Source organism: Halodesulfovibrio oceani subsp. galateae, assembly GCF_055397225.1.
In genome coordinates this window covers 3747246-3804916 of the sequence record NZ_AP042453.1, presented here as the reverse complement: position 1 = coordinate 3804916, position 57671 = coordinate 3747246, and the positions used below count along the sequence as shown (strand labels likewise).

Below are 57671 nucleotides of genomic sequence, written 5' to 3'. Positions count from 1 at the left end.
CACTGGTACTGTCACAACACCTACCCACAACGCTAAGAGCAGAACGTTTCAATAATACACACAACACGGAAGACCATATTTCTCACCATGACGCGGATGGGGTAAATACCATATTGCTCCCCGATGCCGCGGGCGAACTCCCTTCGCTAAAAGCAGCTCGTGATGCCGTAACAGAAAAAATGGAGTACACCTATCTGGTTGAACTGATGGAATTAACAATGGGGAATATTGACGAGGCATGCGAAATTTCCAGACTCAGCCGCAGCAGGCTATATAAATATCTTCAGCAACACGGCATCCGTCGATCTGGGTGGATACGCCAATAACCCATTTAGCAATTTTCTTACAAAGCAGGACACAAGTCCTGCTTTTTGTTTTTTAGACTCTTACATAAGAGGATTACCAATCCTTAACCTTAAAGAACACTGTGCTCCTTTCCTCTACATCATCACTCTGTAAATTTAAAACTCAATCATTTAAAGCAAGTAAGAAAAGATAGCATTCCACATATCAATAAAGGAACACCCCTTGCTTTATAACAGCATATAAGATCATGGAACTCACCTTTATTTTACAGAGAGGATTTATGTACATGAAAACAAACCACATTTACTCACTTGTACTGGCACTGTGTCTTACCTTCTCAGGATTTGCTCAGGCTCAGGCAGGACAAGAGGCCATTGATAACTATCCGAACAGATCGGTAACGATCATTAACCCATTTTCCCCGGGTGGCAGCTCTGACATTCAAGCACGCATCATCTCTGAAGCGTTACAGCGCAATACGGGACAGGCGTTTAATGTCATCAGCAAAAAAGGTGGCGCCGGGGCAGTTGCCATGCTCGCAGCCAAAAATGCCAAGCCCGATGGCTACACAATGATTCTCACCTGCTTGGGTCCTTGTAGCCTTACCCCTAACCGGGCAAACGTAGGTTACAATACTCCTAAAGATTTCCGCGCCATTGCACGCATTTCTCTTTTTCCATTTGCTGTCGCAGTACTTGCAGATTCCGGCATAGAAAACTTTAATCAACTCCTTGAGTACGCTCAAAGAAATCCCAATACAACTTTTGGGACTTGTGGCGCAGGATTAATGCAGCATGTGCTCTTCTCAGATTTTCTTTCAAGACAACCTGACGCCTCCATGCAACACATTCCTTTCAACGGTGGCGCAGAAGCGACCAGCGCCCTCCTCGGCGGCCACGTCGCTGCCACAGTTCAAACAGCATCCGAATATCTCCCACACTACAAGTCAGGCACCCTACGCCTGCTTGCCATTACTGGGGATGAACGCTCCCCGGTATACCCAGACGTCCCTACTTTCAAAGAATTAGGATACGAAACTATCACTGGTGGTACATGGTTTGGCTTTGCCGTTCCTAAAGACACACCAGAAGGCATCATACTTAAACTACAAAACGCCATAAAAGATGCCTTAAATGATTCTGAAGTACAGAGTCGTTTTGAAAAAGCCGCTATTCCCGCAAGCTTCCTAAGCGGTGCAGAGCTAGACGCCATTATTAGCTCTGAATACAAAAGTTTCGGACAAATTCTAAAAAGTAGCGACTAACTTAACATGCTTCCTGCCTGTGCGGCAGGCAGGAAGCACTAGCCTTTGGAGCGTTACACATGAAAAACGTAACTGACCTGCTATCCGGCATGACTTTTCTGGCACTTGTATTCTTCGGTTTTTCACTCACAGCCAGTCTTCCAAAACCACTCCCCGGAGCTTCCTTCGGTCCGGCTTCTTTTCCTAATCTGCTCTTGATACTTATTGCAATTGGAGCATGCGGGCTCATTGGCAAGGCATTGTTAACGAAAGCTTCCGCAGTCAATACACTATATGTTTCCCCGCAAGCTTTTTGTTTTATCTTATTATTCTTTGCATACCTGGTTGGCTTCCTGACCTTCGGATTTCTCATTGCGACGGTTCCATTTCTTATTGGTGCACAATACCTTTTCGGTCGCAGAAAAATAGTCGGGATGTGTTTAACCGCAGTTTGCGGCACAGCCGGCATCTATACCTTCATAACCTTGGTCTTCAAGGTGCCTCTTCCTTAATTGATTGCGTGGCTTTGCACTAAATCTATCACCCGAGCCCTGCACAAAAAAATAAGTAAAACACATAGGAATCAGTATGTTTGAACATATCATTCTAGGACTCGGCAATGCTGTTGCACCGGCAGCTATCGTTGCAACGTTCATAGGAACAGCCATGGGCATCGCCTTTGGAGCTCTTCCCGGTCTTACTGCAACAATGGGTATTGCCCTCCTCATTCCAATGACATTCGATCTGGCTCCAGTTGTTGCCTTTGGCGCCATGCTCGGAATCTATGTCGGTGGAGTATACGGCGGGGCGATAACAGCCATTCTTGTCAGCACGCCGGGTACCGCCATGGCCGCTGCAACGCTCATGGAAGGGCCGCAAATGACGGCAAAAGGAGAGTCTGGAAAGGCACTCTCCATGACAACTATTGCTTCCACAATCGGCGGCTTGTTCAGTGCGTTAGCCTTAATGCTCGTAGCACCTCAGTTAGCAAAAATCGCATTGTCCTTTGGTCCCCCAGAGTACTTTGCATTGGCTGTATTCGGCCTTTCAGTTGTCTCTGGAATTTCCTCTGGCTCAATGCTCAAAGGTTGCCTGGCTGCCTTGCTTGGCCTGCTCCTTGCCACAATCGGAGTTGATCCGGTTTCGGGAGATATTCGAAACACCTTCGGCATACCAGCCCTGCTTACCGGAATCTCTTTTGTTCCTGCTCTTATTGGCTTTTTTGCTGTCTCACAGGTGATTGTTCGCCTTGAAGAAATTCTGGGCGGAAAAGATTTAGCCCAAATGAAAGGAGCTGTAGCCTCTGCGATTGTCAGTGCTAAAGAGATTCGGGACAACAAAGTAAACTTACTTAGGTCGTCTATTATCGGAACCTTTGTAGGAATTATCCCTGCATGCGGAGCCGGTATTGCCTCCTTTATTGCCTACAATAAAGCAAAACAGGCATCCAAAACTCCTGAAAAATTCGGTACCGGACACCTTGAAGGCCTGGCAGCAACAGAGTCAGCTAATAACGCTGTAACAGGTGGTGCACTGGTTCCCCTGCTAACCTTAGGTATTCCCGGTGATGTTGTTACCGCAATTATGCTTGGTGGTCTTATGGTACAGGGACTTACCCCCGGACCGCTTCTTTTCACAGACTACCCTGATGTAGTTTATGGCATTTTCTTTTCCCTTATTATTGCCAATATTTTCATGCTGATTCTTGGGATGGGTGCGGTAAAGCTCTTCGCCAAACTTATCCAAATTCCGCAAGGCATCTTAATGCCTATTGTTATAGCCCTTTGTGTTGTTGGATCATATTCCATCAACAACTCGGAATTTGACGTCATCATTATGGCTACCTTTGGGGTTCTTGGTTACTTGATGGAAAAAACAGGATTCCCCCTACCGCCACTATTGTTAGCACTAATCCTGTCCCCACTCGTTGAATCCAACTTCAGGCGCGCGATGCTTATGTCCAGCAATGACGCAACAATCTTCCTGACACGCCCCATCAGTTGCATCATTCTTTTACTAGCAATTGGCATGGTTGTTCAAAACATCCTCAATGAACGCAAAAGAAAAAGAAACTTAGCAATTGTGAACAAAAACAAGAGGACAACATAATGCTTAGCTCTAGAACCCATCAAGTTCTCGCGTATCTTGAAGATAATGAATCAAATCTATTTCAATTTCTTGAGCAACTTGTGAACACAGATAGCTATTCATGGGACAAAGCTGACAACGATCTTGTTGGAGACATCATTATTAACCGTCTAGCTCAAAGAAAAATATCCACACAGATTTTTAAACAAGAACAATTTGGCAACCAAATTCTTGCCACGCTTAATGGCAAAGCAGAACAACGTCCCATCTTGCTAATGGGTCATCGCGATACGGTTTTTCCTGCCGGAACAACTAAAAGGCGCCCTTTTGTTAACGACCCGAAAACCAATAGATGCTTCGGTCCCGGCGTTGCAGATATGAAAGGTGGAATTGCCTTAATGGTTTTTGTGCTTGAAGCGTTGCATGAAGCAGGCATCACCGATGTTCCTGTTCAGGCTCTTTTCACCTCTGATGAAGAAATCGGTTCTCCAACTTCAAAAGCTATTATCAAAGAAATTGTAAGTAACGCAGAAGCTGTTTTCAACATGGAGGCAGGAAGAGCCGATGGATCTGTTGTTCTGGAACGAAAAGGGTCAGGGCATCTGCATCTGAAAATAGCAGGAAAATCTGCCCATGCAGGACTTGCCTTTGAACATGGTATTTCGGCAAATACCGAACTTGCACACAAAATGATTTCCATTCAAAAACTTATCGATATAGCAGCAGGCAACACCGTTAATGTCGGCTTCATTCAGGGAGGGGACAACGGCAATGTTGTTTCTGAACACGCTGAAGCACGTATTCAATTCTCCTTTGCAGATTTAGAATCTGCTGACACTCTGGTGGAAGGAATGAAACACATAGCCGAACAATCTTTTGTTGCTGGCACAACATCAACACTCACAGGTGGAGTAAGCTTCCTGCCCATGACAGAATCAGTTGGGAATACACATCTATATGAAACCGTTAAATCCTGTGGTGAAGCGCTTCAAACTCCTGTGCAAGGTACAGCCACTCGAGGCGCAGCTGACGCAGGGCTTCCTTCCTCCATGGGAATTCCAACAATTTGTGGAATGGGCCCTGTAGGCGGAAACTATCACACTCCTGAAGAATATATTGAAACACACACACTTCTCGAACGAGGCAAGTTGCTTGTAGCATCAATTTTAGCAGTGGCAGAGAACAACAGCTAACGACAGGTAAGACTTCCACCAACTCTTAGCCTTGCGAACCTACTGATTCCATAGGCTGAATCTACAAATAGAAAAACGGCAAATTAGTTTAAAGCTAATTTGCCGTTTTTTATTAACAAAGCATCCGCTGAACAAGTACTGATTCTACACAAAAAAACAGCACTCTTCATTTTAGCCGAGATATGACAATGTTATCAAACAATAAGGTCTAACACTGTCATCCGAGATCTATAAACACTTTACCTGCCCAATTTTACTTAAATTTCAGCTCGAGTGTTTCAGTATGGAAAAGGTGATTAATCTGAGAGTTGTCAAACACTGCGATACCGAAAGGATAAGATTTAGACTTATCTACAAACTGCACATCCTGAGTATTTGCGTTTTCGCCCTCAGTCTTTAATGCGCGTTTTACTTCAAGCGTCCATCGTCCATCTTTGTATTCAATTCGTGAAAGAATATCAGCTCTACCACCCTGCATTGGTGCAATGGAGATACCTGGAACGACATCACCGGCTTTGAATGTATCAACAAAAGGAATCTTTTTGCTCGGAGTTACATAATACCGCTCATCAGCAGTTGGGTTAAGGTTCATGAATGCTGGGGTGTTGCTCTCGGTGTTATCATTGTTTACGTAGCCACCTTTCCCAGTATCACCTTTTCTGCCCCAACCTTTGTTCTTTTTGGGATCAGTGTTGTTGTCTACATACTGATCATCAAACATTCCCATTGGCATGGATCTCACGTACTTTGCGTGCCACATGTCGATGGTTTCACCTGCTGCCTCCGTGAACTTTCTGCCAGCAGATTTATCCCCTTTTATATCGAGATGGCAGGAAGTCATGCACCCTTCTTTTTCAAACCCCGTTGTATTGATGTTCCAATAGATTGAAAACTTATCTTCATAATACGTATTATCGTGTCCGGTATCATCTTTGTTGGACAGTTTTTTCCAGTTACCATCTGACTGTTTCACCCATGGAAAACGTGCCAGACTTTTGGTCGGATCTTTATAGGAAATAAGAAAGTAGATGTTTTTGTCGTCATGAAGTGATTTGATAGTGACATCAGTTTCCTGCATCCCCTTGTAGCCATTGTTCGGCTCATAAACCAGATTATCAACAGTGATCACGATTTCCTTTGCGCCGTCCCATGCATTTTCAGCCTTTCCATCAAGTAAGATTGGCGAGCTTGTTTTGGTACTAAAAAGAGTCTGGTCGGCAGCTAATGCTGAAGTGCTTACAGCAAGCAGAATTACGGCAAATAACATCGCTAAATTTTTCATCAGTTCTCCATTTGAAGATTTATTGGCAGGTTTCCGTTTCCATTGTGCACCGCCAACTCACGGTTAGCGGCCCCCTCGTAATGATATTGAGTTTCAAAATCAAAGACGGATACCTAGCAATAAAACAGTAAGACCTTCAAGTGAAAACATGCACACTTATTCATATTTAAATTTAATGCGCTAATTTCGTACAATATTTTTGCCAAAATTTATTGAAAGACAAAACTTATCGAACACAGCGCTTACCTTTCTTCAGTGCGGTAAGCGCAGATTTTTTTCATGATGATCTTCCTTAAAAAGTTAAATCCTTAGTAGTTCTTTTCATTGTATTTTAACGCATTATAACTTCAATCTTCACCATTCTTACATAAGAAATAGTAAAAGCCCCCTCGATTTTTATTCGAGGGGGCTACATGGTCGAATCAGCAGAGTTAAGTGAAGAAGGTAAACAATACTTTAATCCAGACCCGGCTAAACTTGGATTTGCTTAACCATTTGCCTGAAAACTTGTAACTGTCTCACTTTCCGACAAACCACAGCTTCCACATTCGGTCGCCACCTTACTAATATGTTGAATACAATCGATTAGTTGAGAAAGAATCAAGTACAACACAAACGTTACATTCTACTTAACCTACCGTTACTCGTTAAAATGCCCAAGAAGCTCCGGCTTTCTTGGGCATGTTAGCGGGTAACGATTCTTTGAGATCCACGTATCTCTCAATGAGTTTTGTGGATCATTCTACTCTTGAAAAGCTATTTTTGAGGGGTGGTGATTACCCCGTACAGCTGGCATTGTGCTGAAATGATATCAAAGACCTTGTGATACATAAGGTGCCTAAAAAAACGTGCTGACCCGTAAATTATTCCCCATCGCGTTCTATCAATGTCAAAATGCGTTTCAATCGAAATGGTCGTTTCATCAAGCTCATTAATAAGCAACGGAACTTCAACAGAGTGACTTACCCCTCGAATTGACAAGATACCTTTCGCAACGACCTGTGGACATGTAAGAGTTTGAATTTTGTTATTTTTTGTTCCTATTATTTCAAATTTCGCAGTAGGAAAAAGTCGCGTGAAAAAGAAGTCATCTGAGTTTAAATGAGACTCCAACACTTCCTTTAACGGATCTCCTTCTAAATCAACATCCTGAATCGATTTCATATCTGCAATAATATTTCCGCGTAATTCACCATTGCTTTCATAAAGATGACCAGAAACTTTAATCGTCCCATGATGAGACCCTGTATTTTTTCGTCCTCGCCATTCTAGAATACTTTTTTCTGTATCTATTTCCCAGCATCGTCCTTCTTTTATCGAAAGCGGGCGCTCTTCTTTCTGTATTTTTTTCTCCGAGCCATCCACAGAATACCCGGCTACCAACCAACCTTCTACTCCTGCCTTTAGAACAGCCAAATTAGTATACCCGGCATGATGCAATTTCTTCCAAGCAGCAGACCAATCATAAGAGTCTTGCCCAGCACCATATATAACAATTGGATCATCCAAAGCTGTAAAAAGGTCTCGGATCAAATCCAAGAATTTTGCATCAAAGACACACGCATTTACTGCAGATGGTAATCTGACTTTTGAATAATGCTCTGGTGGCAGGATATCTAAGACAATGGGAGGGCTCTCGTTTATTAACAGAGTATGGAGTTCAGAACAGCTTAATTCTCGAGCATCGCGAGCCTGACCTTTCATCACCTTTCCTCCTATCATTTTGATCAAATCACGATCAATTCTATTCTTAAATATCCCACTTAGCGTGGACGCAAATTGTATGGAACTAATGTTACCCACAAATCACAATTTAGAACTTGATAGACTTAGATATAAATAAAGTAACTACCTCAACAGAACCTTACGGCATACAAGCTCTGATACTGAACAAATTTAGACGCAACATGTCAGATAGAATTCAACCATTAAGGTGACTACAAGCACAACGAGCTGGATCTAAAAAACAGTTAGATAAGATTCGAGAAATCAAGAATTCAAATCTCACCACCACCCTGAAAATGCTCAAAAGGTTTAGATCACATAGATCTGAACCCTTTTTTTCGTGCGACCAATCCCGCCCTTTTTCATATAAAGGAACTAAAAAGGTAACCTATTAATTTTAAAAGCATCCTTGACACGATCTAATTTCGATGGCAAAAATAGCTCAATTAAGGACATTTTTTTGACATGTCCGTAACTGCTTTGACAAACTACTCTTTCGCAAAAATACTGACAGACACCACAGAAAACTTTCTGAAAGTTTAGGACATACATGAAAGAAACCATCGCTCTTATAGGCCCCTCCGACTCGGTAAAGATCATGCAGGAATCAATGAAACGATTCTTCCCTGATCTTGCGTCCAAAGCATATATCCGAGAACGCACTGAAGATACCCATGAAGTGCTGGAGCAAAGCCAGAGTGAATGTGATGGTCTGCTTTTTTCAGGTATCGGTGTACAGGAATCTGCCAAGGCGAAAGGGGTTGTCACCAAACCATTCGCGCATATCGAACGCGGTGCTTACAGCCTTCTTCGTGTTTTTTCAGAAATTTACCGCAGAGGACTCTCTTTCGACCGCATAAGCATTGACGTTGTTACCCAACCCATACTCAATGAAGTCGTCCGCGAGTTTGATATGCCTTTCGGCGAAGTGCATTCCATGCCCTTCGAAGCTCAATACCCCGAGCAGCAATATCAAGACTGGCATCGTAACCTTCTGGAATCCGGTAAAGTTGATTTAGCCATCTCCGGTTTTGGTTCCGTATATCAAGAACTGAGCGGACTCGGTCATCACGTATTCCGTATGCTGCCTAGCACACTTCAAGTTCGTGAAACTGTCGAACATCTTCGGGCAAACATAGCGGCTTGCGACCTGCGTTCCGCTGGCATAGCCATCCAGATAGTCCGACTCCATCGCAATGAAGAACACGCGATGAACCAATATGATCAAATGAAGGACGAAGGACGCTTCTTTCTTGAATTGCTCGACTACGTTCGCGCCATTCAAGGCAGTCTGTTTGACATAGGTAAACGCGAGTACGTCATTTATTCCACACGCGGGGTTATCGAAAGCCCAGTACATCTGGATATGTTCACTCGCCTTCTGAGTTGGGGTCGAGCCAACAATATCCGCGTATCTTCAGGTATCGGCATTGGCTCCACAGCCTTCGAAGCAGAAAAATCCGCACAAAAAGCACTTTCCCACGGCAACAAATTGCCCGCTGGCGGTTTGTTTTTAATTCATGAAGATCACATTCGCGGCCCTCTTGGTGAAGACGGCGAACTAAAATACCGTACACGTATAGAGGACAGCACCCTGCTGCGTATCGCGAGTGAAATAGGTATCAGCCCCAGCTATGTAGACCGCGTTCAAGCCATTATGGACAAAACCGGCAAGAGTGTTTTTGACTCTGGAGACCTCGCCGCATGTCTGGGTATCAGTGACCGCAGCGCACGAAGAGTGCTCAAGAAATTTTTAGATAGTGGCCACGCCGCGATGGTAGGAAAGGAAAATTCCCACCAGTCCGGCAGACCAAAAAATTTAGTAAAAATTACTATTTAAGGGGTTGGTATTTTTTGCGGACAATTACGGACATATTTGGGACATGTCCTAATAGTTAAAAATACTGCTGCCTTCGAACAAAAAAGGAGGGTGTTCTGATTCGAAACGGGAAAGAGGTTCTGTCGAAATTTTGTTCAGGAAAGATGCATCAGGGCATTGCCGCACCTGCTCCCTTACGAGGAGTGCAACACGCACTGATGACAATTAGGATCAACGTATTTCAAACTGTAGGAAACATACCATGTTAAACGCAATCAAGAACGTAAAGGTACACTTGCTCGTTCTCGCGCTGGTGGCCGTCTCCGAGGCTGTGGGTATTCTTAAATTTAGCATCGGCCCGGGCATGCTTGTCCTTCTCCCTATGCTCTATGCTGTAATGATTGGTGTCTTTCTAGGCCCAAAATTCCTCAAAATCGTCAGCGACAAAGACATGAATCACGCAAGTGCTCTTGTAAGTCTGACTCTTATGCTGCTTATGGCACGTTACGGCACGCTTGTAGGTCCAAAGTTCTTCGAAATCCTTAAAGCTGGCCCTGCTCTCATTTTACAGGAATTCGGCAACATCGGTACCATCTTCATTGGTATTCCTATCGCCATGTTCCTTGGCCTTAAACGCGAATCCGTTGGTGCTGCTCACTCCATCGCCCGTGAACCTAACGTAGCCCTTATCGGCGACATTTACGGTCTGGATTCTGCTGAAGGACGCGGTGTAATGGGCGTCTACATCTGTGGTACAGTTTTCGGCACAATCTTCTTTGGTCTGGCTGCATCATTCCTGAGCATCCTGAACTGGTTCCACCCTTATGCACTTGCAATGGCTTCCGGTGTTGGTTCCGCCAGCATGATGACTGCCACAGTGGGTAGTCTTTCCGCAATTTATCCGGAAATGGCAGAAAAAATTCAGGCGTTCGGCGTTGCCAGTAACACCCTGTCCGGTCTGGATGGCGTGTACATGTCCATGCTCATCGCGCTGCCTATGTCCAACAGACTCTATTCATTTCTGTACCGCATCAAGTTCGGCACCACTCAGGAGGTTTTAACTAATGAATAAAATCACTGAATCCGCAATCGTGCTTGTTATTGTGGCCACCATCACCCTGCTCGGTAACTGGATCGGTTATGGTTATACCCTCGTCGAAGCTCTGCCCGGCATGGCTGTACTCGTAAGCATATGTATCCTCGGCGTACTGGCTAACAAGTTCATCTACAATCTTCCTACTGTCCTCTACGTAATCACCTTCGGCATGATCATCACCATGCCGGGTGTTCCCGGCAACGCACTCTTTGCTGGCTGGGTATCCAAGGTGAACTTTCTAGCACTTACCACTCCTATCCTTGCGTACGCTGGTGTAGGAATCGGCAAAGACCTTCCGGCACTGAAAAGAACCGGCTGGCGCATTGTAGTTGTTAGTTTATTCGTTATGACCGGAACCTACGTGGCTTCTGCTGCTATTGCCCATGTTGTGCTCAAAATGCTTGGAGAAATCTAAATGAACCTGAAGCCTGAAATCGAAGCATGTTTTGCAGAGTTGAAAGACATTCGCCAGTATCTGCATTCCTGTCCGGAAGTCGGACTGGAAACTGTCGAAACCGTGGCCTTTGTCAAAAACAAGCTAGACGACTTCGGTATCAGCTACGAGAACATTGGTGTCAATTCGCTCTTAGCGAAGGTCGATGGAAGCGAAGCAGGCAAAACTATTGCCTTCCGCGCTGACATGGACGCTCTTGAGACCACTGAAGAGACAGGACTCCCTTACGAATCCAAAGTTGTTGGCCGCATGCATGCATGCGGCCACGACGGTCACACCACTACCATGCTGGCATTCGCCCGCTATCTGGCAAACCATCGTAACTTCAAGGGTACTGTGCTCCTTCTTTTCCAGTCCGGCGAAGAAGGATTCGGTGGCGCGCTGAAAGTTATTGAAGACGGCTTATTCGAGAAATACGACATCGACTCTATGTTCGGGCTGCACAACTGGCCGGGCTACGCAGAGGATCAAATTGTAATCCATCACGGAGCATGCATGGCTTCCGAAGATCGATTCGATTTAGTCATCCGCGGTAAGAGCGGGCACGCTTCTGTGCCGCATCTCTGTGTTGAGCCGTTCGCTGCTGTAGCTGACTTCATAAAAAGTGCGCAGACCATCATCCCACGCAAGATATCGGCTCATGACAAAGCGGTTATCAGCATCACACAAGTGCATGGCGGCAGTGCCTACAACATTATTCCGGATGAAGTTATCGTTCGGGGTAACGTTCGTACCACTGCTGATGATGTTCAGGACACCATTGAAGAGTCGCTGGGACAGCTGGCAAAAGGCATCGCCACAACATACGGAGTAGAAGCCGAGTTCACTTACAACCGCAAGCATCCTGTGCTGAAAAACTCCACGCCGGAGCCGGCTATAAAGGCCGCAGCCAGAATAGTTGGTGAGAAAAACGTGCTCACCAATGAACTGCCAGCGATGGGGAGCGAGGACTACGCCTTTTATATGCAAAAAACCAAAGGATGTTTTGCATGGGTTGGTAACGGTAAGGACTCAGCCGTTATCCACAACAGTAAATATGATTTCAATGATGATATCATCCTCGTGGGAGCAACCTTCTTTGCAGAGATCTTTGAAGAGGTCATGCAGCAGGTGTAACCCCGAGTTAGTGAGCGATATAGAACGCATCCCTCACACACAGCAATTGAGGCTGTTCGGCACTCGGTCACTCGAAGCTGGACAGCCTCTTTTATTTATACGGAGATAACATGGATTCCCTTCAAGAACTTTACAAAGTGGGTAACGGTCCATCCAGCAGCCACACCATGGGTCCACAAAAAGCTGCCAAGCAATTTATGGAACGAACACCTGCTGCCATCCGGTACAGAGTAACCCTGCTTGGTAGTCTGGCTGCAACGGGCAAAGGACACCTAACTGACTGGATAATCGAAAACACCTTAGGGGCAGACCGCACCGAAATTATCTGGAAGCCAAATGAGGTTAGAGCATTTCACACCAACGGGATGGTCTTCGAAGCCTTAAATGAAGAGGATAATCTGGAAGCTTCGTGGGAAGTGTACAGTGTTGGCGGAGGTACCATAGCCGAAGCTGACTCCGCGACAAGAGGATCGAAGCCCTTCTATCCGCACACAACACTCACTGCGATTACAAAGTACTGTCGGGAAGAAAACATAGAACTTTGGCAATATGTAGAAAGGCAAGAAGGTGCAGAAATATGGCCGTTCCTTGCAGAAATCTGGCGGACTATGGAGAACTCCATTGAACGCGGGCTTAAAGGCACGGGCGTACTTCCCGGAACCTTGCGTTACCCTCGCAAAGCCAGTGCTTTTTTCAAAAAAGCACGTACCCAGACAAAACGTCTGCGCAGCACTGGCAACACCTTTGCCTATGCCTTAGCTGTATCCGAGGAAAATGCTTCTGGTGGAACAGTTGTCACAGCCCCCACATGTGGTTCTGCTGGACTTGTCCCTGCAGTGCTGCGGTCATTGCAGGAAGATTACAACCTTGGCGAACAAGAAATTTTACACGCCCTCGCTGTTGGCGGTCTCATCGGCAATCTGGTTAAAGAAAATGCCTCCATATCTGGAGCCGAAGTGGGCTGTCAGGGTGAAATAGGCACAGCGTGTGCCATGGCAGGAGCTATGACTGCATTTTTGTTTGGCGGAACTCTTCCGCAAATCGACTATGCAGCCGAAATGGCACTTGAACATCACCTTGGTATGACGTGTGACCCAGTTGGCGGCTACGTTCAGGTTCCATGCATCGAACGCAATGCTGTCTCTGCAATCCGAGCCATCAACGCTGCGGAATACACCCTGTTTACGAACGGTGAACATCACATCAGCTTTGATCAAGTAGTGCAGACAATGAATGAGACAGGCCACGACCTAAAATGCGGATACCGCGAAACGTCTCAAGCAGGGCTGGCAAAACACTGGAACATGAAAAACAACAGTTCATCTTGTTAAAATACTATGGATAAAAAAACGGCAAGCTAGCATTATCGCTAACCTGCCGTTTTGTTTTATCTATTCATTAACTATTTATTCTTCTTTAGCGATTTTGCATAGATTGCAATATCCTTCCAGCGCTCTTTTTCCAGCCGATCCGCGCTCTTGTGTTGCCTTTCAGCCACATAAGATAATTCACGCTTCATCTTATGGTAACTGACAAGACGCTCCTTTTTAACATCTCCCGTTGCAATCGCTGCCAGTACATTACATCCAGGCTCCGAAGTATGGGAACAATCCTGAAATTTGCACCCAACGGCTAATCCTTCAATGTCTGTGAATGACATAGATACGCCGTCGCCTGCATCCCAGAATGCAATTTCTCTGATACCCGGATTATCTATAATCATCCCCCCATCCGGAAAGATGATCAGATCGCGTTCTGTCGTTGTGTGCTTTCCTTTCACGACGGCTGTGCTTATCGCACCGGTCCGTTGAAGGTCTTTTCCGGCAAGACGGTTCAGTAACGTAGATTTTCCGGCACCGGATGAGCCGATCATTGCTGCTGTTTTTGAGCTGCCCGCAAAGTACGCTTTAATTTCATTCAACCCCGCCTCATCTTGGAATCCAAGCAAATGGACAGGTACGCCGAAAGCCACGGCCTCTACCTCGTACATAAATGTTTCCGGTGCGTCATGTGTGTCTGCCTTTGTAAGCACGACAACAGGATTTAGGCCGCAGTTGAATACGAGAGTTATGTACCTTTCTATCCGGCGCAAATTGAAATCCCGATCCAACCCGCACACGATGAATACAGAATCAAGATTAGCCGCAATAACCTGCTGTTGCTTTGCGGTATCTGCATGCTTTCCACGCCCGCCAGAAGCACCACGGGATAACGTTTTTTCACGCGGTAGTACTTCAGTAATCACGAGGTCATTAACCAGAACCCAATCGCCGACTGCCGGAAACAGACCCTGATTTTGATACAATAATCTACCGGATATTGTGGTGAGCCATTCTTCTTGCCCATTCGTGACAAGAAACGAATTTTTCCTCACGCCGCTCACTCTTACGGGATTTCCCGAAGGATTTTCTAACCCGTCGTACGAAGCCTGAAAAAATTCATTCCAACCTAAAGGGACTAAGTTTGACAGGGAACAATCGATGTTGTTCTCAACACTACTTTTTTTATTCATTGTTTTCTCATCGGTAAAGAAACACAACCTCGACTTATTCAATCGTTTCACCGGTTCAAGCTTACGCTTAGCCACGGCATATGACTACAGACTAGGAACAATACTGTGCCGTAAAATCGCAGCCAACCGAGAGTTGTGCATATAATAGGAATGAGAAGGCGTTAGCGGTGTTTATTAGACACAACTAAAGACTCCACATATGTGATTATTATCGTAGTGGAGAGTGGCTGCTGATGAGAAAGCAAGCCTTAAGACGTACATCTGAACAGATGCACGGGCATAGCATAATGCTATTGTCTGTTACGTTGCCCCGCATAAACCGGAGCATGACGATTCAGTATGTAACCGGCTTGTTTCTAATCAACAGCCAGAAATACATTATCCATCGTACCTGTAAACACAAAAACTCCTTTAGTTACGTGTTGAACTAACCTGTTCGATACCTACACATACACAGGCTGTCAAACCAGCCTATGCATCATATTTTCTATAACACGTTTTTTAAAAAGCTATTTAACCAACTTGAACCATTGATTATTCTAATTTACACAATCTACCATAACGTATTCTAAAAGATATTTGTTTCATCTATTAACTTATTGCTGTGTCGCATTATTTGAATAATATTCTGATCCAAATAGATTGCAAAAACATCAGCTACTTTTCGTTATGCGTAAACGGTAGCCTTATCTCATCAAAACATGATTAGAATATCCGACCATTCAAATCACATTTCTTTCCCATGGAGTTGTACTACACAACAACTTTCATATCCCATGCTTAATCATCCAATATCTATAGAATATTTTCTGTATTGCCGTGCCCTCTTGCATCAGGTAAGCGTTACTGAGAAAAATCAACGAAAACACTACTACGGTATTGAGTATGCGATCACTTTTACACAACCAACCACATCGCATAATACCTTGAAATTGTAAGGAATACTATTCACTCCACATGGACATAACTACCCAGCTATCAACGACTTGCCACGATTGCGGATTAACGCAAACGCTCCCCGAAATGCCGGAGGGGACAAAAGCAATCTGTACTCGTTGCGGGTCTGTACTTTTTCAAAAAACCAAAGATACGACCCAGCGCACATTAGCGCTTTCTATTGCCGGTCTCATTCTGTTTGCCATTGCCAATGCGTACCCGTTCATTTCCATGCAAGTGGAAGGAAGAATACAGGAAACGACTCTGGTCACCGGTGTTATCTGGTTATTTACCAACGGAATGCAAGGACTCTCCGCTCTTGTTCTGTTCACAAGCATTCTCGTGCCGCTGCTTCAATTAATTGCGCTTATTTTCATACTCACTCCTATTCAATTCGGACAGCTGGCACCACGCACAGGAAAAATTTTTAGAACCGTCCGACATCTTATGCCATGGAGCATGATGGAAGTGTTTTTACTGGGTATTCTGGTCTCCATGATCAAGCTCGGAAAAATGGCTACCATTATCCCCGGTACTGCAATGTGGGCGTATGTGGCGTTAATTCTTGTTATCATTACTGCTTTTTCAGGATTAAATCCCAATGACATATGGAAAAGGCTCCCTATAAACTCTTCAGAAGAAGAGCCTGAATCATGCACTCAGCCTGCCACATGTCACAGTTGTTCACTTGTATGCGGCATCCCTAAAGCACACCATACAGCCTGCCCCCGCTGCGGAGCCGGTCTGCATCTGCGCAAACCTAACAGTCTTCAACGGACAACGGCTCTAGTCGTTGCTGCCATACTTTTATACCTGCCTGCCAATCTGCTGCCCATAACAGTAACGCAGGTATTCGGTAGCACACAGGCAGATACCATTATGAGCGGCGTCGTATATTTCATGTTCTCAGGATCATGGCACATTGCACTCGTCATCTTTATTGCCAGCATTTTTATTCCACTTTTAAAGCTCATCACGCTGGTATATTTGCTTATATCTGTAAAATTTCAACATCAATGGAAACCGGTAACCCGCACTAGAATGTACCGATTAACAGAAGCTGTCGGCCGTTGGTCTATGGTTGATGTGTATGTGGTAACAGTGCTTGTTGCGCTGGTTCAGCTAGACCCGTTTGCTGCCATTCAGGCAGGGCCGGGTGCTGTATATTTTGCTGCTGTTGTGGTTATCACCATGTTCGCAGCAGAAAGCTTTGACCCCAGACTTATCTGGGATCAGAAGGAAGATTAAATGTCAGAAGAAACTACTGCTCCATCATCGCCCGAAACTCTGCCACAAGCCTCAGTCTGCAAGAAAAAAAGCTTTTCTTTAATCTGGATTGTTCCACTTGTTGCCATGATCATCGGCATGGGTCTTATCTACACATCAATAATGGAAAAAGGCCCTACAGTTACCATCACATTTGCATCTGCGGATGGACTTGAGGCTGGAAAAACCAAGGTGAAATATAAAGATGTTGAAATCGGCAAGGTTGAAGCTGTTAAGCTTACCGAAGATTTTGAACACGTTGAAGTTACCGTTTCGCTCGTAAAAAGAGCTGATGACTACATAAATGATCAGACCCGCTTCTGGGTTGTCCGTCCAAGATTAAGCGGCGGAACAGTTACAGGACTGGGAACACTCCTCTCCGGTGCATATATAGCGGTTGATCCGGGAAAAGATGGTGAATCTCAATCTGAATTCATAGGACTTGAGATCCCGCCAGTTGTCACAGAAGATACCCCCGGCAAACTGTTTACGCTTAAAGCTCGCGACCTCGGCTCTCTCGACTACGGTTCCCCCATCTACTACCGAGGCATTAAAATCGGGCAGGTTGTTGGATACGGATTACAAGGAACTGGCGAAGGCGTAGACATTACAGTCTTTGTCGATGCGCCGTATGACGACTACGTAAAAGACTCTTCCCGCTTCTGGCTGGCATCCGGTATGGATTTGGAAATGGATGCAGACGGCATACGTTTTGATACAGAATCTCTAGTGAGCTTGCTCATTGGCGGCATTTCTCTGACGAACCCTGAGCATATCAAAGGAACACCGATTGCTGATGCCGGCGATATGTTCCAGCTGTTCCCGACACGAGATGCAGCCATGAAAGAACAGTTCGTTCAAAAAGAATACTACATCCTCAAGTTCGCTCAGTCTGTCCGTGGACTTTCCATCGGCGCTCCTGTTGAATTTAAAGGATTCCCAGTGGGACGCGTTGCGGACATAGGCATTGAGTTTGACTGGAAAAGTAAAGAAGTTCTGGTTCCCGTTCGCATCGAAGTTGAAAAGGAACGCTTAGCGCGCATTGCATCCCAGACAGGTGAAGCTGATACAGACTCCATGCTGGAACTGCTTGTTAAGCAAGGCATGCGCGGACAGGTTCGCACAGGCAACCTGCTCACAGGCAAACTCTATGTTGCTTTGGACTTCTTTAAAGCAGTTGAACCGGCAAAAGTTATTTCGGATGGTGGCGTACTCGAAATCCCGACAACGCCGACACCAATTGAAGAACTTACCAGCAACATGTCTGCCCTGCTTGAAAAACTGCAAAAAATTCCAATGGAAAAAATTGGGAATAATGCTGTAGAAACATTGCAGAGCATTAAAAAGACAAGTGAAAAATTAGAAAAGCTTGCAGATTCCAACGAACTCCGCCTTGCATTCCAGAAGACCCGCGAAACAATGGAAGGGGCAAACAATTTGTTATCCAAAGATTCTGCAACGATAGTAGAATTACAACGAGCCATGCGTGATATGAGTGAAGCTGCCCGAGCCGTCCGTTCGCTTGCAGACCAACTTGAACGTCATCCGGAATCATTACTTCGAGGAAAAGAGAGAAAATAATGCGTAGAACCATATCAAACGCCCTGCTGCTGGCGGGTCTGTGTATCGTTTTGACAGGTTGCGGAACAATGTCCCCACCTTCTTCATACTACATTCTCACAAGCTCCAACCAAATGACCTCACAGATTCAGCCACTCAATGACATCAGCGTCGGCGTGGGGCCTGTTACTGTTCCGGGACATCTAGATCGTTCGCAGATTGTGACGACCACAGGCCAGAACAGCATCACCATCCACGAATACCAGCGCTGGGGTGATTCCTTCAAAACACAGGTGGAAGAAACTCTCGCGGAAAACATTTCAAGCCTTCTCCAAACGCCAAAAGTTTCCGTGTACCCGTGGGAACGGGCACAGCGACCAAAATATCAGGTATATGTCACAGTCCGCCGCTTTGAAGGCAAAGCAGGCATGAATGTAACGCTGGATACCATATGGCAGATTGTGGATGTAAACACAGACAGATCGTTACTTACACGTCATTTTGTGCAGACATTCCCAGTCGCCGGTTCAGACATGAGCGCATATGTTCAAACACAAAGTAATGCGCTGGAAACTCTAAGTCAGGAAATTGCAAAAGGGCTGCACACTGTAGCAAGGCAATAAAAGCCCCCTAATAGTACCCTGACAATAACAACAGCGCGGAGTAATCATCATGGGACGATTCTTTGAAGTTATACCACTTGCAGCATTTCTAATAATCATGCGTAACAGTAATCCATCAAGTGAAAACTACTGGTTGCTGACATATGGCATCAGCGCACTTGCGGCCATCGGGTGTATCAGTTTCAACGTCTTTACTCATGGATTCCAAAACAAAATCTTTCTTGGAATTAATTGCTATTTACTATCCGGTGCCGTGGGAATTGTTGCTAATCAGGCATGGCTGATGAACTTGTACAGTTCAATGCAATCCGCTGCCATGCTCATGTGGATAATGGGAATTGGCATTTTTGCGCTTCTGTTTTCCAGCTGGTTTCCAGTACAACTGCGCCAAAGCGCACGCGTACGATTATACGAAAGTTTTATGACTCTGCTAACCATCGGAGCATTTGGACTCGCGTATAGCTATCCGGAAAGCAAGCTGCTTTCGGAAACAGTTCCCTTTATTGCCTTACTCATCATCTACTATATGCTCACATTCCGGCTGGAATCAAAGCAGGCCATACGACCCGCATAAAAAAAGGCAGATTGAATACATCAATCTGCCTTTTTCATTTCCATCAATAGGTTGTGCTATTCTGGATCATCTACAGACTCGTAGGTATCACCCGTAATAACTTCACCCGCGATACATTCCTCGTAACGGATGCCCCATTTCTTCATTTCCAGAAAAATGGGAATAAGTGACTCGCCTAACTCAGTGAGAGAATACTCCACTTTGGGCGGAACCTCATTAAAGACCGTACGCGTAACAATTTTATCAGCCTCCAGTTCCCGCAATTGCTTTGTAAGCATCCTTTGCGTTATGCCGTATAGCGATTTTTTCAGAGCACCGAAACGCAGCACTTTTTCCTGCGATAAATGATACAAAATGACAGGTTTCCATTTTCCACCGATAACCTGCATGGTCAGCTCGAAAAAGCACCTGTAGCTCTTGCCGCCCACCTCTTTTACGTCACATCTTCGAATCATTTTATCTCCAACGGTACCCTGCATGATACTTAGGCACAAAAAAAACCGTACTTGTACATTCTCAAAAATATGTCACTATCTCTCAATCTAGCCATCATCTTCTAATTGTCGAGGCTGGATATCTAATATGCCATCATACAAAAACTAATAAGGATATATTCTATGTACGTACTCGCCATTAACGGCAGTCCGCGTAAAGGCGGCAATACCGAAATTTTATTACAGGAAACACTGGCCCCTTTAGCAGCAAATGGCTGGGAAACAGAGCTTGTTCAAGTTGGCGGTAAAAAACTTAGAGGCTGTATTGCGTGCTACAAATGTTTTGAGACCAAGGATAATTCCTGCATCGTCAAAAATGATATTTTCAACGACTTGTTTGAAAAAATCCTTCGTGCAGACGCTATTATTCTTGGTACCCCGACATATTTCACTGACGTTTCCGCTGAACTAAAAGGTCTTATTGACCGTGCAGGCTTAGTTGCCATCGCCAACGGTCGAGCCTTAGCCGGAAAAATTGGTGCAGCGGTTGTTGCAGTTCGACGTGGCGGCGCGACCCACGCTTTTGACAGCATCAATCACATGTACCTGATGTCACAGATGATCGTTCCCGGTTCAATCTACTGGAACATCGGTGTCGGCCTTGCACCGGGTGATGTAAAAAAAGATGCGGAAGCCATGGCGAACATGGAAAACCTCGGACAGACCATTCACTGGCTCGGCTCCGCAATGCAGCCACATCAAAACTCCTTTCCGGTTTCTACTTTTGGTAGAAGAGAATAACGCCATCATTGTTGCCACAAAAAAGCCCTGCCGGTATTCACACCAGCAGGGCTTTTTTGATTTGTATGGCAGTACTTATCAGCAATACTTACAGGTCTTGTGGCGCGGACTCCAGTCTACAACCTGACTTTCCCTGTCCACTTCAAAAGAACAACAGTCAAACATCATATCCCGTAAAAGCTTACGCCCACGCTGAACTCTTGATTTTGCACCGGAAAGAGAAATGTTTTCCAAACTTGCGACATCCAGCTGCGGCTGCCCTTCCAAATCTGCAAGTTGTACAGCAACACGATATTTTCTCGGCAGCCGAAGCACCATTTTCTCCACACAGGTAGAGAGTGTCTGCTGCATTTTTTCTTCTTTAGAGACAGATTCAGCTTCCAGATATTCCGGCAAAGCAACGGTGAATGTGCGGGTACGATAGTGATCAATAATAACGTTACGGGTTACCTGAAACAACCAACTACGAATCATTGTATGATCTGTGATAGTTGCAAAATGAGCATGAAATTTCAAAAAGACATCATGCAGCATATCTTCGGCAGTTTCTTTGCTGCCGACACGCTTTTTAATAAAACCTAACAAGCTGTCCTGATGCTCCAGCCACATTGCTTCTAATCGTTCCATATCCCCTCCGACACGCTTTTCTAGCTCAGACCCAAACTTTAGCTCTGCTTCTGACTCTGTTTCTATCTGGTAGAGAATAAGACTGTTGCGCCTGTTGTCAAAATGACGGGTTACGCTTCAAGACTATCTCCAACCAGTACTGCCGGTTCTACCTTAACAACAATTCGGATCGGAAGAACAACCGTCAATGCCGGCACAGTCACACTCACAACGCAATGAAGGGTCGTGCTTTGCTTTACTGTATGCAGCAATACGCTCTTTGCGCAAAGTATTCAGATCTTCACGATCAACAACAATCTGCATTCCTTCCTGCGGTTTTGTTACACAAGCATATTTTTCTTCACCGTTTACTTCGATCACACATCCCTTACAGCAACCGTGTTTACGATTGGCAAGGTAACACGGTGCCGGAATACGAATGTCACTCCTGCTTGCTGCTTCCACAATATTTGTATCTTCAGCCAAACACTCTACCTGAATTCCATCAATAGTAATATTCATACGTCTCTCCTTTTATGAAACGAGCAGGGTTGCTGCTCCAATTGCTATCCGCTCTGTGCAGACAGTTCGAAAAGGTAGACGATTCACAAGCCGAAAAGACGCAAACTTTTTTCTACATTTTATTTTTCTTTGACAATGTTCTGGAATATCAATGGATATGAAATAAAAAAGCGGCATGTTGAATATTCAACATGCCGCTTTATCTTTTACTGAGCTAGCCGTTCTCTTGCCGGAAACAGCACTACAATGCGTTATCTCCAGCTTTGTGAACTAGGCTCCAACTTTGTGGACTATGCTTCGGTAAGAGCTTCTACACCCGGAAGAGCTTTTCCTTCGAGAAATTCGAGGGAAGCACCGCCGCCTGTTGAAACGTGGGAAACTGCTTCGGAAAGACCAGCTTTCTCGATAGCAGATGCTGAGTCACCACCACCGATAACGGTGATGCTGCCCTTTGTTGTTGCTTCTGCAAGAGCTTCTGCCACAGCAAAAGTACCTTTGGCAGAGGCATCAATTTCAAATACACCCATCGGGCCATTCCAAACGACTGTACCGGATTTTTCGATGATGTTTTTGAAAGTCTCCATGGTGTCAGGACCAATATCCACAGCCATAAGACCTTCAGTAATGGCATCTTCTGCTACGATTGCTTCGCTGCCGATCTCGCGTGCATCAAAATCAAGCTTGTCGGTTACAAGGTAATCTGTAGGAAGAAGAATTTTGCCTTCGCCAAGTTCAAGAAGTTCTTTTGCGAGTGGCAATTTATCTTCTTCACAAAGAGAATTACCGATTTCGCATCCCTTGGCTTTAAGGAACGTACACGCCATGCCGCCGCCGATAATCAAGTTATCTACTTTTGGCAGGAGCGCTTTAATTACGTCAATTTTACCGGAAATTTTTGCACCGCCGATGATAGCGGTAAATGGACGCTTAGGTTCTGCAAGTGCACTACCGAGGAAGTCGAGTTCCTTTTTAAGCAGGTAACCACATGCACAGGTGTCCATGTAATGTGTAATACCTTCGGTGGAAGCGTGTGCGCGATGCGCGGTGCCGAACGCGTCGTTAACGTACAGTTCTGCAAGCTCAGCAAGCTGTTTTGCAAATTCTGGATCGTTATCAGTTTCAGCTTTGTGGAAACGAAGGTTCTCAAGAAGAAGCACTTCACCGGCTGCAAGCTTAGCTACAGTTTTTTTAGCCACGTCACCAATGCAGTCATCTGCAAATGCAACAGGTTTTCCCAAAAGCTCTGCAAGACGTTCCGCAACAGGTTTAAGACTTAACGCCTCAACACGCTGTCCTTTAGGACGTCCAAGGTGAGACATAAGAATAACTTTTGCGCCCTCATCTACCAAGTGAGTGATGGTTGGAAGAGCTGCACGGATTCGTTTGTCGTTATCAACAGCACCATCTTTAAGAGGCACGTTGAAGTCTACACGTACGATTACAGTTTTCTCTTCGCAATTGAGATCGTTAATAAAAAGTTTGTTCATATGTTATGCCTCGTAAGGTGTGATAATTTTTTTGTAAAAACTCCCAGCACAAAATCACTGCGGCTTACCTAATACATGGTAAGCCGCAGTGTAAACTTCATTCTGGAACTAGTTTGCAGCTACGTGTGCAAGCAGGTCGAGAACTTTACAGGAGTAACCCCATTCGTTGTCGTACCATGCCACAAGCTTAACAAAATTATCATTAAGAGCAATACCGGCTTGTGCGTCAAAAATAGAGGTGCAGGATTCACCAACAAAGTCGGTGGAAACTACAGCATCTTCTGTGTACGCAAGCACGCCTTTAAGCTCATTTTCGGAAGCTTCTTTAAGAACAGCTTTAATTTCTTCGTAGGTAGCAGACTTTTCAAGACGACAGGTAAGGTCGACTACAGAAACATCCGGAGTAGGAACGCGGAACGCCATACCGGTGAGCTTACCGTTAAGGGAAGGAATAACCTTGCCTACTGCTTTAGCAGCACCGGTTGAGCTTGGGATGATGTTCTGAGCTGCGCCACGTCCGCCACGCCAGTCTTTACAAGAAGGGCCGTCAACGGTCTTCTGAGTGGCTGTGGTTGCGTGTACAGTGGTCATAAGACCTTCCACGATACCGAATGCGTTATGTACAACATGCGCAAGCGGAGCAAGGCAGTTGGTAGTACAGGAAGCGTTGGAAACGATGTCCTGACCTTCGTATTCGTTGTGGTTAACACCCATAACAAACATTGGAGTCGCATCTTTGGACGGTGCAGACAAAATAACTTTTTTAGCACCAGCTCTAATGTGACCACGGGCAGCTTCGTCAGTAAGGAAGAATCCGGTAGATTCTACTACGTACTCAGCACCGATTTCGTCCCATGCAAGTTTGTCCGGACAGCATTCGCAAGATACACGGATTGTTTTGCCGTTAACAACAAGGTGACCATTTTCAACTTCTACCGTGCCGTCGAAACGACCGTGGGTGGAGTCGTACTTAAGGAGGTACGCGATGTAATCAACGTCTATAAGGTCGTTAATACCAACAACTTCAATATCATCACGCTGTGTAGCAGCCCTGAAAACAAGGCGGCCTATGCGGCCAAAGCCGTTAATACCGATTTTAATCATGGTGTTCTTTTACTTGTGCTAAATGGTTACTTTCATACCGAGACGGGTGTTGCCTCTTTGCATTCTGCAACATCACTGTAAAACGAATGGGCGAAGACGTTTTACCTCGGCACCTATGCCATACGTAGCTTCTTCATCATTGGAATTGCTAACTGCACACACTCAAATGAACTTCTACTGATACATGACTTAGGTCGCTTGAAAAGAATAGTTCTAGAGAAATTTATAGGGTATTTTTGAAAACTTTTACAACACAAAATAATGTAAACGGTCTTACAATAGTGAAGTGGTCAAGAATTGGTACAATCTCCGTAAACCCTTTACTGACAACACTTTTAGGCACATACGAGCGCACAATGTAAACGGTTTTACATTCAACGCACAAAATGTAAAAAACAACACTGTAACCGATGTAATTTATCAATTTTATTGAATTTTATGTTATTTTAATATTTTTTTTGCTTTGTGTCGTATGAAACCGTTTCATAATGCCAGTTACATGCGGACACGGCAAACTATATAAAGAAAGACTGGTACTGTTTTGGTGTGATGGCCAAGCGTTTTTTGAAATTACGCTGAAAGTGAGCCTGGTCTGCAAACCCAAGCTGAGTGGAAGCTTCAGCAATGGTTGAACCCTGCTTAAGCAATTCTTTTGCACGTTTTATACGTTCATCAATCTGTAAGGCGTGAGGAGAAAGTCCGTAGACTGATTTAAACTTTCTGATGAGATGATAGCGACTTAAACCTGCATCCAACGCTAAGTCATGTAACGAATGATTTGTTTCGAGCTGATCGAACAATCTTTCGCGCACCCTGCCGACAACGGAAGAGGACATCTTGCGACATACTTTCCCCGCATTCTCTTCCCGATCGAAGTTACGAACAATGTATTGCAGCAAAAAAGTTTCCGAAGCCAACGGATTCGCATCCTGCATTAATGCATTATACAGCACCTCAAAACAAGAATAGAGCCCGTGATCGGTTTTATGTGCTCCCAAAAAACCGTTATAATCTGCACTATGCATTTTAAAAGTTTCTTCCTGCGCAGCCCCTATCCAACCTGCATCAATAAACAACATCCTGTACGACCACGATTCTGAATCCGGATTACACGAATGAATATCGCCCGGATTAATCGTTACCGTATCCATTTTGTAAATCCGGTTCGTTGTTTTCAGGTTCTGGTATCTTGCGGTGCCATCATCAATCACGCCAAATGAAAACTCATCATGCGAATGAGCATGATAGCAGACAGCAGAGTTCAGCGCCGTTCGCACTTCAACAAACGGCAACTCTTTGCACCTACGCAAAAAAACTGTGCTGTCCTGCTTCATTCTTGCTCCGTTATCCCGTCAGCATGTATAGAACCGTCACACTAAGCAGGGTTCCCATTGTGTAATTAAAGCCGATCTGCCGCTTGGGAGTCGCCAGAAATTGCCTTATATAGCTGCCCATTGCACCCCAAACCGAGACACCGGCAAAACACAACACAAAAGAAATTATACTAAAATTGATGAGATACATCATGGCAGGGTTTCGCCCGAGCGTAAACAAACTTACGCCGGCCATCGCAACAAGCCATGCTTTAGGGTTGAGCACCTGCACCAGCGCCCCTTCCCAAAATCCCGGGAGCGAGGCATCATCACCGTCTTGAGCTGATGCAAATCCCTTCGACATCGCGATCTTATACGCCATGAAAAGCAAAAACATTGCACCCGATATTTTAAGAAGCCAAGTAATCTGCGGCACAACCAAAGCTACCTGTTCAAGACTTACCCCACTTATTACAACAACAAGTGTGTACGAAACACTGGCTCCGAGAACATACGGCGTAGTTTTTTTGTACCCTGCTCTGGCTCCCGTGCTTGCAGCAATAACATTAACCGGCCCCGGTGAAATTGCCCCCACCAACGCAAAAGTCATCATAGAAAGATAAATGGACACGTAAAACCCTCCTTAAAGAATAAGGAGAAATCATACGCAAAAGTGTGGCGTGAATATTGAACGATATTGCTCATGGAGAGCATCTGAGAAGGAAAAGATAAGAATTAGGAAGAATCAAAAAACTATGGCCGTTTTTTTTGAACTCCATAAAAAAACAGCAGCATAATATTGCTATTATGCTGCTGAATAAAACCAAAGAGCGTTCTGTTACGTAGAGCTCCTTGCACATGGAGCTAACAAGTATCAGTGTACTATTTAAAAAATACCGGACGTGATGAACAACCCAAAATCAATTCTGTCTGTTCTTTGCGGCTCATTGATGTAAATTCACCAATTTTTGTTTTGTAGAAGATGAAGCCAAGGCCACACCAAACTAACAATGCCATCCAAGATTCAGAACCGATTGCACCAGGTGAACCTGGAATGGTAAGAAGACAGAGGCAGATCACAGAACTTAATGATCCGAGAGCTGCACAAATTTTACCTTTTTTGGAGCCTTCATCAAATGAGTGTGCAGCCATGTATTTATACGCTGCGAGACAGGAGTAGAGATACGCCACTACTGTTCCAATTGCAGACATATCTACAACCCAGTTGAGTACTTCACGACCGAAGAATGGCGCAGAAATTGCGATAACAAGTACGAATAAAATAGCATTGTGCGGAGTCTGATGTTTAGGATGGATCTGTGCAAACCATGCTGGAAGCACTTTTGCACGTCCCATACTGAAAAGCAGACGGGAAGAAGCAATAAAAAAGCCATTAATACCGGTAAAGATTGCAGCGGATACGGCAGTAGCCAAAATCACACTACCTGCATTACCAAGGCTAATTTTTGCGATAGTTCCGGTTGCCCATGGCACGTCCATGCCAAGCAACTCCGGATACGGCATAACAACTGCAACAGCAATAGTTACCAGTGCGTACAAAAGTACACCCCAGGTAATTGCTGAAAGCATCAAGCGCTGAGCGTCTTTATGTGGAAAGTCAAACTCTTCTGCCGCTTGTGGAATGGTATCAAAGCCAACATACAGCCAAGGTGCAATAGCTGTAATCGCCATAACGCTAGCGATAGGGCCTTTATTTTCCGCGTATAACGGAAACAGGTTTGAAATAGATGCGGTCTCTGTCAGGCAGGAACCTGCGAAGAGGGCAAATACTCCAGAAACCAAAGCAAATGCTAAGAAAACTTGTATCTTACCTACAAGATCGGCACCACAGTAGTTCAAAAAGCCACAGCCAGCGAGAATAGCAATAAGCATTGCCAATTCACCTGCGTAAACTTTCCAACCAACAATAGTATACAGGTACCCGATTTCAAATACACCCGGTAATAAAAAGCGCGATAGTAACGCGAGGGCAGTTGCGTTAAGCGCAATAATACAGATGTATCCAAGCACGAGAGCCCAACCACAGATAAACGCTGCAGTCGGCCCGAAACCGATGTAAGCAAAAGTAAATGCGCCTCCTGCTACAGGATACTTGCTCACCATGTTACCATAACTAATGGCTACAAAGAATAACATCCCTCCACCTAAAACAAATCCGATGCAAGCTGCCAGCGGCCCTGCGGAAGGCAAAAAGCGCAATGCAGGCAGAACAAATGCACCCCACCCAAGAATAGCCCCTAATGCAAGAGCCCATGCTTGAGATGGTTTAATAGATTTCTTAAGCGATGAAGTTTCGTCAGAATTCGTTGATGTACCACTCATAGTAAGCCTCTCCTAAATTAAGAAAATGACCGGAGTCATCTTTATGTTTACCTTTTAACCATAGCGTCGTTACTGGCAGGAGAACTAAATCTTGGGGACAGGTTACATACCACCCAATAGCAACGATGAGATTACTCATGCAGAGGGACGTCTGTTCTACCAAAAAGGTAGCACAGGCCCATGCCTAAGGTTTTGGCACTCTTTAGGAGCACTCACCCTTATGCATCTCACGTGCCAAAAAAACACAAGCTCATAACACTCTGTTTTTAAAGCATAAATAAAAAACGACTTGTTTCCACACTCAATAGCAATTCACTTATGCATCAGTTTTTATTCTTTTTAAGTCGTTTTAGACTTAGATTCGCAGATATTACTCACAATGGGATAAGAACGCCCCACAATTGTGCTTAAAAGACTACCAGTGAGTTTTTCATGAACCTTACTCTCCGAATAAAAAAGCTGAATATCCGCGTACTCCAAGTGTTAGTATGCACTGGCTCATATCTTGACTCTCGAACAATTCATGAATGCATTAGTCTTCTTATTTTGTTCGAAAGTCAAGCTAAAAGGAGAATGTTTTCCAACAAACCGCCCTCCTCAGTCACTGCACAACATACTGTTTTTTAATAGTTTATATTTATAATTAGCTGCATACTTCATTTTATAAACCCAAGAAGCTTATTTGCGAGAGTGCAGTGCTTAAAATTATAGCAAAAACGTATTTGCTATATCGTGAAATATATTTTCATTCTTAGCCCTCACTTCCCTGCCTCAAAATTGCTCCCAATAAAGCAACTTCTAAAACTTGAACCTGAAAAGCCGTTCACTCATATAGATACAAACAAGCTTTCCACTTCATAGAGAGTCTCGAACAAGCATTTTCCACAAAAACCAACAGCCGTGCGACTCATAGCAAAAGTTTTCAAAAACCCAATTTACTACTTTACAACGTTAGTCTTTTTGTTATTGTTTGGTCGCTCAATCAAAACAATTTTATTCAACCTCTTTTGCGGAACAAAAGGGAATACAATGAATCTGTTTTTCAACGTTGACGACTCAAAATACACTAGCGGCTCTGCAAAACACGCAACACTGCTCACTATGGCAATTCTTCTTACTGCTTTCTCCATCAAAGCACATGCCGTAGGCGCAAATGTTTTACAGGTAGCTCAGTACATTAAGTAAGACAGCGCTTGCTTAATCAGGCAGACCGACCATTCCACCAGACCGGTCTTGCCAATATCCTCCTTCATACATGAAAGGCCCTGTAGATCAGGGCCTTGCTATGTATGCTTTCAGTACCACCCATACCAGCATGTTGCGCAAAACAACAAAAAACACTCTGCAGAATAGGCATAGCCTGCTCCACAGAGTGAATACTTACGTCCAAAAACGAATATGAGTTTTTTCTATTTTCTTTAATTACTCAAAGAAAATAGAAAAGGTCATTTTAGTTAACATTTTAAAATAGATGTGCTTTGCAGGAACTCATCAAACCAAACTGTTTGAAAGCACAATTAAGAAATAGAACTTGTAAACATAAAAAATAATCTGCAATACTTATTCCCAGCATTGTACATAACATGTCTGCATCGTCCTTATTTTTACTTGCTGATGTCATGCGCAAGGGACGATCCGGCACACAGTACCAAGGGGAAACGCTATGAACCGCTGGTTACGGATTCTGCTCGAGTTGCTACCGCTTCAGGTATTTGCATTTTCTTTTCGATATGTTGATGTTTCTCAACCGGACAGCTGGATGATGCCATTTTATGTGGCAGCAGGCACCGCGTTGGTAACTCTTGGTATTTTTCTGATAAAAAAAGCTATTCCAGATCCCGTAATTGTCGGGATTAATATGTATATTTTACTAAGCGCTGCATTGCTTAGTGGAGGCACACCTGGATTTCCGGTTCTGCTTGCGGATTTAAAAGCTGCTGGAATTCTAGGCGCAATTTTTCTGGTTTCTCTCTTTTTATATGGAACCAAGCCGCAATGGCTGCTTGTATCCCATAGTGCAGTTCCAGAAAAATTTGCTCAAATTCAGCTTGCAGTAACAGCCGTATGTTTTGTTGTTTCTTTTGCTTTCCGGACAAACGTTTTCGTTTCCGGATTACTCATGCTCGGTGTTTTGTATCTTGCACGGCAAGTGCTGTGCGACCAGCTTTCAAAGTTTGGTTTTGCAGAACAGACACTGTAGCGACGGCAAAAACAGCAAAGCATTGCTGAATGCGTAATAGGCAGGATTTTTTTCAATGCGGGGAGGCGCAAAGCGCCTCCGTCGCACTGCGAATTATCTAGTAGATTACGTGCAGGTACGGAATAAGTCCGTACACAAGTGTACCTAAAATGAGCACATAGCCACAGCAAATAACGATGGTCTTATTCATAATACGACCTTCGCTACCGGTTATACCGGTTGCTGCTGTTGCAATAGCAATAGACTGTGGAGAGATCATTTTACCTGCTGTGGCACCAGCTGCGGAAGCTGAAACCAGCCAGGCCTGATCGACCCCGATCTTTGCTGCAACCTGCATCTGCAATTGCCCGAAGAGCACATTTGAAGATGTATCGGAGCCAGTGACAAAGGTACCAAGCGCGCCCACCATTGGTGAGATGAATGGGTAGAAGGAGCCGGTTAACTCGGCGATGACCAATGCAATGGTGTTAATCATTCCACTGTAGGACATCACCTTCGCAAGCGCGACAATGGCCACTACTGTAATAGCAGACTTGGTGAGCTGCTTTGCAGTATTGGCCAGAACTTTTGTGATTTCTGCGAAAGAAACACCCTGAATCATTCCGCCAATGTATGTAGCGAGAACGATAAGGACACCCGGAGTGGCAACCCATTTAATAGTAAACGGTTTATCGCCATAAATAGTGATAACTGACTTAAGGGAGCCAACCACTTCTTTAATCGCAGGAAACAAGTTACTGCAAAGAACGATAAACGTGAGAATAAGCATGTAAGGAACCCACGCGAGGAACTTACTTTTTGCAGTAATAACTTCTTCCGCTTCAGCAGCTGTGCTGCGATGTACCATACGGGTGTATGCTATGGTTGCCGCCATACTACAGATACTACCAACAAGACATGGAAGTTCTGCACCCATAAACTTGGCTACATACAACTGCGGAAGAGCAAAGCTGAAACCGGAAACAAGGCAAGCACCAACAACGCCTTTCAGACCTTTAAAGCCATCTACAAGGCCGACAACAAGAAAGGTAATGAGAACGATGAATGTGGAAAGCTGGAACGCTGTAAGGTAGCTTACTACCTCAACAGGGATACCGGTTACGCTTGCCATCGTAGAAATTGGAATTCCGATTGCACCAAATGCAGTCGGTACGGTATTAGCTACAAGACAAATTACAGCTGCATGCATTGGGGCAAAACCCATTGCAGCAAGAATACTTGCAGGAATAGCCACGGCAGTACCATAGCCAGCTACACCTTCAAGGAAACCGCCAAAGCCCCATGCGACAATAAGCACGAGCAAACGGCGGTCGGTGGTAATGCCGGAAAGCATTTTTGTGATTACGTTCATGCTGCCAGTCTGTGTAGACAGATTGTATGTAAATACAGCAGCGATGATAACAATCATGATAGGCCAAAGTGCCAATGCACCACCCTCTGCAGCAGCAGAAGCAGCTTTAAGTGCAGGCATTTGCCATTCGCCGAATACAGCGATCGCAAGTGTGACAACTAAGGTTGCAGTACAAGTTTTATGTGCTGGGAGCTTGAGAACAACAAGCGAAAAGATAAGCCACGCGATTGGCAAGAGTGCCAATAGAAAAGACAAGTATTCCATCACAGGTCCTAGTTCAGGTATGTGTAGGTAGAGACCAGGCCAACGGAACGCTACCTACATGTGTCTAACTCTCTGTCATACTGCCTGGCTGTACCAGAGCGCAGGCAGTATGACAGTCCACCACCCTATTCATGCAGAGAACGGCAACGTCCTGCATAAGGGCCCACAGAGTTGAAGCTCAACACAGCTGGTTGAGCAATCAACCGGAAGAATTATCACGATGTAAAATTTTAGCAAAGTCCTTTAGCACCACACATTGCAAGAGTGACCTGTTGATTTGAAAATGCGCTAGGCATAATCACAAGCAGATGTGCTCACTTTTTTAAAGCTGATAAGATTGTTTTCATGAAACCACTTCTAAAAAAAGACTTAACACTCACATGCTCATCTCGTGCCATTTAATGCATTAATGCATTAGAAATATTAAATATTACATTCTTCCCTCCACGCATTTTTCTTCATTCACGATTCTTTCTGCAAGCACATCACTAGGAAACAAGCTGTAAATTTTTTTTACCAAGCTGCATCTGTTGTACAGTTATTCGTGCAATCTTTTTTTTATGAAAAAAATATCTTGGACCAACCAATTTCCTCTTTCACACTCTATTTGAACAATAAGAATTTTATTTCAGCTTTTTTCTTAATACACATCTGTCTTAATTTATTAAGTTTATGAAAGTAAAGCCGCCATTCAATTCAACTTTCGCTAACTTTCTATTTTTTTTACATTGACACAAAGAGCATGAAATTTTAAAAACTTACTTATTGATTGAGCAATCAATTTGTTCTGGTACCAAAGTAACTATTCCGCAGGTTACTTTCATGCACCACCATTCATGCTGGTACCTTCTAAAAAATTTTAGAATTAGAACGCTCTTCTTTGTGTGCCTCCCCCTCACCAGGGGAGGTTCACTCGTTTTTACATCCCCTCAGATATCCCCAAAAAAAAGCAGCCAAGTAGTACTTGGCTGCTTTTTTATTACTCATCAGTTTCTATCTAGGTGAAAATCATATCTAAAAGAATACGTAGTGCCACAAGGAAAAGAATACCACCGAGGAATTTTTTTACTGCAGAAGGCTGCATTCGCCTATGCATAACACTTGTTCCAAGATACCCGCCAATACATGCAGCAACACCCGCGACTATCCAAATTTTCCAAGCAACCGAACCCATAAGAGCATAGGTAATAAATCCGGCTACAGAAGAAAAAGGCACGGCAAACGCCGTAATAGCAGCAATCTTTTTGGGGTTAAAACCCTGCATAATCAGCAAAGGAGAAATAACCGCACCGCCGCCTACACCAAGCAGACCGGAACAAAATCCAGCGATCACCCCCACAAACGCAGGCCCTACAAAAGGATGATCATCCCGATAAACGACCTCTCCCTTCAGTCCCTTGAAAAAAAGCATCATCCACGATGCAAACATCAGGAAAATGACAAGGGCAATCATAATATATTGCGTAGGAAAAAAGTGTCCGCTCCACGCACCAATGGGAGCCATTACCAATGACGTCACGATTACTGGCAAACCTAATTTAAAATCGAGCCTACCACCTTTAATATTTGAATAGGTAGCGCCGCCCATGCTTAACGTGTTAATGAACAAGCCTGTCGGACGCGCTATGTTAAAGGGAACACCGACCCATGTGAGTACTGGAATTATCGCGGCAGCCGACCCGATTCCACCGAGAGCAAATATGAAACTGAAACTGAATGACAAACCGAATATGAGTACAATAAGTGAATCCATAAGCACACGTCCTACTTGTATTTTTCGAAACCATATCACGGCCTTATTCGTAATGCACTGCCTCTAAACCCTACCAAAACAGTCATAATAAGAGAAAAAACAGCAAGGCATTAAGCCTTACTGTTCTACTTTTTTCCGTCCATAAGAACACAATTATGCTCAGCCACTCATATATCACTGACTAGGTTTTATTCCTTTTACTGGCGAAACAAGTCGTACTTACAGCCAGTATCAATAGGGTAACAGGAATAAAAAGCGAGCAATAATTTCGCCAGATTATTTGAACCCACCACGATAACAGTGTTTTCTGATTATTTATAAAAATATTAATTATTCTCAATAATTGATTATCATAACATTAAGCAGCCACATTTCTTTGTCCAAAAAAACAGACAGACCTTGAACACTCTCAACCAGTTGTTTTTACGACATAAACAATGTATGTATAGATATATTTCTTTTGTTTGTGCAAAGTACTCTACTTTACTCCTGCAAAATAAATGTCGTCGTTTACTACGCCACTGATCATACAGACGCCTGGTCTTACTTTGCGCTTTGCCAGCTAATGCAACACTATTCCAGTTATCGGGGAGAATATGTTGTGCGTGCTGTACTCTTTTCGGGGGAGTTGCTTTATGGATCAAATGTTTTATCAAACTCTGCTCAACTCAGTGACAGATGGTATCTATTTCGTAGATGCAGAACGTCGCATAACGTATTGGAATAAGGCAGCAGAACGGCTTAGCGGATACACCGCAGCAGAAATGGTTGGAAAAATTTGTTCAGAAAATCTTCTTCGGCATGAAGATGAAAGTGGCTGTGCCCTCTGCGAAAAGGGCTGCCCACTTGCTGCTACACTGTGTGACGGAAAAGAAAAGCACCATAGCGTATTCATGCGCCATAAGCTTGGACACAAAGTCCCAGTAACGGTTCAGGCATCACCTATGCTTGACTCCAACGGAAGAATCGTTGGTGCTGTTGAGGTCTTTGCGGAGAACAGTGAGTCACTCAATATTCGTCGAGAAATGGAACTGCTTCGCAAAGAGGTATTAACTGACAAGCTCACCGGCATCGGCAACCGCCGTTATGCTGAGATAACCATGCGAAACCTTGACCACGCAATGGAGCAAAATCTTGCCCCGTTTGGCGTTCTCTTCATTGATATTGATGATTTTAAAGCTGTAAACGACACGTTCGGGCACTACATAGGAGACCAAGTCATCCACATGGTTGCACAAACGTTGATGAGCTCGTTACGTTTCCTTGATGTCATATGCCGATGGGGCGGGGAAGAATTTGTTGTATTTGTGCCCAACACAACCATCGAAAATCTTACCGGAATGGCAGAACGATTACGCAAGATTGTTCAAAACGCATGGCTTATGCACAATGGTAAAAAAGTCAGCGTTACTGCATCGTTTGGCGGAGCCATTTCTCAGCATAATGAATACAGCATCGCAGTCCTTACGCGGGCAGACAAACAGCTGTATCACTGCAAAAACTCTGGACGGAATCGCACAGTCATTGACAATACAGAAGAAAAGAGACTGGTATGCCCCAACGCGTAATCGTCATTGGTGCTAGCGGGTTAATCGGATCACATGTTGTGCAGGCCTTACGTTCTAAACTCATTGTCATCGAAGCCTCAAGACATTCTACTCCTGCTATCGACATGACCGATCCTGCATCTATCTCTACGTTTTTCAAAAAGATCGGAGCATTCGACCATGTGGTCGTCACCGCTGGTGATGCTTCATTTGCTCCCCTAACTGAACTGAATGAAGACAAGCTCATGTACAGCGTCCGCAACAAAATGCTCGGACAGATACATATAGCTCTTGAAGCCCGTAACTACCTGCCACCGCATGGCTCTATCACACTGACCAGCGGTATTTTAGCCAAACACCCGATCGCAGGAACAGCTGGCGCCGCAATTGCCAGCGGAGCTATAAATTCCTTTGTATATGCAGCCGCCCTGGAACTAGATAAAGGCCAACGCATTAATGCTGTCAGCCCCGGATGGATTCAGGAAACAATGGAAAAATTTGGAATGCAGGCAGAACACACTGTATCTGTAAGAGATGTCGCTCAATCTTATCTGGATATTATTGAATGTGATATTACCGGACAAATTATTGATATTTAGTTCATCCAAAGATATCTGTTTCTAAAAATAGAACTATTACATCACAATAATTTTCAACAATACTTCCTTTCAATATTCATCACACTGTATTCAGAAGATACTGTAGAAAATAGTACATACGTAAAATATGCTGTGTACTTTCTTCTAATAAATGTAATGAATACTTCTTTCCGTTAAAAAGATCATTTTTTTACTACCCTAGAATACACAGCTAATAATTACCTCAGTGATCATGACGTGGAATACTCTTGTATGCGTATTGATATCGAGGAAATTAATCCATCTATACATTCTTTTTTGTCACAATGGGTTGCACAACTTTGTTTCATACATCGTGCAACTCTCTTTCTTATTATTTATTGTATTATCTCTAGCGCAGTTCCTGCACACAGTATCCCTATCTGTGCACCAAAAACTATTCTCATCATTCATTCTTTTTCTCCCACCGATACATGGACGATTAATACAAACAAAGCGATCATAGATACATTTAAGAAGCAATCACCCGCCACACGGCTTCGTTTTGAATTTATGGATAGTAAGAATTTTTCTGACCCAAGCTATCTAAGTTCATTGGCTCTTATGTATGCAAATAAATATGCCTTCACACTGCCAGACGGAATTATTGCGACAGACAACGATGCATTACGTTTTATGCAGACATACGGTGTTGACATTTTCCCGAATGTTCCTGTAGTCGCAAGCGGCATTAATAACGCTCAACTACCTTCAACAGATTCCAATATACGCTCGATCATTGCAGAAAAAGCTGATCATCTTGGAACAATCCGTCAAGCCATCCGGATGCGCCCCTACTTACGAACTGTGCATGTTATTGGGGACGAAAGCCCTACATGCCATTCCATGATTGAAGAAATCAGCAGTATTGCGTCAAAACTCCCGCAACAAGTCAGCCTTAAAGTAACTCCAGCTATGACCCTTGAAGAGCTTAAGGCCTTCGTAACATCCAGAAAATCTCACGAAATTATATACCTGCTTCCGCATTTCAAAACCACTGATGATAAATTTTACACACAGGGGTCTATAGAAAAAGAGCTCGCAAAAATTTCATCGGTTCCCATTCTCGTATCCTGGTCTTTTCAATTAGAGACAGGCGTGCTTGGGGGCAAAGTCCTTTCCGCTGACAGCCTGGGTAGACAGGCTGCCTTTTCTATTATCCGCCTGCTGGCAGGACAGCCGGTCATTCCTCTTCAACTCGATGCGAACGTGCATAAAAGTATTTATGACTACCAACGGCTGAAAAAATTCAACATCGCCCTCGACAGACTTCCTATCGAAGCCTCACTTATCAACAGGCCAGAATCTTTTTTCAGTAAGCACAACAAAGCTCTCATTCCTGCACTTGCAATCATTTTTATATTATCTCTCATACTCTTTCTCACCTACAATAACTTACAAAAACAAATCATTTTGCGCCAAAGCAAAGAACGCATAATCATTCTGGATAAAGAAGTGATAGAAACACAAAAAGTTATTGTTTCAACTCTGGGTGAGGTTATTGAGGCTCGATCAAAAGAGACAGGCGGGCACGTGCAACGGGTCGCGAAAATATCTCGTTTCATTGGCAACCATATAGGAATGAAAGAAAAAGACCTCGACTTGCTGGAAGCCGCATCTCCTATGCATGATGTTGGAAAAATAGGGATTCCCGAAGCTATTCTGCATAAACCCGGCAAGCTTACTGTAGAAGAATTTGAGATTATTAAAACACACACTTCCATCGGAAAAGATATTTTGGATGGTTCCAGCAAAGAATTGTTAAAAATCGCATGTGAGATTGCGCATCAGCATCATGAACGGTGGGACGGGAACGGATATCCGAATGGATTACGTGAAGACGGAATCAGCATTTTTGCACGGGTTACAATGCTGGCTGACGTGTATGACGCGCTCTGCTCAAAGCGCTGTTACAAAGAAGCATGGCCTCGGGATCGTGTTGTTTCCTACATAACTTCAGAACGTGCTAAAGCCTTTGATCCGCAGCTCGTAGACATCTTCACCAAATATGAGGACGAAATACGACAGATACGGGAACAATATCTGGATAAAAACGAATCGTCCCCTGCATAACAATAAAAAAAGGCTGAGAAACGACATTCGCGTTTCTCAGCCTTTTTTTATTTCACAATACCTATCTACTAAACACCACCCATGTGGAGTTAAGACCCTATAGACTGAATAATTTTTCGTAATTTCCCAGCCATAACAGACAACTCGCGAACACCGTCTGAGGCGGTCACAATGTCGTCTGCTGATTGTTCTGAGATTGTCCGGACGTCGTCTACAGAACGATTAATATGGTCACTGGTAGCTGCCTGTTCGTCGGCTGCTGTGGCAATGGCCTGCACCTGATCTGTTGAATCGGTCACAAGTTCCACAATACTACTCAGCACTTCACCTGAAGCGCCGGAAAGTTCTCTGGAACGAGCCACGGCAGTAGTCGCAGCCTCAACACTTTCCAGATTGCGCTGGGCGCCTGACTGAATAGCGTCAATGGCGTCACCCACCTCTTTTGTTGCCTGCATGGTTTTTTCTGCAAGCTTACGAACTTCATCCGCAACAACAGCAAAACCGCGCCCTGCATCACCTGCACGGGCAGCCTCAATAGCTGCGTTCAACGCAAGTAAGTTAGTCTGATCTGCAATATCAGTAATAACATTCATGACGGTGCCGATGCCTTCAGCCTGTTGCCCCAACGAGGCCATGTCTGTGTGCAACTGATGTGACAATCGAGCCACATCGTCAATTGCATCAATGGCTTCACCAACAACTTTTGACCCCTGCTCTGCTTTATCGCGGGCAGACGTTGCCTGTTCTGCAGCACTGGAGGCGCTCTGTGCAACTTCTGTCACGGCAACATTCATCTGTTCCATTGCTGTCGCTGTTTCCATTGCACGCTCAGTCTGACGAGAAACAGCAAGGCTTGTTTCTTCCATCTGCGCTGAAATTTCATGCGCCACACGTGCAACATCATCGGAAACATCTTCGGAATCGCGCACCGCAGAGGCAATCTGTTCATTCTTATTCAGTATTTCATCCTCGCGCTGACGCAAGGCTGTTAAATCCTGATAAATACAAAGCGCTCCCATTAACTCGCCATTCAAATCGAACAACGGAGACGCGTTAATATAAATCTTTCGCTGGCCACCCTTACGGCCTGTAAGGACAACTTCGCGTTTGGTTACAATATGCTTCTCAAGGCTATCTGCTAAAACCGTACGGCGGGACGCATCACCATAGAAGAAATACGCAACATTCTGTCCGTAGTAGTCTTCCGGCTTCCCGTCCTGCTCAAGAATAGTGAGAAGAGAATCGTTGGTATACGTCAACACTTCATCTGTATCGACAACAACAAAAGGGGTATCAATACCCGTAAGAACCCCCTGAGCAAAACCGAGGCGATGCTTCATGCTGGCAAACATAGCCTCAATTTCCTGCTCAACTGCAGCAATATCTACTGCCGGAGATGAAGGAAACGTAACCGTAAAATCGCCCCCGCAAACACGTTTGCTTTTTTCACAAATAACACTGGTAGCCGTGCGTAGAGTGCTTATTGTAATAAATACCAGCGGTAACACTAATAAGGTAAAGAGCCCGACAGTCACAAGCAACGCTGTATCGAGCGTTCCCAGAGAAATAGTCGCGCCATCAGAACCTGCATACAAAAAGCCATACCCAACCCCAAGTGACAAGAGCGCACTTGCGGCAATCAAGACCACTTGCATCTTTAGGGAAAATTTTCCCATTTTTCCACTCCTTACAATATCAACACACAACGGATGCACTGCATACATACTTCGAATGCAATATCCCCAACGTCCACACCCATTGTGTATCAAATTTAATCGTTGCGTAGCGGAAGAGGGCACTCAAAAACGATGCCCCTACGCAAGTGTCTTTTCGGTCAATTACCATAATTCAATATGTATTGCTGTAAATTATAAGAGGGCTAACCACCTCTTTTTCTAGTACACTACCCTATTTTCGCATAGTTGAGTTCTATAAAAAGAATGCGTGGTTCTTTTACACTAGTACTATGCTTTAATAAATAATGTTCTACATTCTATACCATTAGCACCAAAAACAATATCAGCACATATAAAAAAGCAATATTCGGGTGGAAAGCCGCTTATCTGTTCCGTAGGATACACTCCATCGGGACATGAAGCATACGAGGATACCCATGACCACACGACAAAATGAAATTCAGGATTACAAGCGAATAGAAACAGCTATCCGCTACATTGAACAGAATGCAATGAAACAGCCTTCGCTGGATACCATTGCTGCACATGTTCACTTGAGCAAACACCACTTCTCACGCCTTTTTAAGCAATGGGTCGGGGTCACTCCGATTCAGTTTCTTCATTTTCTCACAGTAGAATACACAAAAAAATGCCTCGCCGAAAAAGCTTCTATTCTCGACACTGCACACTCTGCCGGACTGTCCGGATCAGGGAGGCTTCATGATTTATTTATCAACTTTGAGGCCATGACTCCCGGTGATTTTAAGCAACAAGGAGCGAACCTGACCATAGAGTATGGTTTTGCTCCTTCTCCCTTTGGAGAATGCCTGTTAGCCACAACAGAACGAGGAGTATGCTATCTAGGCTTTGTTGACGAAGACAAGGATGAGTTGCTCCAGCAACTTAAAGCAGAATGGTGCAATGCGACCTTTGTTCAGAACACATCCACTATTCACCCAAAAATACAAAAAATTTTCTATCCTTCACCGGCATCAAATCGCCCTATTACTTTACTCGTGAAAGGAACAAATTTCCAAATTAACGTATGGCGCGCCCTTCTTGCTATTCCTTCAGGCAACCTTGTGAGCTATCAGGACATCGCGCAGCACATTGGTAAACCCAAGGCTTCCCGTGCTGTCGGCACTGCTATCGCAAAAAATTCCATAGGGTACCTAATCCCATGTCATCGGGTGATTACAAACACTGGAGCCCTCAAGAATTATCGTTGGGGCACAGCAAGGAAAAAAGCACTTATTGGATGGGAAGCCGGAAAGCGGGCATTAGAAATCGCAGAAAATTAATAAGTTAGAATCGCTAAAAATCCAAGAATGTAGAAACAGCGAAACACCCTCAGGTCAAAAGACATAAGCTTTTGCGTGATAAAGTCATAACAAGCTAGAAGTGCTCGTCAAATTCTGGAAAAAACAAAAAGACAAAGCCCTGCATATTTTCATATGCAGGGCTTTGTTGTCCCATCAAAAGAATGAAGGAAGTGGAAACGCCCTTCCACTTCCTTCCACAAGGATATGCGATCCAAATTAGTGGACGCATCAGCGAATTTCGACACAGCCCACACTGCGCCACACCAACCCTACCCAGAGCGGTTACAAAGATACCCTACATACCTTCGTCGCATCCTTATTGTGTCACCAACGTACGTTAAGTTGCAAAGCCCTAGCACGCTGATAAACGCCGCGAGCTGTTATTAACAAACTGCGGAAAAAATTTTCACACAAAACCTATGTCACTCCAAACAATCAACAATATCCCTATACTGTTACGCAACAAATTTCATCTTTATTATATCTAACGACTTTAACATTTACAAAAAACGCTAAAAAGAACTGATAAAGACTGAGTCTCCACATAAAAAATGAAATAACAATAAATTTTATTGTTACAACTGTTCATAAGATTAGAAATATTTTAAAAAAAATGTATGTATAATAATATATACATAAAAAAAGGGAAGTAACAAAAAAAATTCCTTTATAGCAGCAGTACTGCATAAAAGATATTCTTCACTCAGAGAATATATCAATAAAAAAAGCTACAAAAAAAAGCAGCAGCATGAAAAATCATGCTGCTGCTTATATACCCAAATAGCATTCGCTACTTAGACGCGTTTACACGCGCTTGTAAGGCGTGAACCTTACACTACCATTCGCTTTCGGATTATAGAGTTATGCTGAGCCGAAAGCTAATTGGTAATCTAACTTATAATACGTCTTCAACTGGAGTGTAATCGAAGCCAAATGCGTCACAAACAGCTTTGTATGTGAGTTTGCCTTCGTGAACGTTGAGACCAAGTTTGATTTCTTCGTTTTCCTGACAAGCTTTCTTCCAACCTTTGTTGGCGATTTCGAGAGCGTAAGGAAGAGTAGCGTTAGTAAGAGCCATGGTGGAAGTTGCAGGAACTGCACCAGGGATGTTAGCTACGCAGTAGTGAATTACGCCTTCTACTTCGTAAGTTGGGTTTTCGTGAGTTGTTGCTTTAGAAGTTTCGAAGCAACCACCCTGGTCGATAGCAACGTCAACGAGTGCTGCGCCTTTTTTCATGAGTTTGAGGTCTTCACGAGTAACAACAGCAGGAGCTTTTGCACCTGGGATAAGAACTGCGCCAACAACCATATCCATTTCTGGAAGAAGCTGCTGGATAGCGCCTTTAGAAGACATGAGGGTGGTGCAGTTAGCAGGCATTACGTCTGCGAGGTAACGAAGACGATCAAGGCTGATGTCCATGAGGTAAACCTGTGCGCCGAGGCCACAAGCCATTTTAGCAGCCTGAACACCAACAACGCCGCCGCCGATTACCATTACTTTAGCAGGAGCTACGCCTGGTACGCCACCGAGGAGTTTACCAAGGCCGCCGTTTGTTTTTTCGAGAGCAATAGAACCCTGCTGGATAGACATACGGCCAGCAACTTCAGACATTGGTGTAAGAAGTGGAAGGGAGCGGTCAGCTTTCTGAACAGTTTCGTATGCGATGCAAGTTGCGCCGGATGCCATGAGACCTTCGGTCTGTGGTTTGTCAGCAGCAAGGTGCAGGTAAGTAAAGAGGATCTGGCCTTTACGGAGCATACCGTATTCGGAAGGCTGTGGTTCTTTAACGTGCATTACCATTTCAGCTTTGTCGCAAATTGCCTGCGGTGTATCGATGATTGTAGCGCCTGCTGCTACGTATTCTGCATCAGAGAAACCGGAACCAACGCCAGCAGCTTTCTCTACGAGAACTTCGTGGCCACGGGATACCATAGTGGTAACGCCAGCTGGAGTCATACAAACGCGATTTTCTTTAACTTTAATTTCTTTAAGTACGCCTACGATCATTGTCTTATCTCCTAAGAATATGAATTATTTTAGTTATGCAGAAACAGATGCAAAAGATTTATCGAGTGCATCAATGATTTCATCAATTTCAGATTTACCAGCGATCAGTGCAGGGCTGAAGCAAAGAGTGTTGTTGAACTCTTTGAAAGAGCGGTTAGTACGGCCGATGATTACGCCTTCTTTACCACAATTTCCTGCGATACCAGCTGCAACAGCTTCATCAACAGGCTCTTTAGTAGCGCGATCTTTAACGAGCTCGAGACCCTGGAAGAGGCCTTTACCGCGAACGTCGCCGATAATGGAGTACTTGTCTTTGAGTTCAAAGAGACGATCCTGGAAGTAGTCACCCATGGTAACAACGTTTTCAAGAAGGTTCTCTTTAATGATGATGTCCATGTTCGCAAGAGCAGCTGCTGGACCTGCGGTACAACCACCGAAAGTGGAGATATCGCGGAAGTAGTGCATGCGATCGGATGGATCAGCTTTGAACTCATCAAAAACTTTTTCAGTAGTTACGGTACAGGAAATACCTGCGTAACCAGATGCAACACCTTTAGCCATGGTTACCATGTCTGGGGTGAAGTCAAAGTGCTGGTAACCGAACCATTTACCTGTACGGCCGAGACCACATACAACTTCATCAATGTGAAGAAGAACGCCGTGACGGTCACAGATTTCGCGGATAATCGGGAAGTACTCAGGTACAGGTACGATTACGCCGCCACCAGCGGTGATTGGCTCGAGGATTACGCCGCCAACGTTTTCAGGACCTTCATTCTGGATGAGAGTCTCGAGAGCGTGTGCACATTCGATGTCACAGCTACCGTATTCTTTGCCGAATGGGCAACGGTAACAGTTACAATGAGCAAGCTCTACAAAACCAGGAGCGAATGGACCGTACTGGTTTTTACGCTCGAACTGACCAGTGGAGGACAATGCACCAATGGTAGTACCGTGGTAGTCACGATCACGGAAAATGATTTTGTGTTTAGAGCCGTCACCTTTGAGGTGTGCGAGCTGACGTACGATTTTGTAAGCTTTTTCGTTAGCTTCAGAACCGGAGTTTGAGTAGTAAACACGACTCATGCCAGGCATTTTGTCGATGAGAGCTTCAGCAAACTGTGCACCAGGGATGGTACCAGCAGAGCCAGCGAAGTAACAAAGCTTTTTGAGCTGTTCGTAAACTGCTTTCGCAATTTCTTCACGGCCATAGCCTACGTTAACAGTCCAAACACCACCGGAAACAGCATCAAGAAACTCGTTGCCGTTTGCGTCTTTAATACGCATACCTTCACCAGAAACAATCATCATCGGGTTTGCGTCACCGTCAAATGGTTTGTGCTGGGTGAGGTGGTGCCAACAGTTAGCTTTATCTTGCTGTACAGCTTTTGTAATTTCTGAATTGCTCATTTTTTTACCCTTCTACTAAATCAAAGTATAATAATAAAATAAAATATAGTCAGCTTTTAGGAGGGGGAACCCCTTAGTCGCGACGGTGATAACGGCTCCGGCGCTGCTAAGGGGACCCCTATGCGCTAAAAAGTTTTCTTTAAGTGGTCGAGAAGCTGCTTCTCAGTACACTGGCGTGGGTTGTTGTCCATAAGACGTTTTGCAGCCATTGCACGAGTTGCGATACCTTCAAGATCAGATTCCTGCACACCGTAAGGAGCAAGACCAACTTTAATGTCGAGATCTTCGAGCATGTTGATGAATGCTTCAGCACAGCCTTCTGCGCGTTCCAGAACAGGACCACAAGTGTCTTCGCCGTTCAGGATGTCAGCAACGATTGCATATTTCTCAGGGTTAGCCATGTAGTTGAAGCTAATACCAACTGGAGCGAAACATGCCATCAGGAGGCCGTGAGGCAGTTTGTATTTTGCAGGAACAGAAGTACCTACTGCGTGGATAACACCGTTCTGAGTGTTACCGAAGCCGAGACCTGCGAGAGCTGAACCGTAAATCATTGCTTCACGAGCTTCGAGGTTAGAACCGTTGGTGTACGCTTTGCGAATGTTTGCAGCGATCATTTTCATAGCTGCAAGGTTCTGAGCATCGGTAAATGGAGTAGCACGGAGTCCAACAAATGATTCCATTGCGTGAACGAATGCGTCTACGCCGGTCATTGCGGTTACGTGAGCTGGAAGACCTGTAGTGATCGCTGGATCAAGGATAACAGCGTTAGCGTACAGGTAATCACTTACAACACCCATTTTCGCACCAGTTTCGTTGTTGGTCAGTACTGAAATGGAAGTCATTTCAGAGCCAGTGCCCGCAGTTGTAGGAATTGCGATCATTGGCATACATGGACCAGGAACAACGTTTACGCCGAAGTACTTGGAGATAGGACCTTCGTGAACTGCGAGAACAGAAGCTGCTTTTGCAGTATCAAGAGCACTACCGCCACCGAAGCCGATCATAACGTCAGCTTTGAATTCGGTTGCTGCGTTGGCGCAAGCCTGGATAGAGTCAGCATTTGGCTCAAGCTCTGCTTTTGGGAAGAGAACAAACTCAACGCCTGCAGCTTTGAGAGCTTCTTCTACCGGCGCGTGAAGGCCGAGAGATGCAAGACCTGGGTCAGTTACGATAATTGCACGTTTGCCGCCAAGGGCTTTAACTTCGTCGCCAGTCTGTGCAATTGAACCTACGCCGTGTACAGTCTTGCTTACTGAATGGAATGTGTGATGCATCACTTTCTATCCTTTTTATTTGTTTAATACCTTGAAATTAGGATTCTTCTATTTCTTGAAGAATGTAGGGAGATCTAAACCGCCCATCATCAGAGATGACTGAGTCTTAAGATCAAGGCCTTTGAATTCGCTCATTTTCATTTTGTAGAAAAACGCGCCGAGAAGAGTCCAGAGTACCAGTGCAATCCAAGATTCTGTACCGATGGAACCAGGGGAACCAGGAACGGTAAGAAGCAGAATACAGATTACGGAGCTCACAGAACCAATCGCCGCAAAAATAATCTTCTTAGAGGTTGTTTCTTCACTACGGAACGCTACAGCAACTTTGTATGCAGCAAGACAAGTGAAGAGGTAACCAATAACGGTACCAACCGCTGACATATCTACTACCCAGTTCAGTACCTCACGACCGAAGAACGGTGCGATAATGGTAAGCAGGGTTACAAATACAATCGACTTATGCGGAGTACCATACTTTGGATGAATGTCTCCGAACCATGCAGGAAGGATTCTTGCGCGACCGATGCTGAAGAGCAAACGGGAAGATGCGAGGAAGAAGCCGTTAATGCCGGTGAAGATAGCTGCTGAAACCGCCATTGCGAGAATCACACTACCTGCTTTACCTAATGAAAGGTGAGCAACGTAGCCAGTAGCCCAAGGTACATCCAAAGCTAAAAGTTCTTTATAAGGCATGAGGCCAGCTACAGAGAGAGTAACCATTGCGTAGAGGAAAACCCCACACAGAATCGCGGTTACCATCAGTTTTGTTGCCATCTCATGCGGAAAATCAAATTCTTCAGCAGCCTGTGGAATGGTATCAAAGCCAACGTAAAGCCAAGGTGCAATAGCTACGATCGCCATGATTGATGCCATAGGGCTGCGTTCAACAGCGTACAGTGGAAGCAAGTTAGTTAAAGAAGAAGATTCATGCATAACTGTTCCGGCGAAGAGCGCGAATACGCCGCCAACCAGAGCAATTGCGAGGAAAACCTGAATCTTACCAACAAGATCCGCACCACGGTAGTTGATCCAACCTGAGCCTACGAGGATAGCAATAAGCATTGCAAGTTCGCCGGCGTAAATGTCCCAACCTACTACTGTATACAAGTAACCAACTTCAAATACCCCTGGAAGGAGGAATCTAAAGAGCAGCGCTAGCGCTGACGCGTTAAGTGCAATAATACAAATATAACCGAGCGCTAATGCCCAACCACAAATAAATGCGGCTGTTGGTCCGAATCCGACATATGCAAATACAAATTCGCCACCAGCAACAGGGTACTTACCGATCATGTCGCCATAACTCATGGCAACAAAAACTAACATTGCTCCGCCTAATGCAAAACCAATGCAAGCTGCAAGTGGTCCCGCTGTTGGCAAAAATCTCAATGCCGGCAATACAAATGCGCCCCAACCTAAAATTGCGCCAAGCGCAAGCGCCCAAGCCTGACTAGGCTTAATCGACTTTTTTAACGTAGTCTGAGTCTCAGCCATAAATCTTATGCCCTCCAAAACCTTTTTCGGTAGCCTTCGCTACCGTAATCTCTTTTTTGGCGTAACCTAATACACCAAACCTATAGAGTAGTATGTAACCTGTCCCACGAAGTTCATTCTACTGCTTTGCAACACTTCTCTATGAGCAAACCTTGTGCCAATTGTCACATTTCTCGCAACCTCACGCATTATAAGGGTTTTTACTGAGCGCCTAATGAACGCAAACTAATAAGCAAGTCATTCTTGCATTGGTTTTAAAAAAAACTTAATGAGATGTGTAGATTTTCTGAAAATTCGATGCAAGAATGAATTATCACAAAACGAGGGGAACTATGCCAACTAATCGAACCACGACATCAAACCCGGCAAATGAGAATTTTTTCTCAACCATCCTTTGTAAAGGAAAAGAGTGGGTTATAGATAAATACACTAACAATCTTTGCACACTATTTCCTATTTTTTCACAAGCAGATGCACCCAAGTCATTTTTGCATCACATTCAGCAATATGCGCTGCCTGCAGATGCCTTACAATTGGCAAATATGGCTGAAGGTGCCACCGTTTTTGTAAAAATTCGCAGCATAAATTACTGTGTCACCTGGCACTGGATTGATCGATCCACCGAATATCGCTCCGTCACGGTCTACAGCATTAATGACAAGAGCTTCCAAAACGCAGCTCTCCATAAAGAAGAACTCGATGTTCTTTTTGAATCCATGCATGACGGTATTTGGGTAATTGACGGAAACGGCATCACGCAACGCGTTAACAAAGCGATGGAGCGAATTGCCGGTATTAAAGCCGAGGGGGTAATTGGCAAGCATGTTTCAGAAGCGGTTGAAATGGGCTACACAACTACATGTGTAACTCTGCGAGCTCTCGAAGCAGGCCACTCTGTAACAATGTTTGACGACTACAGCAACGGCGTGCGTTGCCTCAACACAAGTACACCAATTTTTGATGCAAATGGTGAAGCATGGCGAGCCATTGCATGTATCCGTGACATCAGTGAACTAAAGACTTTGCAGACCAAACTCAGTAAATATGAGTTGGAAGCACAGGTATATAAAGATAAATTAAAAACTCTGGAAAAAGGTCAAGCTGAAGGGGTATTGGGGAACAGCCCAGCCATGCTGCAACTCTCGCAGGACATCCAGCGAGCTGCACAGGTTGATGCTCCTGTATTACTGTTAGGGGAAACAGGTACAGGTAAAACACTCACAGCAGGCACAATCCATAAGCAGTGTGGACGCGGCGAAGGTGCTTTCATCTCAATCAACTGTGGTGCGATTCCAAGCGAACTGCTTGAGGCAGAACTTTTCGGATACGAAGCGGGAGCATTCTCCGGCGCATCTGATAAAGGCAAAGCGGGTTTGTTTGAACTTGCTGATGGCGGAACACTCTTCCTTGATGAGGTCGCAGAGCTTCCATTGCTTATGCAGGTAAAACTTCTGCATGTTCTCGACGGTGACGGCTACCGTAAAGTCGGTGGCACAACCCAGTTGAAACCAAATGTCCGCATCATCGCTGCAACAAACAAATCATTCGACCAGCTTCTGGCTTCCGGCACCTTCCGAGAAGACTTGTACTATCGTCTGCGTGTACTTATTGTTTCCATTCCACCATTACGCGAGCGGGCTGAAGACATTCCGTTGCTGGTACAGCACTTCCTGACCAGTGCAAACTTGAAGTACAACTTACGCAAAACGCTTTCGCCTGATCTGCTTTCAACGCTTTCTCAAAACAGATGGCCGGGCAACGTCCGAGAACTACGTGCAGCAGTGGACTATCTCGTTGCAATGAGTGATCAGGATTTAATTACTCCAGATTATCTGCCGCCTCATTTCCTTTCAGAAAACGAAGACGGCAGTGCCATCATGTCCAGTGCAGCCCATATCAACTTGAAAGATGAAGTGGAGACACTTGAACGCAAACTCATCAAGCAGGCACTGATTTCAGGTAGAAGCACATACAAGGCAGCAAAACTTCTCGGTACAAGTCAATCCACCATCGTACGCAAAGCGCAACGATACAGAATCGGGATTGTCGAAGTGAGCCACGACCTCTCTTAACATTATATATAGAGAACAAGTCTGGTTCTAATTCATTCTTATGCATCAAACCTCCGCACTATTGTGCGGAGGTTTTCTTTCGACTTTCATCTTTTTTTACTATACGCATTTATGTGTTATTTTGGGTAGATGAAGCAGTATTTTTATTTTGAAAGAATCAACTGTTGTTTGATCGATTTTTATTCACCGGAGACCACTCTATGTTCAATCTACGGTTCTTATTTCGCACTCTTATTTTTGCAGCACTCCTTACAACACTCTGTGGATGTTCCAGTCGACAGTACATTTCCGGTGAAAAAACATATGAAAGTAAAGATTGCATCCGCGTTTTAGATATCGAAGAAAGTGAAGCATGGAATATGGGAGTGAGCATCGCTCTTAATACATTCGATAACGTTAAATCAACACCGAGCACTCATCATATTCACGTCAAACACAATACGGCCGTTATGGGAAATGCTGCAGCCACCATTGAACCTATCGAACTACGCTCTAAAAAGAACAAAACGATTAGCGGCTTTGCCTACGAAGTTTACACTAAAAGCTACGGGGTAAACCAATCATTTGTGCCAAGTTATCTTGCAGACGAGTTTGCTAGAGAATTGCAGATATACACTGACGCAAAAAAAATACGAACTAACGTCATTTGCGGTTTTGAAAAAAGCTATGAAAAAGGCTCAACAGGACGGGGAACAGGAACCTGCTGGCTAGTGGATTCTCGCGGCTACCTTGTTACGTGTGAACATGTTGCAGGAAGCAAACGAACATTAGAAGTTGTGTTGCCAGATGGTGCAGTTCACACTGCGACCGTTGTTCTTACAGATAAGGCAAATGACATTGCCATTCTCAAAATTGATCCGCTGCCTGAAAAATATCGTCCAATCCCTGTTGCTCTCACCACTATTAGTAGTGTGGGCGAGCCTGTATACATCCTTGGTTTCCCAATGGGTGAGCAAGCTGGCAACTCACTTAAAATGTCAGACGGCATTATCAGCTCCATACTCGGCTTTAAAAACAACACAACAGAATACCAGACCAACGCCACTATTAACGGTGGTAACAGCGGTGGCCCCATCTTCAACAAAAACGGCGTGGCTATCGGAATTGTTAGCTCCAAATTAGTTGCGTTAGGGACAGAAGGCATGGGGTACGTAAAAAAGACAAACTGCCTCGCATTACTATTTGCGCAGATAGGAATCTCTCCTATGCCATCCATCAATGAGACCTTTTCGCCTGAAGAAATTCACACACAGTATAAAAACTCCGTATTCCTGATCAGACGTTACTAGTGTTTTACTGCATATCTTGTGCTGCTTACAATTAAACGCGTAACGCGTCTTTATTATATATAAATCATTTCAGTGGGATATGTATGGTTTTTCATTTTTTGACGAACCTCCCAAGATGGTTATATAGAGAGCTACATTACAGTAACAACAATTTGCACCATATATATTTCAGATAAAGAGTACCTAATGACACCAGTAACCGAACAAAAAACGGTTGAGGTCAAAATTGACCCACGCGACATTAACGACGCAAAAGCAATCCGCAAGGCCGCATTACTTAAGGCAGGATTTCCAGATGATCCGGAAATTCAGTCACATGTAATCCGCCGTTCTATTGATGCACGCTCACGCAGCCCGCACTTCGTATGCCAAGTGCTGTTAGGTGAAGCACCAAAAGAAGAAACCGGATCTGTTTTTTGTCCAGAAAAATTAACTGGAAAACGCGTTGCTATTGTTGGCGCTGGCCCTGCCGGTTACTTTGCAGCACTTACGCTTCTTGAAAAAGGGATTAAGCCAATCATCCTTGAACGCGGTAAAGATGTGACAGCACGACGTTATGACCTGAAAAAGGTTCAGTCTGACGGCGTTGTTGATCCGCATTCCAACTACTGCTTCGGTGAAGGTGGCGCTGGTACTTATTCTGACGGTAAGCTTTTCACTCGCGCAACAAAACGCGGCAACGTAAAGCGTATTCTGAATCTATTTATTGAAAACGGTGCTGATGCAGGCATTCGCCTTGATGCGCATCCACATCTCGGCTCCAACATGCTGCCGCGTATTGTCAGCAGCATGCGTGAATCCATCCTTGCAGCCGGTGGTGAAATTCACTTCGGCGCACACGTCACTGACCTGATCAAAGATAGCGACTCTGTTAAGGGTGTTGTTCTTGGTTCCGGCGAACGTGTTGATGCAGATGCCGTGATTTTGGCCACAGGACATTCTGCACGTGACATTTTCCATATGCTCGTTCGTAACAATGTACCTGTTGAAGCAAAACCATTTGCTCTTGGTGTTCGTATTGAACATCCGCAGCCACTCATTGACCAAATTTTCTACCACCAGTCACCGCGCCACGAAAATTTACCCGCAGCCAGCTACCGCATTACCGCGCAGGTAGAAGACCGCGGTGTATTCTCTTTCTGCATGTGTCCGGGTGGTTTTGTCGTACCGGCATCAACGGCTCCGGGTGAGCTTGTTCTTAACGGTATGAGCATGTCCAGCCGAAGTGCCCCTTTTGCAAACGCTGGCCTTGTTGTTGAAATTCGCCTTGATGATGTGGGCGGCGATCCTTCTGATCCGCTCGCAGCTCTTGCATTTCAGGCTGCTGTTGAAAAGACTATGTTTGAAGCTGGCGACGGCACATCTCAGAAAGCACCTGCGCAACGCGTGGGCGATTTCCTCGCCGGTAAAATTTCTGATTCCCTGCCTGATTCTTCTTATGTACCGGGACTGTATGCCGCACCGTTGAACGAGCTGTTACCGCATAACGTAGCGGACAGACTTGCCAAGGCACTGCCTGTGTTCGGAAGAAAATACAAAGGCTTCGACTCGAACGAAGCTCAGATGATGGCTGTTGAGTCCCGTACCAGTTCACCTGTACGTGTTCTACGCGACAGAATGACCTTGGAACACCCGTCTGTACATGGACTTTACCCATGTGGTGAAGGCGCAGGCTACGCAGGTGGCATCGTTTCCGCTGCCATTGACGGCGAACGTGTCGCAACATCCATTGCAACAGCATTTGGTGCATAAGCTTCGAACATCTTACCTCCTGACATCATAACTAATTTTAAGCCCCTATCTAAAACGATAGGGGCTTATTTTTATGCATTCTAAATTTTTTACGTTGACAGTGTTCAATAGAGGGATTACATCTTTCCTTACTGATTGAGCAATCAATCGAGATACGCGATGCGATTCCGCTTGCATCACTGCTCCACCACCACTTAGCAGGTATCGAACTCATAAAATTTCTTTATGAAACGCTCTTCGAAACCCCTTCTTCACCGGAAGGGGTTTTCTCTTTTCTCAAGTTCGCAGCTGGCTCGTCTACACCCCTCTCAATAAAAAAACGCTTAGCTACTACCGAAGTAGCGCTAAGCGCTTAAAAGCGTTTCAAACGCAGAGCAAAATAACAAGGTACGAAACAACACCCTATTTCACGGACAGGGCTAGTTATCGTATCACGTCAGCTCACTGAACTTTCTGCATCGTTCTAAAAACTCAGTAAAAACAGCATCTTCATCAAGAACTTCATCAATAAATACGCCCAGCGACATGCCACCATCACGCATTAGTATCCGTTTGATTACAGCATCAATTTTTACCGGTGATGATGTTCCAAACGGTCTGATATCTAAAGTAATTTCTTGATCTTCAAAAAATGGATATTCGCAGGAGTCCTGCTCACTGCCTTCTGGAATCGCCGCCAATATGATTTTGCCGCCGTGATCGGAAATGTTTATAAGCATTCCCTCGTAAATCACATCTTCATGCCCCACACTCACTGGACAAAAACAATTATACCGTGATTCATTTCGCAATTGCATTCGCTCGATTTCCTGAGGAAAATGCAGAATTACTTGTGAAAATGGTTCAGTTAGATACCGCGCGACCTTGGTTCTAAATCCACAAAGAACACCATCTCCATTACTAACACAGCGCACTGTGACAGAATCTTCTGGCAAAAAAGTGAGAGGATTTGCAGCCTTACCTGTTTCAACAAGGAGGTACTTATCCTTTTTAAATCCAACCACTTCCCCCCAGCAACGTTGCCCCGTGCTAGCTAACTGGATATTAAGACTTTCACCAACATGCATATTAAACGAGTTCACTTCAGCCCCTACTATTCTCAATAATATAGTCTCTTCACAGGCAACAATACTGAATTACTCACTAAAAATAAAGATGAACCCGAGCATTTAGAAAATACAAAAGTACATACTGAAAAAAGCCGGAACGCATACACGTTCCGGCTTTTCATTATTCAATAAATTACTTTGTACAGCTAAATATAAACTCGCCGTACACGCGCCATAATACGCGCAACTACCTCGTAATTGATGGTACCAAGTATCTGTGCCATATCGTCCGCAGTGACGGAGCTCTCACCTTGTCGACCAAGGATAACAACTTCATCACCACATTCAGCACTCGAATCCGGTCCAAGATCAATCATGGTCTGGTCCATACAGACCCTGCCTACAACGGGAGCACGCTTGCCATGAACAAGCATTATCCCTTTAGAAGAAAGGAAACGGTCGTATCCGTCCGCGTACCCGATAGGGACAACGCCAATGCGCGTATTACCTTTACACACATGTGTATGCCCGTAACTTACGGTCGTGCCACTCGGAGCATCTTTCACACTCACCAGAGAAGCCTTAACCGTCATGGCAGGTCTCAAGTCGAGTAAGCTTTTATCCACGGAATCCGATGGATATAATCCGTACGTAACAATCCCCGGACGCACCGTATTAAAGTGAGACTCGGGCATGGTCATAATCGCAGCACTGTTAGCGGCATGAATACGTGGAAATTCAAATCCTGCGGCTTTCAAAGAATCAAGGGTCTGCGTGAACAACTCTAACTGACGATATGCATTATCCAGACAGTTAGCATCGCTTGCAGCAAAATGCGTGTAAATACCTTCCATCTCAAATACACCGTGACGCGCGATATCCTGCACACGGTCTACAATAGAAGATTGCCCCGGAACACTCTCCGGCAACAAACCCAACCGGCCCATACCAGTATCAATCTTAATATGGACAGTCAGTTTTACCTTGGCACAATGTAAAAACGAAGCAAGACGTTCTGCATATTCACAAGAATGCACAGTCTGCGTCAGCTTCAAATCAACCAAACGCGGTGCACAGTCAGGCGGAGTATAGCCGAGAATCAAAATAGGCGCTTTAATGCCTGCGTTTCTCAACACTATTGCTTCACTTAACCGGGCAACACCAAGATACTCAACACCTTCTCGAACAACGGCATTTGCGACCTGAATTGCTCCATGGCCATATGCATTGCCTTTAACAACAACGAGCATTGCCTTCTGGTCTCCAACGACCCGACGGATTTCCCGAATGTTATGACGAATTACAGAAAGATCTATTTCAGCCCACAATGGCTCTGAATGCAGCATACTTCCTTCCTTAGATGTAAGACAGCTCTCTCTTTCCCCCATAAGTTATCCATACGAAACGTCTGCACGATAGAACACAGGTTAGCACCGTCCTGTTTCTGTAACCAAACAATGTTGTTCACAAAAACACGAGTCCTGTACTGAAGGTATTAATACGCAGCGGCCTTCATTGTTCTAACGCAACACAACTTTCGCTCTTCTCAACCATCCTTTATAAATAAAAAGAACCTTCCCGAATTTGACAACAAAATAGGAAGGTTCTTTATCTCCAATTACCAATAATCTCGTCCTGCTACTCTACTGTAACGCTCTTCGCAAGGTTACGTGGCTGATCCACGTCTTTGCCAAGATAGTCTGCAGACTCGTAGCTAAACAACTGCAATGCCGGAAGGACTAAAAACGATGAAAGCGGGTAGGCGCAATCCGGCAGAACCCATTTATGTTTCACAGAAAGATCGGAGTTCGGGTTCGTCAGTGCAATCACATCGCCTGCGCGTGCCTGAACTTCTTCAAGGTTTGATTTAACCTTGGCAAAGAACTGGTCGTGTAACGCAATGGCGAAAGTTGGAAACTCCGGATCAATAAGGGCGATAGGGCCGTGTTTCATTTCACCGGCAGCATACCCTTCAGCATGAATATACGAAATCTCTTTGAGCTTAAGTGCGCCTTCCATGGCAAGCGGGTAACCTACACCGCGGCCAAGGAAGAAGAAACTGCGAGCCGTGGAGTATTCGCGGGCAAGACGCTTTGCATCTTCACGAATACGCGGCAATTCCGCTTCCAGAAGTTCAGGAAGCTTACGGATGCCGTCAAACATTTCACGACGCAGTGTTGCATCAAGCATGTCTTTGCGATCCGCCCAAGAAAGTCCCATCAGCAGTAACACTGCCATCTGGGAACACATAGCCTTGGTGGAGGCAACAGAAATTTCAGGTCCGGCCTGTGTGTAGACTGTAACATCAGATTCACGTGCTATGGATGAACCGACAACGTTACAAAGTCCAACAACCGGAATACCCTGTGCTTTCGCGATGCGAAGTGCAGCAAGGGTGTCCGCGGTTTCACCGGACTGACTAATAACCAGAACCACGTCACCTTCTTCAAGGATCATGTCGCGGTATCTGAACTCAGAAGCAATTTCAACGGAAACAGGAATACGCGCCCAGCTCTCAAAAAGATGCTGTGCCCACATACCGGCGTTAAAACTTGTGCCGCATGCAACAATGTGCAGGCGTTTCGGAATTGGCATAGCGCTTAATTCCGGTAGAACAGCTTCCTGCTTATGCCAATCAACGCGACCGGCAAGACAATCTTTAATAACCCGTGGTTGTTCAAAGATTTCTTTAAGCATAAAGTGTTTGTAGCCGTCCTTCTGAGCAGACTGAACATCCCATTCAATGTGATGTACTTCTTTCTCAATCGGAGCAAGCGTACGTGCATCTTTTACAGCCCAGCTATTCGCATCAATACGCACCATTTCGCCGTCTTCAAGGAAAACAACGTTACGTGTGTACGCAAGAAATGCTGGAATATCAGAAGCAACAAAGTTTTCACCCTGCCCTACACCCAAAACAAACGGACATGCACAGCGTGCGCCGTAAATAACATCCGGGTTGCTTACTTCCATAACCAGAACTGAATATGCACCTTCTGCCTCATTAACAGCCCAGCTCAGTCCTTTTTCAAGGGAACCAGTCTGCTTTATGCCTTCGGCGATGAGGTTACAAAAGACTTCAGAATCTGTATCAGAGCGGAAACCATACCCTTTTGAGGTCAGCATGTTTTTCAACTCTTGATAGTTCTCAATGATGCCATTGTGAACCATCGCAAGTGATTCATCCCAAGATTTATGCGGATGAGCGTTGCGCTCTGTTGGCGCGCCATGTGTTGCCCAGCGGGTATGTCCCATGCAGGATGTAGCAAGTGAAATGTTCATGGTTTCAAGCTTAGATTCAAGATTCATAAGCTTGCCTTCCGCACGGACTGTTGTAAGCTGTTTGTTTTGAACAAACGCTACACCGGCAGAATCATACCCACGATATTCGAGACTTTTCAGTCCTTTAACTGCAAGGGGAACAGCAGGTCTGTGGCCTGCATACCCAATAATTCCACACATATAATACGTCTCCTAATCTCGAGAGATTCAAGTCTATTTTTCGATTATGTATATGCTTTCCAAGCAATAGGCAAGAAAACCACATAGCCTACTTAACAACCGGATATTCCAACCGTTTCCACTCTTTTATCCCACCATCCATGTGTATAACATCATTGCTCATTTTTTGTAAAAATCGAGCAGCATGAAGACTCCTGAATCCTACTGCACAGTACACCACGTAAGTAACATTCTTGGGCAAAAGCGACAATTTTCGTTCAAATCCTTCTTCATAATAATCATACAGCAATGCACCACGAATATGCCCTGCTGCATATTCTTTCGGTGTGCGAACATCCAGAATAACTATCGGCTTCTGCGTCGTTGTTAAAAAAGAACGTACTTCGCTTGCGCTGAGCCGTTCCAAACTCCCGGCTAAAGCAACAGAAGCAACCGCTAAACACACCGTCACAAGAAAAAGCTTACAAGCACATCGCATACCACTCTCCTTATTACTATTTTCAGTATACATATTTTGATTTCAGAAACAATAATTGTTCCTGCGCGTAGGGGGTGGCAGAAATATATGATGGGAAATCCCCCTTTTTAGTGAAACACGAGGTGATGATATGGGGCAGCGAGTACCAGATATTGACTTCCAACTCGTCCGCCG

General features: G+C 44.6%; 47 protein-coding genes (2 of these 47 cut by a window edge). 25 read left to right on the top strand and 22 right to left on the bottom strand.

Going from position 1 to position 57671, the window contains the following annotated elements; genetic code table 11:
- From ACZ5V1_RS16685 to ACZ5V1_RS16665, 5 genes are all read left to right on the top strand, one after another.
- Positions 1-326, top strand: the 3' portion of a protein-coding gene (locus ACZ5V1_RS16685; protein WP_464389802.1) for a sigma-54-dependent transcriptional regulator. Its footprint begins 1117 nt before the window's first position; the window shows 326 of its 1443 coding nt (coding positions 1118-1443); its start codon lies off the left edge, out of view; the stop codon is at positions 324-326.
- A gap of 266 nt (positions 327-592) precedes the next feature.
- Positions 593-1570 (top strand): Bug family tripartite tricarboxylate transporter substrate binding protein, encoded by a 978-nt coding sequence (locus ACZ5V1_RS16680; RefSeq protein WP_464389801.1) that lies wholly within the window; start codon positions 593-595, stop codon positions 1568-1570.
- Between the two features lie 59 nt (positions 1571-1629).
- On the top strand, positions 1630-2061 hold the full coding sequence (locus tag ACZ5V1_RS16675) for a tripartite tricarboxylate transporter TctB family protein (RefSeq protein WP_464389800.1): 432 nt from the start codon (positions 1630-1632) through the stop codon (positions 2059-2061).
- Between the two features lie 76 nt (positions 2062-2137).
- Positions 2138-3658 carry a tripartite tricarboxylate transporter permease gene (locus tag ACZ5V1_RS16670; RefSeq protein ID WP_464389799.1) on the top strand — a complete coding sequence of 507 codons (1521 nt, stop codon included), beginning with the start codon at positions 2138-2140 and terminating at the stop codon, positions 3656-3658.
- The gene (locus ACZ5V1_RS16665; RefSeq protein ID WP_464389798.1) at positions 3658-4830 is read left to right on the top strand and encodes a M20 family metallopeptidase; all 1173 of its coding nucleotides are present in this window, start codon (positions 3658-3660) and stop codon (positions 4828-4830) included. Before ACZ5V1_RS16670 ends, ACZ5V1_RS16665 begins: the two co-directional genes overlap by 1 nt.
- Before the next feature lie 253 nt (positions 4831-5083).
- Here ACZ5V1_RS16665 and ACZ5V1_RS16660 read toward each other — a convergent pair whose 3' ends face one another.
- Both ACZ5V1_RS16660 and ACZ5V1_RS16655 read right to left on the bottom strand, forming a co-directional pair.
- Positions 5084-6112: an ethylbenzene dehydrogenase-related protein gene (locus ACZ5V1_RS16660; RefSeq protein ID WP_464389797.1), complete on the bottom strand. Its 1029-nt coding sequence runs from the start codon at positions 6110-6112 to the stop codon at positions 5084-5086.
- Positions 6113-6868: 756 nt separating this feature from the next.
- The gene (locus ACZ5V1_RS16655) at positions 6869-7816 is read right to left on the bottom strand and encodes a YceI family protein (RefSeq protein ID WP_464389796.1); all 948 of its coding nucleotides are present in this window, start codon (positions 7814-7816) and stop codon (positions 6869-6871) included.
- Between the two features lie 571 nt (positions 7817-8387).
- Between ACZ5V1_RS16655 and ACZ5V1_RS16650 the strand changes: the two genes are divergently transcribed.
- The 5 genes from ACZ5V1_RS16650 (at position 8388) to ACZ5V1_RS16630 (ending at position 13653) form a co-directional block, all read left to right on the top strand.
- Positions 8388-9677, top strand: a complete 1290-nt coding sequence (locus ACZ5V1_RS16650; protein WP_464389795.1) for a hypothetical protein — start codon at positions 8388-8390, stop codon at positions 9675-9677.
- Positions 9678-9918: 241 nt separating this feature from the next.
- Positions 9919-10728 carry a DUF3100 domain-containing protein gene (locus ACZ5V1_RS16645; protein WP_160712066.1) on the top strand — a complete coding sequence of 270 codons (810 nt, stop codon included), beginning with the start codon at positions 9919-9921 and terminating at the stop codon, positions 10726-10728.
- Positions 10721-11167 carry a hypothetical protein gene (locus tag ACZ5V1_RS16640; protein WP_464389794.1) on the top strand — a complete coding sequence of 149 codons (447 nt, stop codon included), beginning with the start codon at positions 10721-10723 and terminating at the stop codon, positions 11165-11167. The genes ACZ5V1_RS16645 and ACZ5V1_RS16640 overlap by 8 nt, the downstream gene beginning before the upstream one ends.
- On the top strand, positions 11168-12322 hold the full coding sequence (locus tag ACZ5V1_RS16635; protein ID WP_464389793.1) for an amidohydrolase: 1155 nt from the start codon (positions 11168-11170) through the stop codon (positions 12320-12322). It begins immediately after the preceding gene.
- A gap of 110 nt (positions 12323-12432) precedes the next feature.
- Positions 12433-13653, top strand: coding sequence for an L-serine ammonia-lyase, iron-sulfur-dependent, subunit alpha (locus tag ACZ5V1_RS16630; protein ID WP_464389792.1), 1221 nt, complete (start codon positions 12433-12435; stop codon positions 13651-13653).
- 71 nt (positions 13654-13724) lie between these two features.
- Here ACZ5V1_RS16630 and rsgA read toward each other — a convergent pair whose 3' ends face one another.
- Positions 13725-14834, bottom strand: coding sequence for a ribosome small subunit-dependent GTPase A (gene rsgA / locus ACZ5V1_RS16625; RefSeq protein ID WP_464389791.1), 1110 nt, complete (start codon positions 14832-14834; stop codon positions 13725-13727).
- A gap of 957 nt (positions 14835-15791) precedes the next feature.
- Between rsgA and ACZ5V1_RS16620 the strand changes: the two genes are divergently transcribed.
- Genes ACZ5V1_RS16620 through ACZ5V1_RS16605 form a run of 4 tightly spaced genes read left to right on the top strand, consistent with a single transcriptional unit; the run spans position 15792 to position 19793 of the window.
- Positions 15792-17018 (top strand): PqiA/YebS family transporter subunit, encoded by a 1227-nt coding sequence (locus ACZ5V1_RS16620; RefSeq protein ID WP_464389790.1) that lies wholly within the window; start codon positions 15792-15794, stop codon positions 17016-17018.
- Positions 17019-18617, top strand: coding sequence for a PqiB family protein (locus ACZ5V1_RS16615; protein WP_464389789.1), 1599 nt, complete (start codon positions 17019-17021; stop codon positions 18615-18617). It abuts the gene before it with no gap.
- Positions 18617-19219 carry a PqiC family protein gene (locus tag ACZ5V1_RS16610; protein ID WP_464389788.1) on the top strand — a complete coding sequence of 201 codons (603 nt, stop codon included), beginning with the start codon at positions 18617-18619 and terminating at the stop codon, positions 19217-19219. Before ACZ5V1_RS16615 ends, ACZ5V1_RS16610 begins: the two co-directional genes overlap by 1 nt.
- 49 nt (positions 19220-19268) lie before the next feature.
- Positions 19269-19793, top strand: a complete 525-nt coding sequence (locus tag ACZ5V1_RS16605) for a hypothetical protein (protein ID WP_464389787.1) — start codon at positions 19269-19271, stop codon at positions 19791-19793.
- A 56-nt stretch (positions 19794-19849) separates the two neighbouring features.
- On the opposite strand, the gene ACZ5V1_RS16600 is transcribed toward ACZ5V1_RS16605, so the two are convergent.
- A complete protein-coding gene (locus tag ACZ5V1_RS16600; RefSeq protein WP_464389786.1) occupies positions 19850-20248 on the bottom strand; it encodes a winged helix-turn-helix transcriptional regulator in 399 nt (132 codons plus the stop codon).
- Between the two features lie 162 nt (positions 20249-20410).
- On the opposite strand from ACZ5V1_RS16600, the gene ACZ5V1_RS16595 reads away from it, so the two are divergent.
- Positions 20411-21028 carry a flavodoxin family protein gene (locus ACZ5V1_RS16595; protein WP_464389785.1) on the top strand — a complete coding sequence of 206 codons (618 nt, stop codon included), beginning with the start codon at positions 20411-20413 and terminating at the stop codon, positions 21026-21028.
- A gap of 78 nt (positions 21029-21106) precedes the next feature.
- On the opposite strand, the gene sigZ is transcribed toward ACZ5V1_RS16595, so the two are convergent.
- The 7 genes from sigZ to ACZ5V1_RS16560 form a co-directional block, all read right to left on the bottom strand.
- Positions 21107-21655, bottom strand: a complete 549-nt coding sequence (gene sigZ / locus ACZ5V1_RS16590; protein WP_464389784.1) for an RNA polymerase sigma factor SigZ — start codon at positions 21653-21655, stop codon at positions 21107-21109.
- 153 nt (positions 21656-21808) lie between these two features.
- A complete protein-coding gene (locus ACZ5V1_RS16585; protein ID WP_464389783.1) occupies positions 21809-22156 on the bottom strand; it encodes a 2Fe-2S iron-sulfur cluster-binding protein in 348 nt (115 codons plus the stop codon).
- Between the two features lie 290 nt (positions 22157-22446).
- Positions 22447-23643, bottom strand: coding sequence for a phosphoglycerate kinase (locus ACZ5V1_RS16580; RefSeq protein ID WP_464389782.1), 1197 nt, complete (start codon positions 23641-23643; stop codon positions 22447-22449).
- A gap of 108 nt (positions 23644-23751) precedes the next feature.
- Positions 23752-24747: a type I glyceraldehyde-3-phosphate dehydrogenase gene (gene gap, locus ACZ5V1_RS16575; protein ID WP_464389781.1), complete on the bottom strand. Its 996-nt coding sequence runs from the start codon at positions 24745-24747 to the stop codon at positions 23752-23754.
- 515 nt (positions 24748-25262) lie between these two features.
- Positions 25263-26039 (bottom strand): AraC family transcriptional regulator, encoded by a 777-nt coding sequence (locus tag ACZ5V1_RS16570; RefSeq protein WP_464389780.1) that lies wholly within the window; start codon positions 26037-26039, stop codon positions 25263-25265.
- A gap of 52 nt (positions 26040-26091) precedes the next feature.
- Positions 26092-26691 carry a LysE family translocator gene (locus tag ACZ5V1_RS16565; protein WP_464389779.1) on the bottom strand — a complete coding sequence of 200 codons (600 nt, stop codon included), beginning with the start codon at positions 26689-26691 and terminating at the stop codon, positions 26092-26094.
- A gap of 251 nt (positions 26692-26942) precedes the next feature.
- Positions 26943-28403, bottom strand: a complete 1461-nt coding sequence (locus ACZ5V1_RS16560; RefSeq protein WP_464389778.1) for an APC family permease — start codon at positions 28401-28403, stop codon at positions 26943-26945.
- 1029 nt (positions 28404-29432) lie between these two features.
- Between ACZ5V1_RS16560 and ACZ5V1_RS16555 the strand changes: the two genes are divergently transcribed.
- Positions 29433-29588: a hypothetical protein gene (locus tag ACZ5V1_RS16555; protein WP_216846839.1), complete on the top strand. Its 156-nt coding sequence runs from the start codon at positions 29433-29435 to the stop codon at positions 29586-29588.
- A gap of 478 nt (positions 29589-30066) precedes the next feature.
- Positions 30067-30603 carry a hypothetical protein gene (locus tag ACZ5V1_RS16550; protein ID WP_160712032.1) on the top strand — a complete coding sequence of 179 codons (537 nt, stop codon included), beginning with the start codon at positions 30067-30069 and terminating at the stop codon, positions 30601-30603.
- Positions 30604-30700: 97 nt separating this feature from the next.
- On the opposite strand, the gene ACZ5V1_RS16545 is transcribed toward ACZ5V1_RS16550, so the two are convergent.
- Both ACZ5V1_RS16545 and ACZ5V1_RS16540 read right to left on the bottom strand, forming a co-directional pair.
- A complete protein-coding gene (locus tag ACZ5V1_RS16545) occupies positions 30701-32218 on the bottom strand; it encodes an L-lactate permease (protein WP_464389777.1) in 1518 nt (505 codons plus the stop codon).
- Between the two features lie 997 nt (positions 32219-33215).
- The gene (locus ACZ5V1_RS16540; RefSeq protein WP_464389776.1) at positions 33216-33971 is read right to left on the bottom strand and encodes a sulfite exporter TauE/SafE family protein; all 756 of its coding nucleotides are present in this window, start codon (positions 33969-33971) and stop codon (positions 33216-33218) included.
- A gap of 635 nt (positions 33972-34606) precedes the next feature.
- On the opposite strand from ACZ5V1_RS16540, the gene ACZ5V1_RS16535 reads away from it, so the two are divergent.
- The 3 genes from ACZ5V1_RS16535 (at position 34607) to ACZ5V1_RS16525 (ending at position 38208) form a co-directional block, all read left to right on the top strand.
- The gene (locus ACZ5V1_RS16535) at positions 34607-35539 is read left to right on the top strand and encodes a GGDEF domain-containing protein (protein ID WP_464389775.1); all 933 of its coding nucleotides are present in this window, start codon (positions 34607-34609) and stop codon (positions 35537-35539) included.
- A complete protein-coding gene (locus ACZ5V1_RS16530; protein ID WP_464389774.1) occupies positions 35524-36117 on the top strand; it encodes a short chain dehydrogenase in 594 nt (197 codons plus the stop codon). The genes ACZ5V1_RS16535 and ACZ5V1_RS16530 overlap by 16 nt, the downstream gene beginning before the upstream one ends.
- A gap of 252 nt (positions 36118-36369) precedes the next feature.
- Positions 36370-38208, top strand: coding sequence for an HD domain-containing phosphohydrolase (locus ACZ5V1_RS16525; protein ID WP_464389773.1), 1839 nt, complete (start codon positions 36370-36372; stop codon positions 38206-38208).
- An 89-nt stretch (positions 38209-38297) separates the two neighbouring features.
- Here the strand turns inward: ACZ5V1_RS16525 and ACZ5V1_RS16520 are convergent, their stop codons facing one another.
- Positions 38298-39884 carry a methyl-accepting chemotaxis protein gene (locus tag ACZ5V1_RS16520; RefSeq protein WP_464389772.1) on the bottom strand — a complete coding sequence of 529 codons (1587 nt, stop codon included), beginning with the start codon at positions 39882-39884 and terminating at the stop codon, positions 38298-38300.
- A 437-nt stretch (positions 39885-40321) separates the two neighbouring features.
- Here ACZ5V1_RS16520 and ACZ5V1_RS16515 point away from each other — a divergent pair, with 437 nt between their 5' ends.
- Positions 40322-41185 carry a bifunctional transcriptional activator/DNA repair enzyme AdaA gene (locus ACZ5V1_RS16515; RefSeq protein ID WP_464389771.1) on the top strand — a complete coding sequence of 288 codons (864 nt, stop codon included), beginning with the start codon at positions 40322-40324 and terminating at the stop codon, positions 41183-41185.
- Positions 41186-42101: 916 nt separating this feature from the next.
- Here the strand turns inward: ACZ5V1_RS16515 and ald are convergent.
- The 4 genes from ald to ACZ5V1_RS16495 all read right to left on the bottom strand — a co-directional run bounded on the left by ald (position 42102) and on the right by ACZ5V1_RS16495 (position 47395).
- A complete protein-coding gene (gene ald / locus ACZ5V1_RS16510) occupies positions 42102-43214 on the bottom strand; it encodes an alanine dehydrogenase (protein WP_464389770.1) in 1113 nt (370 codons plus the stop codon).
- 33 nt (positions 43215-43247) lie between these two features.
- The gene (locus ACZ5V1_RS16505) at positions 43248-44624 is read right to left on the bottom strand and encodes an aminotransferase family protein (RefSeq protein WP_464389769.1); all 1377 of its coding nucleotides are present in this window, start codon (positions 44622-44624) and stop codon (positions 43248-43250) included.
- 125 nt (positions 44625-44749) lie between these two features.
- Complete coding sequence (gene sarD, locus ACZ5V1_RS16500; RefSeq protein ID WP_464389768.1) at positions 44750-45901, bottom strand: sulfoacetaldehyde reductase; 1152 nt, start codon at positions 45899-45901, stop codon at positions 44750-44752.
- 48 nt (positions 45902-45949) lie between these two features.
- Positions 45950-47395 (bottom strand): APC family permease, encoded by a 1446-nt coding sequence (locus ACZ5V1_RS16495; RefSeq protein WP_464389767.1) that lies wholly within the window; start codon positions 47393-47395, stop codon positions 45950-45952.
- A gap of 332 nt (positions 47396-47727) precedes the next feature.
- Between ACZ5V1_RS16495 and ACZ5V1_RS16490 the strand changes: the two genes are divergently transcribed.
- The 3 genes from ACZ5V1_RS16490 (at position 47728) to ACZ5V1_RS16480 (ending at position 52508) form a co-directional block, all read left to right on the top strand.
- Positions 47728-49467 (top strand): sigma-54 interaction domain-containing protein, encoded by a 1740-nt coding sequence (locus ACZ5V1_RS16490; RefSeq protein ID WP_464389766.1) that lies wholly within the window; start codon positions 47728-47730, stop codon positions 49465-49467.
- A 200-nt stretch (positions 49468-49667) separates the two neighbouring features.
- A complete protein-coding gene (locus ACZ5V1_RS16485; protein WP_464389765.1) occupies positions 49668-50756 on the top strand; it encodes a S1 family peptidase in 1089 nt (362 codons plus the stop codon).
- 186 nt (positions 50757-50942) lie between these two features.
- Entirely contained in the window at positions 50943-52508 is a 1566-nt protein-coding gene (locus ACZ5V1_RS16480) for an NAD(P)/FAD-dependent oxidoreductase (RefSeq protein ID WP_464389764.1), read from the top strand.
- Between the two features lie 431 nt (positions 52509-52939).
- Here the strand turns inward: ACZ5V1_RS16480 and ACZ5V1_RS16475 are convergent, their stop codons facing one another.
- From ACZ5V1_RS16475 to ACZ5V1_RS16460, 4 genes are all read right to left on the bottom strand, one after another.
- Complete coding sequence (locus tag ACZ5V1_RS16475; RefSeq protein ID WP_464389763.1) at positions 52940-53590, bottom strand: PilZ domain-containing protein; 651 nt, start codon at positions 53588-53590, stop codon at positions 52940-52942.
- Between the two features lie 173 nt (positions 53591-53763).
- Positions 53764-54903 (bottom strand): alanine racemase, encoded by a 1140-nt coding sequence (gene alr, locus ACZ5V1_RS16470; RefSeq protein WP_464389762.1) that lies wholly within the window; start codon positions 54901-54903, stop codon positions 53764-53766.
- A 292-nt stretch (positions 54904-55195) separates the two neighbouring features.
- Positions 55196-57019 (bottom strand): glutamine--fructose-6-phosphate transaminase (isomerizing), encoded by a 1824-nt coding sequence (gene glmS, locus ACZ5V1_RS16465; RefSeq protein ID WP_464389761.1) that lies wholly within the window; start codon positions 57017-57019, stop codon positions 55196-55198.
- Between the two features lie 88 nt (positions 57020-57107).
- A complete protein-coding gene (locus ACZ5V1_RS16460; RefSeq protein WP_464389760.1) occupies positions 57108-57497 on the bottom strand; it encodes a rhodanese-like domain-containing protein in 390 nt (129 codons plus the stop codon).
- Between the two features lie 130 nt (positions 57498-57627).
- Here ACZ5V1_RS16460 and ACZ5V1_RS16455 point away from each other — a divergent pair, with 130 nt between their 5' ends.
- Positions 57628-57671 carry the beginning of a hypothetical protein gene (locus tag ACZ5V1_RS16455; RefSeq protein WP_160716644.1) on the top strand. It continues 262 nt past the right edge of the window, so only the first 44 of its 306 coding nucleotides appear in the window; the start codon lies at positions 57628-57630; the stop codon falls past the right edge of the window.

What these genes read in the sequence shown, in the direction of transcription:
- ACZ5V1_RS16615 (WP_464389789.1), top strand. Translation starts at nt 17,019, where the DNA reads ATGTCAGAAGAAACTACTGCTCCATCATCGCCCGAAACTCTGCCACAA.
- sarD (WP_464389768.1), bottom strand. Translation starts at nt 45,901, where the DNA reads ATGCATCACACATTCCATTCAGTAAGCAAGACTGTACACGGCGTAGGT.
- ACZ5V1_RS16460 (WP_464389760.1), bottom strand. Translation starts at nt 57,497, where the DNA reads ATGCGATGTGCTTGTAAGCTTTTTCTTGTGACGGTGTGTTTAGCGGTT.
- ACZ5V1_RS16545 (WP_464389777.1), bottom strand. Translation starts at nt 32,218, where the DNA reads ATGGAATACTTGTCTTTTCTATTGGCACTCTTGCCAATCGCGTGGCTT.
- ACZ5V1_RS16525 (WP_464389773.1), top strand. Translation starts at nt 36,370, where the DNA reads ATGCGTATTGATATCGAGGAAATTAATCCATCTATACATTCTTTTTTG.
- ACZ5V1_RS16485 (WP_464389765.1), top strand. Translation starts at nt 49,668, where the DNA reads ATGTTCAATCTACGGTTCTTATTTCGCACTCTTATTTTTGCAGCACTC.
- ACZ5V1_RS16600 (WP_464389786.1), bottom strand. Translation starts at nt 20,248, where the DNA reads ATGATTCGAAGATGTGACGTAAAAGAGGTGGGCGGCAAGAGCTACAGG.
- sigZ (WP_464389784.1), bottom strand. Translation starts at nt 21,655, where the DNA reads ATGGAACGATTAGAAGCAATGTGGCTGGAGCATCAGGACAGCTTGTTA.
- ACZ5V1_RS16555 (WP_216846839.1), top strand. Translation starts at nt 29,433, where the DNA reads ATGAATCTGTTTTTCAACGTTGACGACTCAAAATACACTAGCGGCTCT.
- ACZ5V1_RS16580 (WP_464389782.1), bottom strand. Translation starts at nt 23,643, where the DNA reads ATGAACAAACTTTTTATTAACGATCTCAATTGCGAAGAGAAAACTGTA.
- ACZ5V1_RS16620 (WP_464389790.1), top strand. Translation starts at nt 15,792, where the DNA reads ATGGACATAACTACCCAGCTATCAACGACTTGCCACGATTGCGGATTA.
- ACZ5V1_RS16480 (WP_464389764.1), top strand. Translation starts at nt 50,943, where the DNA reads ATGACACCAGTAACCGAACAAAAAACGGTTGAGGTCAAAATTGACCCA.
- ACZ5V1_RS16665 (WP_464389798.1), top strand. Translation starts at nt 3,658, where the DNA reads ATGCTTAGCTCTAGAACCCATCAAGTTCTCGCGTATCTTGAAGATAAT.
- ACZ5V1_RS16560 (WP_464389778.1), bottom strand. Translation starts at nt 28,403, where the DNA reads ATGAGTGGTACATCAACGAATTCTGACGAAACTTCATCGCTTAAGAAA.
- ACZ5V1_RS16515 (WP_464389771.1), top strand. Translation starts at nt 40,322, where the DNA reads ATGACCACACGACAAAATGAAATTCAGGATTACAAGCGAATAGAAACA.
- ACZ5V1_RS16640 (WP_464389794.1), top strand. Translation starts at nt 10,721, where the DNA reads ATGAATAAAATCACTGAATCCGCAATCGTGCTTGTTATTGTGGCCACC.
- ACZ5V1_RS16680 (WP_464389801.1), top strand. Translation starts at nt 593, where the DNA reads ATGAAAACAAACCACATTTACTCACTTGTACTGGCACTGTGTCTTACC.
- ACZ5V1_RS16540 (WP_464389776.1), bottom strand. Translation starts at nt 33,971, where the DNA reads ATGGATTCACTTATTGTACTCATATTCGGTTTGTCATTCAGTTTCAGT.
- gap (WP_464389781.1), bottom strand. Translation starts at nt 24,747, where the DNA reads ATGATTAAAATCGGTATTAACGGCTTTGGCCGCATAGGCCGCCTTGTT.
- ACZ5V1_RS16635 (WP_464389793.1), top strand. Translation starts at nt 11,168, where the DNA reads ATGAACCTGAAGCCTGAAATCGAAGCATGTTTTGCAGAGTTGAAAGAC.
- ACZ5V1_RS16660 (WP_464389797.1), bottom strand. Translation starts at nt 6,112, where the DNA reads ATGAAAAATTTAGCGATGTTATTTGCCGTAATTCTGCTTGCTGTAAGC.
- ACZ5V1_RS16630 (WP_464389792.1), top strand. Translation starts at nt 12,433, where the DNA reads ATGGATTCCCTTCAAGAACTTTACAAAGTGGGTAACGGTCCATCCAGC.
- ACZ5V1_RS16495 (WP_464389767.1), bottom strand. Translation starts at nt 47,395, where the DNA reads ATGGCTGAGACTCAGACTACGTTAAAAAAGTCGATTAAGCCTAGTCAG.
- ACZ5V1_RS16505 (WP_464389769.1), bottom strand. Translation starts at nt 44,624, where the DNA reads ATGAGCAATTCAGAAATTACAAAAGCTGTACAGCAAGATAAAGCTAAC.
- ACZ5V1_RS16675 (WP_464389800.1), top strand. Translation starts at nt 1,630, where the DNA reads ATGAAAAACGTAACTGACCTGCTATCCGGCATGACTTTTCTGGCACTT.
- rsgA (WP_464389791.1), bottom strand. Translation starts at nt 14,834, where the DNA reads ATGAATAAAAAAAGTAGTGTTGAGAACAACATCGATTGTTCCCTGTCA.
- ACZ5V1_RS16650 (WP_464389795.1), top strand. Translation starts at nt 8,388, where the DNA reads ATGAAAGAAACCATCGCTCTTATAGGCCCCTCCGACTCGGTAAAGATC.
- ald (WP_464389770.1), bottom strand. Translation starts at nt 43,214, where the DNA reads ATGATCGTAGGCGTACTTAAAGAAATTAAAGTTAAAGAAAATCGCGTT.
- ACZ5V1_RS16610 (WP_464389788.1), top strand. Translation starts at nt 18,617, where the DNA reads ATGCGTAGAACCATATCAAACGCCCTGCTGCTGGCGGGTCTGTGTATC.
- ACZ5V1_RS16520 (WP_464389772.1), bottom strand. Translation starts at nt 39,884, where the DNA reads ATGGGAAAATTTTCCCTAAAGATGCAAGTGGTCTTGATTGCCGCAAGT.
- ACZ5V1_RS16605 (WP_464389787.1), top strand. Translation starts at nt 19,269, where the DNA reads ATGGGACGATTCTTTGAAGTTATACCACTTGCAGCATTTCTAATAATC.
- ACZ5V1_RS16550 (WP_160712032.1), top strand. Translation starts at nt 30,067, where the DNA reads ATGAACCGCTGGTTACGGATTCTGCTCGAGTTGCTACCGCTTCAGGTA.
- alr (WP_464389762.1), bottom strand. Translation starts at nt 54,903, where the DNA reads ATGCTGCATTCAGAGCCATTGTGGGCTGAAATAGATCTTTCTGTAATT.
- glmS (WP_464389761.1), bottom strand. Translation starts at nt 57,019, where the DNA reads ATGTGTGGAATTATTGGGTATGCAGGCCACAGACCTGCTGTTCCCCTT.
- ACZ5V1_RS16490 (WP_464389766.1), top strand. Translation starts at nt 47,728, where the DNA reads ATGCCAACTAATCGAACCACGACATCAAACCCGGCAAATGAGAATTTT.
- ACZ5V1_RS16535 (WP_464389775.1), top strand. Translation starts at nt 34,607, where the DNA reads ATGGATCAAATGTTTTATCAAACTCTGCTCAACTCAGTGACAGATGGT.
- ACZ5V1_RS16670 (WP_464389799.1), top strand. Translation starts at nt 2,138, where the DNA reads ATGTTTGAACATATCATTCTAGGACTCGGCAATGCTGTTGCACCGGCA.
- ACZ5V1_RS16595 (WP_464389785.1), top strand. Translation starts at nt 20,411, where the DNA reads ATGTACGTACTCGCCATTAACGGCAGTCCGCGTAAAGGCGGCAATACC.
- ACZ5V1_RS16655 (WP_464389796.1), bottom strand. Translation starts at nt 7,816, where the DNA reads ATGAAAGGTCAGGCTCGCGATGCTCGAGAATTAAGCTGTTCTGAACTC.
- ACZ5V1_RS16585 (WP_464389783.1), bottom strand. Translation starts at nt 22,156, where the DNA reads ATGAATATTACTATTGATGGAATTCAGGTAGAGTGTTTGGCTGAAGAT.
- ACZ5V1_RS16530 (WP_464389774.1), top strand. Translation starts at nt 35,524, where the DNA reads ATGCCCCAACGCGTAATCGTCATTGGTGCTAGCGGGTTAATCGGATCA.
- ACZ5V1_RS16645 (WP_160712066.1), top strand. Translation starts at nt 9,919, where the DNA reads ATGTTAAACGCAATCAAGAACGTAAAGGTACACTTGCTCGTTCTCGCG.